Origin of the sequence: Streptococcus sanguinis (assembly GCF_003943735.1) — a bacterium.
Lineage (GTDB): Bacteria > Bacillota > Bacilli > Lactobacillales > Streptococcaceae > Streptococcus > Streptococcus sanguinis_E.
Genome location: NZ_RJMV01000012.1, coordinates 1 through 56,362, shown reverse-complemented (window position 1 = coordinate 56,362; position 56,362 = coordinate 1). Strand labels below are relative to the sequence as shown.

At 43.1% G+C, this 56,362-nt stretch carries 61 protein-coding genes and 1 riboswitch (1 of these 62 cut by a window edge); of the genes, 50 read left to right on the top strand and 11 right to left on the bottom strand.

What is annotated here, in order from left to right:
* Positions 1-612: the 5' portion of an ABC transporter ATP-binding protein gene (locus D8877_RS10540; RefSeq protein WP_125341018.1), read on the bottom strand. The gene continues 174 nt to the left of window position 1, outside the view; 612 of the gene's 786 nt are visible here — the first part of the coding sequence; it begins with the start codon at positions 610-612; the stop codon falls past the left edge of the window.
* A 220-nt stretch (positions 613-832) separates the two neighbouring features.
* On the opposite strand from D8877_RS10540, the gene D8877_RS10535 reads away from it, so the two are divergent.
* Positions 833-1,588, top strand: coding sequence for a CPBP family intramembrane glutamic endopeptidase (locus D8877_RS10535; RefSeq protein WP_221761543.1), 756 nt, complete (start codon positions 833-835; stop codon positions 1,586-1,588).
* A 45-nt stretch (positions 1,589-1,633) separates the two neighbouring features.
* Here D8877_RS10535 and D8877_RS10530 read toward each other — a convergent pair whose 3' ends face one another.
* Complete coding sequence (locus D8877_RS10530) at positions 1,634-3,079, bottom strand: UDP-N-acetylmuramoyl-L-alanyl-D-glutamate--L-lysine ligase (RefSeq protein ID WP_125353279.1); 1,446 nt, start codon at positions 3,077-3,079, stop codon at positions 1,634-1,636.
* Between the two features lie 86 nt (positions 3,080-3,165).
* Between D8877_RS10530 and D8877_RS10525 the strand changes: the two genes are divergently transcribed.
* The 15 genes from D8877_RS10525 to D8877_RS10450 all read left to right on the top strand — a co-directional run bounded on the left by D8877_RS10525 (position 3,166) and on the right by D8877_RS10450 (position 19,090).
* Complete coding sequence (locus tag D8877_RS10525; RefSeq protein ID WP_002909153.1) at positions 3,166-4,794, top strand: putative polysaccharide biosynthesis protein; 1,629 nt, start codon at positions 3,166-3,168, stop codon at positions 4,792-4,794.
* Positions 4,795-4,890: 96 nt separating this feature from the next.
* Positions 4,891-6,048, top strand: coding sequence for a cystathionine gamma-synthase (locus D8877_RS10520; protein WP_125341017.1), 1,158 nt, complete (start codon positions 4,891-4,893; stop codon positions 6,046-6,048).
* The gene (locus D8877_RS10515; RefSeq protein WP_185760216.1) at positions 6,041-7,216 is read left to right on the top strand and encodes a MalY/PatB family protein; all 1,176 of its coding nucleotides are present in this window, start codon (positions 6,041-6,043) and stop codon (positions 7,214-7,216) included. The genes D8877_RS10520 and D8877_RS10515 overlap by 8 nt, the downstream gene beginning before the upstream one ends.
* Positions 7,217-7,291: 75 nt before the next feature.
* Positions 7,292-7,448, top strand: a riboswitch (M-box (ykoK) riboswitch).
* Between the two features lie 149 nt (positions 7,449-7,597).
* Positions 7,598-8,209 (top strand): glutathione S-transferase family protein, encoded by a 612-nt coding sequence (locus tag D8877_RS10510; RefSeq protein WP_032912400.1) that lies wholly within the window; start codon positions 7,598-7,600, stop codon positions 8,207-8,209.
* A gap of 157 nt (positions 8,210-8,366) precedes the next feature.
* Complete coding sequence (mgtA, locus tag D8877_RS10505; protein WP_032912401.1) at positions 8,367-11,027, top strand: magnesium-translocating P-type ATPase; 2,661 nt, start codon at positions 8,367-8,369, stop codon at positions 11,025-11,027.
* A 97-nt stretch (positions 11,028-11,124) separates the two neighbouring features.
* Positions 11,125-11,754, top strand: a complete 630-nt coding sequence (gene upp / locus D8877_RS10495; protein WP_002894672.1) for a uracil phosphoribosyltransferase — start codon at positions 11,125-11,127, stop codon at positions 11,752-11,754.
* A 20-nt stretch (positions 11,755-11,774) separates the two neighbouring features.
* Entirely contained in the window at positions 11,775-12,128 is a 354-nt protein-coding gene (locus D8877_RS10490; RefSeq protein WP_002909158.1) for a hypothetical protein, read from the top strand.
* A gap of 144 nt (positions 12,129-12,272) precedes the next feature.
* Positions 12,273-12,890 (top strand): ATP-dependent Clp protease proteolytic subunit, encoded by a 618-nt coding sequence (locus tag D8877_RS10485; protein WP_223313447.1) that lies wholly within the window; start codon positions 12,273-12,275, stop codon positions 12,888-12,890.
* Positions 12,891-13,047: 157 nt separating this feature from the next.
* A complete protein-coding gene (locus D8877_RS10480; RefSeq protein ID WP_002894676.1) occupies positions 13,048-13,317 on the top strand; it encodes a YlbG family protein in 270 nt (89 codons plus the stop codon).
* Between the two features lie 88 nt (positions 13,318-13,405).
* Positions 13,406-14,566: an ABC transporter substrate-binding protein gene (locus D8877_RS10475; RefSeq protein WP_002894677.1), complete on the top strand. Its 1,161-nt coding sequence runs from the start codon at positions 13,406-13,408 to the stop codon at positions 14,564-14,566.
* Between the two features lie 245 nt (positions 14,567-14,811).
* Entirely contained in the window at positions 14,812-15,681 is an 870-nt protein-coding gene (locus tag D8877_RS10470) for a branched-chain amino acid ABC transporter permease (RefSeq protein WP_002897070.1), read from the top strand.
* A 3-nt stretch (positions 15,682-15,684) separates the two neighbouring features.
* Positions 15,685-16,638 carry a branched-chain amino acid ABC transporter permease gene (locus D8877_RS10465; RefSeq protein WP_002894679.1) on the top strand — a complete coding sequence of 318 codons (954 nt, stop codon included), beginning with the start codon at positions 15,685-15,687 and terminating at the stop codon, positions 16,636-16,638.
* Complete coding sequence (locus D8877_RS10460; RefSeq protein ID WP_125341015.1) at positions 16,638-17,402, top strand: ABC transporter ATP-binding protein; 765 nt, start codon at positions 16,638-16,640, stop codon at positions 17,400-17,402. The genes D8877_RS10465 and D8877_RS10460 overlap by 1 nt, the downstream gene beginning before the upstream one ends.
* On the top strand, positions 17,402-18,112 hold the full coding sequence (locus D8877_RS10455) for an ABC transporter ATP-binding protein (protein ID WP_002894681.1): 711 nt from the start codon (positions 17,402-17,404) through the stop codon (positions 18,110-18,112). Before D8877_RS10460 ends, D8877_RS10455 begins: the two co-directional genes overlap by 1 nt.
* A gap of 321 nt (positions 18,113-18,433) precedes the next feature.
* Complete coding sequence (locus tag D8877_RS10450) at positions 18,434-19,090, top strand: CBS domain-containing protein (RefSeq protein ID WP_111675469.1); 657 nt, start codon at positions 18,434-18,436, stop codon at positions 19,088-19,090.
* Positions 19,091-19,125: 35 nt separating this feature from the next.
* On the opposite strand, the gene D8877_RS10445 is transcribed toward D8877_RS10450, so the two are convergent.
* Positions 19,126-20,013, bottom strand: a complete 888-nt coding sequence (locus D8877_RS10445) for a YitT family protein (protein WP_111675470.1) — start codon at positions 20,011-20,013, stop codon at positions 19,126-19,128.
* Between the two features lie 313 nt (positions 20,014-20,326).
* Between D8877_RS10445 and tmk the strand changes: the two genes are divergently transcribed.
* The 8 genes from tmk (at position 20,327) to nth (ending at position 26,816) form a co-directional block, all read left to right on the top strand.
* On the top strand, positions 20,327-20,965 hold the full coding sequence (gene tmk, locus D8877_RS10435) for a dTMP kinase (protein WP_111675471.1): 639 nt from the start codon (positions 20,327-20,329) through the stop codon (positions 20,963-20,965).
* Entirely contained in the window at positions 20,962-21,852 is an 891-nt protein-coding gene (locus tag D8877_RS10430) for a DNA polymerase III subunit delta' (RefSeq protein WP_111675472.1), read from the top strand. The genes tmk and D8877_RS10430 overlap by 4 nt, the downstream gene beginning before the upstream one ends.
* Positions 21,853-21,876: 24 nt before the next feature.
* Positions 21,877-22,194, top strand: a complete 318-nt coding sequence (gene yabA, locus D8877_RS10425) for a DNA replication initiation control protein YabA (protein WP_002894690.1) — start codon at positions 21,877-21,879, stop codon at positions 22,192-22,194.
* Positions 22,195-22,196: 2 nt separating this feature from the next.
* Positions 22,197-23,063 carry a 16S rRNA (cytidine(1402)-2'-O)-methyltransferase gene (rsmI, locus tag D8877_RS10420; protein ID WP_111675473.1) on the top strand — a complete coding sequence of 289 codons (867 nt, stop codon included), beginning with the start codon at positions 22,197-22,199 and terminating at the stop codon, positions 23,061-23,063.
* Positions 23,064-23,323: 260 nt separating this feature from the next.
* Complete coding sequence (gene serC / locus D8877_RS10415; RefSeq protein WP_125341012.1) at positions 23,324-24,415, top strand: 3-phosphoserine/phosphohydroxythreonine transaminase; 1,092 nt, start codon at positions 23,324-23,326, stop codon at positions 24,413-24,415.
* 12 nt (positions 24,416-24,427) lie between these two features.
* Positions 24,428-25,603 carry a 3-phosphoglycerate dehydrogenase family protein gene (locus D8877_RS10410; protein ID WP_125341011.1) on the top strand — a complete coding sequence of 392 codons (1,176 nt, stop codon included), beginning with the start codon at positions 24,428-24,430 and terminating at the stop codon, positions 25,601-25,603.
* Between the two features lie 135 nt (positions 25,604-25,738).
* Positions 25,739-26,092, top strand: coding sequence for an arsenate reductase family protein (locus tag D8877_RS10405; protein WP_125341010.1), 354 nt, complete (start codon positions 25,739-25,741; stop codon positions 26,090-26,092).
* A 94-nt stretch (positions 26,093-26,186) separates the two neighbouring features.
* Positions 26,187-26,816, top strand: coding sequence for an endonuclease III (nth, locus tag D8877_RS10400; RefSeq protein WP_125341009.1), 630 nt, complete (start codon positions 26,187-26,189; stop codon positions 26,814-26,816).
* A gap of 27 nt (positions 26,817-26,843) precedes the next feature.
* Here the strand turns inward: nth and D8877_RS10395 are convergent, their stop codons facing one another.
* Both D8877_RS10395 and D8877_RS10390 read right to left on the bottom strand, forming a co-directional pair.
* The gene (locus D8877_RS10395) at positions 26,844-27,230 is read right to left on the bottom strand and encodes a bleomycin resistance protein (protein ID WP_011837298.1); all 387 of its coding nucleotides are present in this window, start codon (positions 27,228-27,230) and stop codon (positions 26,844-26,846) included.
* 11 nt (positions 27,231-27,241) lie between these two features.
* Complete coding sequence (locus tag D8877_RS10390; protein WP_125341008.1) at positions 27,242-28,069, bottom strand: exodeoxyribonuclease III; 828 nt, start codon at positions 28,067-28,069, stop codon at positions 27,242-27,244.
* Between the two features lie 141 nt (positions 28,070-28,210).
* Between D8877_RS10390 and D8877_RS10385 the strand changes: the two genes are divergently transcribed.
* Both D8877_RS10385 and D8877_RS10380 read left to right on the top strand, forming a co-directional pair.
* Positions 28,211-28,666: a DUF3290 family protein gene (locus D8877_RS10385; protein WP_002903222.1), complete on the top strand. Its 456-nt coding sequence runs from the start codon at positions 28,211-28,213 to the stop codon at positions 28,664-28,666.
* On the top strand, positions 28,663-29,295 hold the full coding sequence (locus D8877_RS10380; protein ID WP_002909170.1) for a DUF421 domain-containing protein: 633 nt from the start codon (positions 28,663-28,665) through the stop codon (positions 29,293-29,295). The genes D8877_RS10385 and D8877_RS10380 overlap by 4 nt, the downstream gene beginning before the upstream one ends.
* Positions 29,296-29,344: 49 nt before the next feature.
* On the opposite strand, the gene D8877_RS10375 is transcribed toward D8877_RS10380, so the two are convergent.
* The gene (locus D8877_RS10375) at positions 29,345-29,878 is read right to left on the bottom strand and encodes a DUF805 domain-containing protein (RefSeq protein ID WP_124766077.1); all 534 of its coding nucleotides are present in this window, start codon (positions 29,876-29,878) and stop codon (positions 29,345-29,347) included.
* Between the two features lie 207 nt (positions 29,879-30,085).
* Entirely contained in the window at positions 30,086-30,412 is a 327-nt protein-coding gene (locus tag D8877_RS10370; protein ID WP_002909172.1) for a DUF805 domain-containing protein, read from the bottom strand.
* 245 nt (positions 30,413-30,657) lie between these two features.
* Between D8877_RS10370 and metG the strand changes: the two genes are divergently transcribed.
* The 12 genes from metG to lacG all read left to right on the top strand — a co-directional run bounded on the left by metG (position 30,658) and on the right by lacG (position 42,858).
* Positions 30,658-32,655 carry a methionine--tRNA ligase gene (gene metG, locus D8877_RS10365; RefSeq protein ID WP_125353277.1) on the top strand — a complete coding sequence of 666 codons (1,998 nt, stop codon included), beginning with the start codon at positions 30,658-30,660 and terminating at the stop codon, positions 32,653-32,655.
* 400 nt (positions 32,656-33,055) lie between these two features.
* Positions 33,056-33,817 (top strand): hypothetical protein, encoded by a 762-nt coding sequence (locus D8877_RS10360; RefSeq protein ID WP_185760217.1) that lies wholly within the window; start codon positions 33,056-33,058, stop codon positions 33,815-33,817.
* Positions 33,818-33,822: 5 nt separating this feature from the next.
* The gene (locus D8877_RS10355; RefSeq protein WP_125353272.1) at positions 33,823-34,008 is read left to right on the top strand and encodes a hypothetical protein; all 186 of its coding nucleotides are present in this window, start codon (positions 33,823-33,825) and stop codon (positions 34,006-34,008) included.
* Between the two features lie 262 nt (positions 34,009-34,270).
* The gene (locus tag D8877_RS10350) at positions 34,271-35,026 is read left to right on the top strand and encodes a DeoR/GlpR family DNA-binding transcription regulator (protein WP_125353270.1); all 756 of its coding nucleotides are present in this window, start codon (positions 34,271-34,273) and stop codon (positions 35,024-35,026) included.
* Between the two features lie 208 nt (positions 35,027-35,234).
* On the top strand, positions 35,235-35,660 hold the full coding sequence (lacA, locus tag D8877_RS10340) for a galactose-6-phosphate isomerase subunit LacA (protein WP_032908103.1): 426 nt from the start codon (positions 35,235-35,237) through the stop codon (positions 35,658-35,660).
* Positions 35,661-35,676: 16 nt separating this feature from the next.
* Complete coding sequence (lacB, locus tag D8877_RS10335) at positions 35,677-36,192, top strand: galactose-6-phosphate isomerase subunit LacB (RefSeq protein ID WP_002894723.1); 516 nt, start codon at positions 35,677-35,679, stop codon at positions 36,190-36,192.
* A 12-nt stretch (positions 36,193-36,204) separates the two neighbouring features.
* Positions 36,205-37,134 (top strand): tagatose-6-phosphate kinase, encoded by a 930-nt coding sequence (locus tag D8877_RS10330; RefSeq protein WP_125353268.1) that lies wholly within the window; start codon positions 36,205-36,207, stop codon positions 37,132-37,134.
* 3 nt (positions 37,135-37,137) lie between these two features.
* Positions 37,138-38,118, top strand: coding sequence for a tagatose-bisphosphate aldolase (gene lacD / locus D8877_RS10325; RefSeq protein ID WP_002909179.1), 981 nt, complete (start codon positions 37,138-37,140; stop codon positions 38,116-38,118).
* 196 nt (positions 38,119-38,314) lie between these two features.
* The gene (locus D8877_RS10320) at positions 38,315-39,148 is read left to right on the top strand and encodes a PRD domain-containing protein (RefSeq protein WP_002913073.1); all 834 of its coding nucleotides are present in this window, start codon (positions 38,315-38,317) and stop codon (positions 39,146-39,148) included.
* 48 nt (positions 39,149-39,196) lie between these two features.
* Positions 39,197-39,514: a PTS lactose/cellobiose transporter subunit IIA gene (locus D8877_RS10315; RefSeq protein ID WP_002909182.1), complete on the top strand. Its 318-nt coding sequence runs from the start codon at positions 39,197-39,199 to the stop codon at positions 39,512-39,514.
* On the top strand, positions 39,514-41,220 hold the full coding sequence (locus tag D8877_RS10310) for a lactose-specific PTS transporter subunit EIIC (protein ID WP_002914631.1): 1,707 nt from the start codon (positions 39,514-39,516) through the stop codon (positions 41,218-41,220). The genes D8877_RS10315 and D8877_RS10310 overlap by 1 nt, the downstream gene beginning before the upstream one ends.
* A 231-nt stretch (positions 41,221-41,451) precedes the next feature.
* Positions 41,452-42,858 (top strand): 6-phospho-beta-galactosidase, encoded by a 1,407-nt coding sequence (lacG, locus tag D8877_RS10300; protein ID WP_125353265.1) that lies wholly within the window; start codon positions 41,452-41,454, stop codon positions 42,856-42,858.
* Positions 42,859-42,912: 54 nt separating this feature from the next.
* On the opposite strand, the gene D8877_RS10295 is transcribed toward lacG, so the two are convergent.
* Complete coding sequence (locus D8877_RS10295; RefSeq protein WP_002894739.1) at positions 42,913-43,122, bottom strand: helix-turn-helix domain-containing protein; 210 nt, start codon at positions 43,120-43,122, stop codon at positions 42,913-42,915.
* 12 nt (positions 43,123-43,134) lie between these two features.
* Positions 43,135-43,662 (bottom strand): DUF2975 domain-containing protein, encoded by a 528-nt coding sequence (locus D8877_RS10290; RefSeq protein ID WP_125353263.1) that lies wholly within the window; start codon positions 43,660-43,662, stop codon positions 43,135-43,137.
* Between the two features lie 285 nt (positions 43,663-43,947).
* Between D8877_RS10290 and D8877_RS10285 the strand changes: the two genes are divergently transcribed.
* Positions 43,948-44,508 (top strand): hypothetical protein, encoded by a 561-nt coding sequence (locus D8877_RS10285; protein ID WP_004185898.1) that lies wholly within the window; start codon positions 43,948-43,950, stop codon positions 44,506-44,508.
* A gap of 151 nt (positions 44,509-44,659) precedes the next feature.
* Here D8877_RS10285 and D8877_RS10280 read toward each other — a convergent pair whose 3' ends face one another.
* Complete coding sequence (locus tag D8877_RS10280) at positions 44,660-45,856, bottom strand: ferredoxin reductase family protein (RefSeq protein ID WP_004185900.1); 1,197 nt, start codon at positions 45,854-45,856, stop codon at positions 44,660-44,662.
* A 158-nt stretch (positions 45,857-46,014) separates the two neighbouring features.
* Positions 46,015-47,229, bottom strand: coding sequence for a DUF2974 domain-containing protein (locus D8877_RS10275; protein ID WP_125353261.1), 1,215 nt, complete (start codon positions 47,227-47,229; stop codon positions 46,015-46,017).
* A gap of 149 nt (positions 47,230-47,378) precedes the next feature.
* Here D8877_RS10275 and D8877_RS10270 point away from each other — a divergent pair, with 149 nt between their 5' ends.
* The 11 genes from D8877_RS10270 to D8877_RS10220 form a co-directional block, all read left to right on the top strand.
* A complete protein-coding gene (locus tag D8877_RS10270; protein WP_009659088.1) occupies positions 47,379-48,065 on the top strand; it encodes a response regulator transcription factor in 687 nt (228 codons plus the stop codon).
* Positions 48,049-49,029, top strand: a complete 981-nt coding sequence (locus tag D8877_RS10265; protein ID WP_125353259.1) for a sensor histidine kinase — start codon at positions 48,049-48,051, stop codon at positions 49,027-49,029. Before D8877_RS10270 ends, D8877_RS10265 begins: the two co-directional genes overlap by 17 nt.
* Positions 49,030-49,040: 11 nt before the next feature.
* Positions 49,041-49,421: a class Ib ribonucleoside-diphosphate reductase assembly flavoprotein NrdI gene (locus D8877_RS10260; protein WP_002923680.1), complete on the top strand. Its 381-nt coding sequence runs from the start codon at positions 49,041-49,043 to the stop codon at positions 49,419-49,421.
* A gap of 149 nt (positions 49,422-49,570) precedes the next feature.
* Positions 49,571-50,326, top strand: coding sequence for a TraX family protein (locus D8877_RS10255; RefSeq protein ID WP_125353257.1), 756 nt, complete (start codon positions 49,571-49,573; stop codon positions 50,324-50,326).
* A gap of 169 nt (positions 50,327-50,495) precedes the next feature.
* A complete protein-coding gene (locus D8877_RS10250) occupies positions 50,496-51,275 on the top strand; it encodes an ABC transporter ATP-binding protein (RefSeq protein WP_125353254.1) in 780 nt (259 codons plus the stop codon).
* The gene (locus D8877_RS10245; RefSeq protein ID WP_125353251.1) at positions 51,256-53,256 is read left to right on the top strand and encodes an ABC transporter permease; all 2,001 of its coding nucleotides are present in this window, start codon (positions 51,256-51,258) and stop codon (positions 53,254-53,256) included. The genes D8877_RS10250 and D8877_RS10245 overlap by 20 nt, the downstream gene beginning before the upstream one ends.
* 150 nt (positions 53,257-53,406) lie before the next feature.
* On the top strand, positions 53,407-54,273 hold the full coding sequence (locus D8877_RS10240; protein WP_125353249.1) for an ABC transporter ATP-binding protein: 867 nt from the start codon (positions 53,407-53,409) through the stop codon (positions 54,271-54,273).
* Position 54,274: 1 nt separating this feature from the next.
* Positions 54,275-55,120 (top strand): ABC transporter permease, encoded by an 846-nt coding sequence (locus D8877_RS10235; RefSeq protein ID WP_125353247.1) that lies wholly within the window; start codon positions 54,275-54,277, stop codon positions 55,118-55,120.
* Between the two features lie 22 nt (positions 55,121-55,142).
* Positions 55,143-55,598 carry a LytTR family DNA-binding domain-containing protein gene (locus D8877_RS10230; RefSeq protein ID WP_125353245.1) on the top strand — a complete coding sequence of 152 codons (456 nt, stop codon included), beginning with the start codon at positions 55,143-55,145 and terminating at the stop codon, positions 55,596-55,598.
* A 10-nt stretch (positions 55,599-55,608) separates the two neighbouring features.
* Positions 55,609-56,025 (top strand): DUF3021 domain-containing protein, encoded by a 417-nt coding sequence (locus D8877_RS10225; RefSeq protein ID WP_125353243.1) that lies wholly within the window; start codon positions 55,609-55,611, stop codon positions 56,023-56,025.
* A gap of 173 nt (positions 56,026-56,198) precedes the next feature.
* Positions 56,199-56,362: helix-turn-helix domain-containing protein (locus tag D8877_RS10220; RefSeq protein ID WP_142999428.1), on the top strand; the 164-nt coding region annotated here is incomplete at its 3' end.

Here is a 56,362-nt window from a genome sequence, read left to right as displayed (position 1 = left end):
GGCAGCCAAGTTGATGTCATGCAGAACCATGATAATGGTTTTTCCGCTGAGTCGGTTGAGGTCATTCAGCAACTCCAAGATTTCCAGCTGGTGATTCATATCCAGATAGGTGGTCGGCTCGTCCAGAAAAATAGTCTCTGTATCTTGAGCTAAAGCCATAGCAATCCAGACGCGCTGACGCTGACCTCCAGACAAATCATCCACCTGCCAGTCCGAAAATTCGCTGACCTGAGTTGCTTCCATAGCCCAGCAGATTTTTTCCCGGTCTTCTGTACTGAGCCGGCCCAAGCCAGTTTGATGCGGAAAGCGGCCATAAGAGACCAGGTCATAAACAGTGATGCTATCGGTCGCCTCCATGGTTTGGGGTAGCAAGGCAATCTTTTGCGCCACCTCCTTGGTCGGCAGTAGGGCGATGGACTGTCCATCCAGGGTTATGTTGCCGGCTTTTGTCGGTAAAATACGAGTAAAAGCCTTGAGAAGAGTGGACTTACCGCAGCCATTGCTACCGATAATAGTTGTAATCTTTCCCTCGGCGAGTTGGCAGTCCAGTCCGTCAATAATAACCTTTTGATCGTAGGCGACCTGGATACTTGCTGCAGAGATAGTGGACATAGACTTCCTTTCTGGCTGATTCTTCTATCAGAATTACGCCTTTTATTATACCATAAAAATTTTTCTAAAAAAAGAGTTTTCTGACAATTTAATAAAAATAAAATAAAAAAGTTTTATAAATTTGTAAATAATAAAAATTTAAGCTTTTCATGCTAAGATAGAAATATTAAAAAGGACCTGCAATGATGATATGAATTTACAGGTGGTGAAAGGAAAAATGATGAAATTATTGACAAACCTACGCCCCTCTAAGCCTTTGAAAGAGCTGAGGTGGTTTGATATTGCAGTGATTACCCTGCTCATGTTTGGGCAGTTTATTTATCGCTCAACGGAGCTTTATTTAGCTAGCTTTGCGCCAGCTTCCAGCACAGGAGCGACTGAAACGGTGACCAATACAGCCACTGAAGGAGCGGCTTTTTCTAGTAATTTCAATTTTCAGCTGCTGATGCTGGTCTTGACCATTCTTTACCTATTGTTTCGGCGCTTTGACTTTAAGCAGCTTCCTATTCGTATGAGCTGGTCGGTTCTCCTCTGGACTCCTCTTATTTTTGTAGCAGTAGGGTTCTTTGGTGACATTGTGACGACGCTGAGCGGCGAGTATAATTACTTTGATCCAACTCTCTGGTCTTATGTAGATGTTCTAGAAATCTTCCGGAAATTTGCTGAACTGACACCTATGGCCATTCTCTACGGACTTCTAAATGGCTTCTATGAGGAATTCTTCTTTCTGGGGCTTATGACCTCTGTTAAGGATAAGTATAAGTGGTGGGCTCTGGCCTACTCTACTATCATTCGGATTTCTTTCCACACCTATCAGGGCATGCTGTGGGCCTTGGTTATCGGAGTGGTGTACGGTCTCTTTTACTATTTCCTTTACAAGTACAAGGTCAAGAACCTCTTGCCTTTCTTTCTCATGCACGCCTTGGCGGATATGTTTGGCTCCAGCTTGATGTACGTTCTGATTAAATGGCGTTAATCTCTACTAAACAAGAATAAAAAGGCGATATGCTCGCCTTTTTTCTTATAAATACTTTTCTGCAAGGGCATAGTCTCCTGGATAGGCTACTTTTTCTCCTTCTACGATTTGGTAAGCATCCGCTCCTTTACCGGCTAGAATGACGGCATCTCCCTCTCGGTCTGTCAGACTGAGAGCTTTTTTGATGGCTTCTTCACGGTCGGCTATTTTTTCCACTGGATAGGAGATGTAGGATGCGATTTCCTCCGCAATGGCTAGAGGATCTTCATAGTTGGGGTCGTCCGCAGTTAAGATAAGGGTCAGCTCAGGATGCTGATTAAGTAGGCGACCGAAGTCTTTGCGGCGGCTTTCACCCTTGTTGCCTGTAGCACCTAAGAGGAGGATAATCTTGCCCTTTTGGTGTTCCTCTACCACAGACAGCAGGTTGCTTAGGCTAACACCATTGTGAGCGTAGTCAACGAAGACCTTGGCGCCGTTTTTCTGAGTCAGAACTTCCATACGGCCTGGGACTCGGGTTGCGGCAATTCCTTTTTTGATGTCTTTGAGGCTAGCACCCAGACGCAGACAGGCAAGACCAGCCGCTACTGCATTTTCTTGATTGAAGTGGCCAATGAGCTGGATATCGTAGTGGCCAGCTAACTTACCAGTCGCTTCAAAGCTGAAAGCCCGAGAATCCGTGATAGTGTTACTAGAGCCTGCTCCATAGAAATCGTGTTCCATAGAAGCGACTTGCTCTTTCACGATTTGGAAATGGTCCATGCCGCTATTCACAATAACTGCTCGGCTATTGTCCATCAAAAGCCGTTTATTGTAGAAGTAATCTTCAAAGGTTGGATGCTCAATAGGGCCGATATGGTCTGGGCTGATATTAAGAAAGACACCCACATCAAAGGTTAGGCCATAGACCCGTTTCTTGAGATAAGCCTGACTGGAAACTTCCATGATGAGATGAGTCCGATCATTAGCAAGGGCTTGGGCCATCATTTTAATAAGATCCAGACTCTCTGGTGTGGTCAGAGTTGACTTGAAGAAAGTCTCGCCATCCAAAGTAGTGTTCATAGTCGAGAGCAAAGCAGGCCGATGGCTTTGGGAAAGGATTTGATAGGCAAAATAAGCTGTAGTTGTCTTGCCCTTGGTGCCAGTAAAGGCTAGCAGTTTGAGCTTTTTCTCAGGATGGCCGTAAAATTCCATAGCTAAGAGACTCATGGCCTGCTTGACATCGTTGACCAAGAGGACCGGAATGCCCACTTGAAAGTCTGTCTCGCTGATATAAAAGCGCAGGCCAGCTGAGACGGCTTTTTCTAGAAATTCTTTCTTAAAAGCCTCACCCTTGACAAAAAAGAGGGTAGAGGCATCCGCTTGCCTGCTGTCATAGCTGATACTATCGAAAGTCAAGCCGCTGTAAGAGAAGAAGTATTCTCCGTCTTTGACAATATCACGAAAATTATGGTCTTCTTTTAAAATATCTAATACGGTTTCAATTTTAATCATAAATCTATTGTAAACCTTATGGCTGGGTTTTACAAGAGGCAAGGAAAAGTTTATAATAAAAGAAGAATAAATAGAAGAGGTTTTCTATGAGCCAAGAAACAACAAGCCAGCAGCAGCAGATGCTGCGGGGAACTGCCTGGCTAACTGCCAGCAATTTTATCAGTCGTCTTCTGGGTGCCATCTATATCATTCCTTGGTATATCTGGATGGGCAAGCACGGCGCTGAGGCCAACGGCCTTTTTACTATGGGCTACAATATCTATGCCTGGTTTTTACTGATTTCTACAGCCGGTGTGCCAGTGGCAGTGGCCAAGCAGGTAGCTAAGTACAATACCATTGACAAGGAAGAGCACAGTTTCACTCTCATTCGAGAGTTCCTCAAGTTTATGCTGCTTTTAGGAGCTGTCTTTGCAGTGATTATGTATCTGCTCTCACCAGTTTTCGCTTCTATGTCTGGCGGTGGTTCAGACTTGGTGCCAGTCATGCAGAGTCTGTCTTTGGCTGTTTTGATATTCCCATCAATGAGCGTTATCCGAGGTTTTTTCCAAGGGTTTAACAATCTCAAGCCCTATGCCATCAGTCAGATTGCGGAGCAGGTCATTCGGGTTATCTGGATGCTCCTGACAGCCTTTTTCATCATGAAAATCGGTTCTGGCAACTATGTAGAAGCGGTTACCCAGTCTACCTTCGCCGCTTTTATCGGTATGCTGGCTAGCATGGCTGTCTTAGCCTTCTATCTCTGGAAGACAGGGATGCTGACTTCTATCCTTCATAAGCCTGCTAATGCCGGCGAGATTAACGGCCGTGCCCTGCTCTGGGATACCATTCGGGAGGCCATTCCTTTCATTATCACAGGATCTGCCATTCAGCTTTTTCAGATTATTGACCAAGCTACCTTTATCCATGTCATGGGTTGGATTAGCAAGTACAGCAAATCCGAGCTGCTGGTTCAGTTTGCCTATTTCTCAGCCAATCCTAATAAAATTACCATGATTTTAATTGCAGTGGCTACTTCTATCGGTGGTGTTGGGATTCCGCTTTTGACCGAGAACTATGTCAAAGGTGATTTCCGATCGGCTGCCCGCTTGGTGCAGGATAATCTCAGCATGCTGATTTTCTTTATCTTGCCAGCAACCATTGGTGCTGTTTTGGTAGCGGAACCTCTGTATACTGTCTTCTATGGCAAGCCAGACGGCTTAGCTCTGGGACTTTTCATCTTTGCTATGCTGCAGACCATTATCCTTAGTCTATATACGGTGTTGGCTCCGATGATTCAGGCCCTCTTCCAAAATCGAAAAGCTATTATTTACTTCCTCTATGGAGTAGGAGTCAAGCTGGTGCTGCAAGTACCCTTGATTTATATTTTCAAAGCTTATGGTCCTCTTCTTGCGACGACAGTTGGCTTGATTATCCCAATCCTGCTCATGTATCAGGAAATTCGCAAGGTAACAGGTCTGAATCCTAAGAATCTCTTTAAGCGGAGCCTCCTGTCAGTGATTCTGACAGTTCTGATGATCATCTTTGTCTTGGTGGCAGAGCTGCTCATTGGACTCTTCCTACATCCAAGTGGTCGGATTTCCAGCTTTGTCTATATCGCTCTGATTGGCGGTATCGGTCTTGCTGTCTATGGCGGTCTGGCGCTCAAAGTTCGCCTTATGGATCGCTTTATCGGTTCAAAAGCGGCTAGTCTGCGACGACGCTTTCACATCTATTAAAAAGCCGCAGGGCTTTTTAATTTTTAGATTTGTTTTTCTAAAACTTTAACATTATAGTTTCAAACTATAGCTAGCTCTTGAAAAGAAAAAAGAAAAATGTTTTCAAAAGATGTTACAATAGAGGGTGAAATATTAGCGAAGGATTGGAAGGTTAATATGAGTAAGGACGTAAAATTAAATACACTACTGGCTCAGGCTGGGGTTAAAAAAGATGAAACAACCGGTGCTTTAACAACACCCCTGCATTTTTCAACGACCTACCAGCACCCTGAGTTTGGCCAGTCAACAGGTTATGACTATACTCGAACCAAGAATCCAACAAGGGTTAGCTTGGAAGAGACTCTGGCAGCTATCGAAAGTGCAAATTATGCCCTAGCGACTAGCTCTGGTATGTCGGCTATTGTGCTGGCCTTTAGTGCCTTTCCGGTCGGCAGCAAGGTTTTGGCTGTTCGGGATCTCTATGGCGGCTCTTTCCGCTGGTTTGCTCAGGCTGAAGCGGAAGGGCGCTTTGCTTTTACCTATGCCAATACAGAAGAAGAACTACTCAATAATCTGACAGAGGATATAGATATTGTCTATATCGAGACACCGACCAATCCTCTTATGGTAGAGTTTGACATTGCCCGCATTTCCCAAGCGGCTCATGAGCGAGGAGCAACTGTCATTGTGGACAATACCTTCTACAGTCCTATTTACCAAAGACCACTGGAGGACGGAGCAGATATTGTTCTGCACTCTGCAACCAAGTATCTGGGCGGGCACAATGATGTCTTGGCTGGAGCCATCATGACTAATGATGCTGCTATCTATGACAAACTTTTCTACAACCTCAACACAACTGGGCCGGTCCTGTCTCCTTTTGACAGCTATCTGCTTTTGCGTGGTCTCAAGACACTTGCTCTCCGCATGGAACGTTCTACTCAGAATGCACAAGAAGTAGTCGCTTTTCTGAAGAAATCTCCTGCGGTAAAAGAGGTTCTCTATCCAGGCAAGGGTGGTATGATTTCCTTTAAAGTTGTGGACGAAGGGAAGATTCCTCATCTCTTAAATAGCCTGAAAGTCTTTACCTTTGCGGAAAGTTTAGGAGGAGTGGAGAGCTTGATTACCTATCCGACGACCCAGACTCACGCAGACATTCCAGTGGAAGTGCGTCATTCTTATGGCTTAACTGATGATTTGCTGCGCCTGTCGATTGGAATTGAGGATAGTCGTGATTTGGTAGACGATTTATGTGCAGCCTTGGAGAATGAATAATATGGGAAGATATAATTTTGAAAAAGCCCCTTGTCGTGTAGGGCATCATACTTATAAATGGAAAGAAGCGGAGAAGGACAAAGAAGTCCTGCCAGCCTGGATTGCAGATATGGATTTTGAAGTCCTGCCTGAAATCCAGCAAGCTGTTCATGACTATGCTAATCAGTTGGTCTATGGCTATACCTATGCCAGTGAAGAGCTAATCAATGCTGTTCTTGATTGGGAGCGGGATGAGCACGACTATACCTTTGATCGGGATGCTTTGGTATTTATCGAGGGGGTTGTTCCTGCTATTTCGACGGCTATCCAAGCCTTTACCAAGGAAGGTGATGCTGTTCTAATCAACACTCCTGTTTACCCACCTTTTGCCCGCAGTGTCAAGCTCAATAATCGGCGGCTTATTACCAATTCTCTGATAGAGCAGGACGGTCTCTTTCAGATTGACTTTGAGCAGCTAGAGCGGGACATTGCAGACAATGAAGTCAAGATTTATGTTCTATGTAATCCTCATAATCCCGGAGGCCGAGTTTGGGAACGGGAAGTATTAGAGAAAATTGGCCGCCTCTGCCAAAAATACGGCGTCCTCTTGGTCTCAGACGAAATTCACCAAGATTTGACCCTGTTTGGACATGAGCACCAGTCTTTCAATACTGTCTCGCCTGACTTTAAGGACTTTAGCTTGATTTTAGCCAGTGCGACTAAGACATTTAATATTGCTGGAACTAAAAATTCCTATGCTGTGATTGAGAATCCTAGCTTGCGGCATCAGTTTAAAAAACGCCAGCTGGCCAACAACCAGCATGAAATTCCTGGTCTTGGATTTTTAGCGACAGAAGCAGCCTATCGTTACGGTTGGTCTTGGTTGATGGAGGTCAAGGAAGTTCTTGAGAAGAATGTAAATTTTGTGGTTGATTATTTTGCCAAGGAAGCACCGCGCCTGCGGGTCATGAAGCCTCAAGGGACTTATCTGATTTGGCTGGACTTTTCAGATTATGGCCTGACAGATGACCAGCTCTTCCAGCTGCTGCGAGAAGAGGCTAAGGTCGTCCTGAATCGAGGAAGTGATTTTGGCCCAGAAGGTAAAGGTCATGCCCGCTTGAATGTTGCTGCTCCAGAGACGATGGTTGAAGAAATCTGCTCCCGTATTGCAGAGGTATTGCCAAAATAAATCAAAATATTTTTGAAATTTATCTCAAGCGATAAAAAAAGATTGACAATCCTTCCAAAGAGGAGTATAGTAATAGTGGAAAATCGGTAGGTGAGGCTACCATAAGGATACGGATGACTACCGCAAAGCAGTGGAGACACTATTCGTTGGTCAACAGTCTTGATCGCCAAGGTCAAGACTAAGCTCATTTCATCGCCTTATGGAGTTAAAGCTTGAACGGTAAATGCTTGCTTTATCTGTGCATAAAACAATGAAGCGAATAACCTGACATGCAAACAACTCTGCCGAGAAATTGGCAGGGTATTCTTTTTTGCTGAAAATATTTCAAGAGTGCAAATAGTTGATTGCCTGCCTCTCAAGAAAAAAGAAGGAGGAATAGTGATGAAATTTTGGTATTCTAGTACCAGTCCTTTTGCGCGTAAAGTATATGTTACAATTTTACATCATCATTTAGAGGAGCAAGTGGATATTCAGAAAGTTCAGGTGGCTTTTGATAGAAATTCACCGCACAATCAAGATAATCCTTTAGGTAGAATTCCTGCTTTTCAAGCTTCCAGTGGAGAATGGTTATATGGTAGTGATTTAATTTCTCAATATTTAGACGAACTAGGTCAGGAAGTCTCACTTTTCCCCAATGGAATGGATAAATGGCATGTTTTAAATATACTGTCCATTGCTGAAGGAATTTTGGAAAATACAATGCCGATTGTTGCGGAGAAATTTTTCCATGAAAAAGAACATTGGTGGAAAGACAGACATCAGCAAATTGAAGAGAGAAATATACGGAGTTTGTCTTTGTTAGAGAAACTGGCTACTGAGCAAGGGCTCTCTTTAAATATTGCAACAATCCAAGTAGTTGCTCTTGTAGATTGGTGGAATTTACGTGAAGAAGTTATTGGATTTTCTTTAAAAGAAAATTTTCCAGAATTACAAGATTGGACACAGAAGATGAATGCCACCTTTGATGTCTTGCAGGCATCTTGGGACTTTTAATTGTTTTTATAAATTAAGAAAGGAGACACGCGATGCAAATTGACGATTATCCGGAACCGCACATACACAGCCAATCGCTGATTTGTGTCGTTCTGTCCTTATAAAGTGATTGGTTCCTGTGTATGAAATTTATCAATCATACATCAAGGAGAAACCAATGAAAACAGTAAAAGAAAGATTAGTTGCTGCTCTGCAGCTTCCTGTAAAAGAAACTCTGGCTTTTTACAAGAGTTCTTTTCGTGGCCTGACAGAAGAGCAGGTCGAAGAAAATCGTAACCTCTATGGTGAAAATATCATCACAAAGGGTCAGGAAGACTCTATTCTAAAGAAAATTTACGAGTCTATCATTAACCCCTTTACAGTCATCTTATTGGTGATTGCCCTAGTGTCTTTAGTGACCAATGTTTGGCTGGCTAAGCCTGGTGAGGAAGATCCGACGACTTCCATCATCATTGTTGTTCTGGTGCTGATTTCTGGAGGTATTCGTTTTGTTCAGGAATTGCGGAGCGACCGCGCTGCTAGTAATTTGTCTCGGCTGATTGTCAACACGGCTACGGTTATCCGTGAAGGAGTAGAGCAGGAACTGCCGATTGATGAGCTTGTTGTGGGAGACATCATCAAACTTAGTGCTGGAGACATGATTCCTGCAGATGTGCTGCTACTGGACTCACGTGATTTCTTTGTTCAGCAGTCCGGCCTGACAGGCGAAAGCGATGCGGTAGAAAAGGTCTGTCTGGCCAAGTCAGATGAACAAAAACTTGATAGCCTTTTAGAAACAGAGTCGCTGGCCTTTATGGGAACAAACGTTATTTCCGGAAGAGCTACAGCTCTGGTGCTGGTGGTTGGAGATGAGACCATGATGGGAGCCATTGAGCAGACGCTGAACACCTACGATGAGCCGACCTCTTTTGAGCGCGAGATGAATAGCATTTCCTGGCTCTTGATTCGTCTGATGCTCGTCATGGTTCCAGTCGTGTTCTTCATCAACGGTCTGACAGACGGCGACTGGCTGGAAGCAGGTGTCTTTGCCCTCAGTGTTGGGGTCGGCCTGACTCCAGAAATGCTGCCTATGATTATCACAGCGAGCCTGGCTAAAGGTTCTATTATCATGGCTCAGGAAAAGGTCGTGATTAAGAAGCTGAATGCCATCCAAGACCTAGGAGCTATTGATATCCTTTGTACGGATAAGACGGGCACACTGACCCAAGACGAGATTGTGTTAGAATACCCGCTGGATATTCATGGAGATTTGGACTTAGCAGTGCTCCGTCGTGCTTTTCTCAATTCCTACTATCAAACTGGTCTCAAAAATCTTATGGACCGGGCCATTATCAATCGGACGGAGAAAGAAGCAGAAAAGCATGAGATTGTCCGTAATCTAGACCAAACCTTTAAGAAAATTGATGAACTGCCCTTTGATTTCGAGCGTCGTCGTATGAGTGTCATCGTCAAGGATGATGAGGATGTTATCAGCATGGTGACCAAGGGGGCCTTGGAGGAAATGCTGGCTATCTCTAGCCATGTAGAATACAAGAAACGCATTACGGAATTGACTGAGGAGATTCGTCAGGAAATCCTTGCGGAAGTGGCTCAACTCAATGAGCAAGGGCTGCGCGTGCTTGGTGTTAGCTACAAGTCAGACTTAGAAGAAGATTACGACTATGAAGTCAAGGATGAATCTAACATGATTTTGACGGGCTATCTGGCCTTTCTAGATCCACCTAAGTCATCTGCGGCTCCAGCTATTGAAACCTTGGCTGAGTACGGAGTTGCCACTAAGATTTTGACCGGTGATAATGATAAGGTGACCCAGGCAGTTTGTGAAAAGGTTGGGTTAGATGTAGATAATATCTTACTAGGCTTAGAGGTAGATGCTTTATCAGATGAGGAATTGAGCCAAGCAGTAGAGCATACAACGGTTTTTGCCAAGCTCTCACCTGACCAAAAAGCTCGGATCATTCTCCAACTCAAGGCCAATGGCCACAAGGTTGGCTACATGGGTGATGGTATCAATGATGCACCTTCTATGAAGGTAGCAGATGTGGGTATTTCTGTTGATACAGCTGTCGATATTGCCAAGGAAACAGCAGATGTCATTCTGCTGGACAAGGACCTCATGGTTCTGGAGAAGGGGTTGGTAGAGGGACGCAAGGTCTATGCCAACATGACCAAGTACATTAAGATGACGGTCAGTTCCAATTTTGGGAATATCTTTTCTCTCCTCTTTGCCAGTATCTTTCTGCCTTTTCTGCCTATGGCACCAGTTCATCTGATTGTCCTCAATCTGGTTTATGACTTGTCTTGTATCGCTCTGCCCTTTGATAACGTAGACAGTGAATTTCTCAAGAGACCACGGATTTGGTCTGCTAACTCTATTACCCGCTTTATGGCTTGGATTGGGCCTATCTCATCCGTTTTTGATGTTTTGACCTATCTGGTGCTCTACTTTATTATCGTGCCTATGATAACAGGAGGTAGCTATCAAGCTGGTAGTGGGCAAGCAGAAATCTTTATCACTCTTTTTCAAACAGGCTGGTTCATTGAGTCCATGTGGACCCAGACCATGGTCATCTACATGCTGCGCTCACCTAAGCTGCCATTTGTGCAAAGTCGTCCTGCTTTGTCTGTCATTGTGACGACCATGGCAGCAGCTCTCTTTGTTACTTCCTTGCCATACAGCCTCTTTGCGTCAGTTCTGAAAACTGCCCCGCTGAATGGCACTTATTTCCTTTTTCTTTTCTTGATTATTGTGCTTTATATGGTTAGTGTAACTCTTGTTAAACACCTTTATATCAAGCGCTATAGAGAATGGCTGTAAGGTGTAGAAAATCTTTGAAAAGGCTTGCTTATGGCAAGCCTTTTCACACTTTTTTTGATATAATAAGAAGAATAAATTGAAAGAAGGAAATCCAATCATGGGAAAACTTGAAGTTATCGCTCATCCGCTTATTCAGCATAAATTGTCTATCTTGCGTCGTACAGATACCTCTACCAAGGCTTTTCGTGAATTAGTTGATGAAATCGCAATGCTCATGGGATATGAAGTTTTGCGCGATTTACCACTTGAAGATGTAGAAATTGAAACACCAATTACAAAAACAGTCCAAAAGCAGATTGCAGGGAAAAAATTAGCTATTGTTCCAATCTTGCGGGCTGGTATTGGCATGGTGGATGGACTTCTGAGCTTGGTTCCAGCAGCCAAAGTTGGGCATATTGGAATGTACCGTGATGAAGAAACTCTGAAGCCGGTTGAGTATCTGGTCAAGTTGCCAGAAGATATCGACCAACGTCAAATTTTCGTTGTAGATCCAATGCTAGCTACGGGTGGTTCTGCTATCTTGGCTGTGGATTCTCTGAAGAAACGTGGTGCTAGCCACATTACATTTGTCTGCTTGGTTTCTGCGCCTGAAGGAGTAAAAGCCTTGCAGGAAGCTCATCCAGATGTTGATATTTTCACAGCGGCTCTGGATGACCATCTCAATGATCATGGTTATATCGTACCAGGACTGGGAGATGCAGGAGATCGTCTTTTTGGAACTAAATAAAATGAAAGTAGGAATTTGATATGGCAATTGATTGGGAAGAAATTTTGGGCGAAGAGGAAAACATTGCTGACGCTTACGATAGCCACGTAAGCGAATATATGGATATTTATTTCGATAGCTCGGATTCAAGAAATTATGCTGTTAAAGGAGAGTATATAATTGGTATATGGAACGGTGAAGAGGTGCGCTTTAAGCGTATATGGGGGGGATATGAATTCTCTGAACAAGAAATAACTGATTTATTAAATGGGAAAGAGATTCGTTTTCGATATACTATTAATAAAAACGAACAGGATATTATTGGGAAATTAGCTTATTTAGAATATAAGAACAACTCATATATCGGTTTTTCTCCCTCAAACTGGAAAAAATAAATTTTTAATTTGTGTATAGGACAAATTAAAATGTTGACAATTTGTGAAGAGATTCTGGGAAAAGGAGTTTCTATTTGACCTTTTTTGACCAAAAGGATATAATAGTCTCGTAATTTGAAATTCTATTTTCTAGTTTGATAGAAAATTTTAAAAAGAGAAAGAGAGAAAACTATGATTCCTGTAGTTATTGAACAAACCAGCCGAGGAGAACGCTCCTATGATATTTACTCCCGGCTATTAAAAGACCGCATTATCATGCTGACTGGTCCAGTGGAGGACAATATGGCTAATTCTGTCATTGCCCAGCTTCTTTTCTTGGATGCACAGGACAATACTAAAGATATTTACCTCTATGTAAATACGCCGGGTGGATCTGTCTCAGCAGGTTTGGCAATTGTGGATACTATGAACTTCATCAAGTCTGATGTTCAGACCATTGTTATGGGTGTAGCTGCCAGCATGGGAACGGTCATTGCTTCCAGTGGTGCTAAGGGCAAACGCTTCATGCTTCCAAATGCGGAATATTTGATTCACCAGCCAATGGGAGGAGCTGGAAGTGGTACTCAGCAAACGGATATGGCTATTGTAGCTGAGCACTTGCTTAGAACTCGTAATACCTTGGAAAAAATCTTGGCCGAAAACTCTGGCAAGTCCGTTGAGCAAATCCATAAGGATGCGGAACGCGATTACTGGATGAGTGCTCAGGAAACCTTGGAATACGGCTTTATTGATGAAATCATGGAAAATAGCAATCTGAGCTAACAGAGGAGGAGCCAAAAGCGGCTCCTTTTTTGCTTTGAGTCTGACAAGTTACCAAGTTCAGGTGATTTAAGCAGGCCATAAAGCTTTTCAGGGCTAGTTTTTTTGCCCTATCTTTGCTATAATCATCTAAGAACTACATGGACCGGAAAGGAGTTTTATGATAGAAAGAGAAGAAAGAGTGGGCTTGATTGTCTATCTTTACTATAATCGAGATGCCAAAAAGCTGGCTAACTTCGGTGATATCATTTATCATTCTAAGAAGCATCGTTATCTGCATCTCTATGTCAATCAAGAGGACGCCCAGAACTTACAGGAGAATCTGCCCAAGGAACGCTATGTTAAGCAAGTTCGGATATCTCACATAAAAGAACTAGATCAAAACTTTGTTGGAAGCCTGTATAGAGAGCAAGAAAACGTTATCATTTGATAAAATTTCTATAAAGGGTTGACAATTGTCAGATAATTCGATATATTCTTACTATATCATCAAATAAATCACTTAAGGAGATTTCCGAATGAAGAAAAAATTTGCACTATCCCTAGTAGCTTTTGCTAGTGCAGCCCTTCTCGCAGCTTGTGGAGAAGTATCCAATAACAACTCAACAGCAACTGGTACAGAAATTGGCGATACGATTAAATTTGGTTTTAACTTTGAAGAATCAGGTGAAGTAGCAGCCTACGGTACAGCTGAACAACATGGTGCTCAGTTGGCCGTTGATGAAATCAACGCTGCTGGTGGCGTAGATGGCAAGAAGATTGAAGTTACTGATAAGGATAACAAATCAGAAACAGCTGAAGCATCTACCATCACTACTAGCTTGGTTACCCAAAGCAAGGTAAATGCAATCATTGGCCCTGCGACTTCTGGAGCTACAGCTTCAGCTACTGCAAATGCTGCTAAAGCAGGTGTACCAATCATTACACCAAGTGCGACACAGGATGATCTGACCAACAAGCAAGATTATCTTTACCGAGCAACTTTCATTGATAGCTACCAAGGTAAAATCATTTCTAAGTATGTTACTGATAACTTGAAAGCTAAGAAAGTCGTTCTTTACTACGACCAATCTAGTGACTACGCTAAAGGAATGGCGGATGCCTTCAAGAAGGAATTCAAGGGTGAGATTGTAGCAACAGAAACCTTCCAATCCAAGGATACAGACTTCCAAGCTGCTTTGACAAAGATTAAGGGTAAAGAATTTGACGCTCTGGTTGTTCCAGGTTACTATACTGAAGCTGGTAAAATTGTCAATCAAGCGCGTGGTTTAGGTATTGACCAAACAATCGTTGGTCCTGATGGCTTTGGTGATGCTAAGTTCGTTGAGCAAGCAACTCCTGCTGCAGCTACAAATGTTTACTATGTATCTGGCTTTACAACTTCTGGTGAAATGTCAGAAAAAGCTAAGAAGTTTATTGAAGCATACAAAGCTAAGTACAAAGAAGAGCCTTCTATGTTTGCAGCTCTGGCATATGACTCTGTTTATATGGCAGCAGAAGCAGCCAAAGGTGCTAAAACTTCTGTAGATATCAAAGACAACTTGGCTAAGCTTAAAGATTTCGATGGAGTAACTGGTTCAATCACTATTGATAAAGATCACAATCCAGTGAAAACAGCTCTGATGATTGGCTTGAAAGACGGTCAAGTAGATACTGTAGAAACAGTTAAAGCGGAATAATAGTTACGAGGCTGGGGCTATCCCAGTCTTTGACTTGTTTTCTATTTCTAGTTGCTTGAGCAAGTTAGTAGATGATTTCTTTCTTTATAAATCTACGGATTTGAAAGAGTATTGTTTTATAATCTATTCTTCTTCGTTTCTCAATCAACTATTATTCGTATTTTGGGAGTGGGATGATAAAATCACGACCTAGTCTGCTGATTTTTGTCCCATTCCTTATTTTATTATAGAAAGAGTGGTATCTAATGCTCCAACAATTAGTCAACGGTCTAATCCTGGGTAGTGTTTATGCGCTTCTGGCTTTGGGTTATACCATGGTTTATGGGATTATTAAGCTGATTAACTTTGCCCACGGCGATATCTATATGATTGGTGCCTTTATGGGTTATTACTTAATTAATATCCTGAAGTTTAATTTTTTCCTTTCTCTCATTTTAGCGATGATTGGGACAGCGATTCTTGGTGTGGTTATTGAGTTTTTAGCCTATCGTCCTCTGCGAAATTCGACTCGGATTGCGGCTTTGATTACAGCCATTGGGGTCTCTTTTCTCCTCGAGTATGGCATGATTTTCTTTGTCGGTGCCAATACCCGTTCCTTCCCACAGGTTATTAAAACAGTACGCTTTAACTTAGGACCGATTTCTATCTCAAATATTCAGTTGCTGATTTTGGGAATTTCTATTTTCCTCATGGTGGCTCTGCAGTTTATCGTGCAGAAGACAAAGATGGGTAAGGCTATGCGTGCTGTATCTGTAGACAGTGATGCTGCTCAGCTGATGGGAATCAATGTCAATCGCACGATCAGCTTCACCTTTGCTTTGGGTTCAGCTCTTGCAGGAGCTGCTGGTGTTCTAATTGCCCTTTATTATAATTCATTGGAGCCTTTAATGGGGATGACTCCAGGTATTAAGTCCTTTGTAGCGGCCGTTCTCGGTGGTATTGGAATCATTCCTGGTGCCGCGCTTGGTGGCTTTGTTATCGGTCTTTTGGAAACTTTTGCGACAGCGCTTGGACTATCTGATTTCCGCGATGCCATTGTCTATGCGATTTTGATTGTCATTCTTCTGATTCGTCCAGCTGGTATCCTTGGCAAAAATGTGAAAGAGAAGGTGTAAGGTATGAAAAAGAATTTAAAGATAAATATTTTCTGGCTTGGCCTTGTCTTAATCGGCTACTTGCTGATGACAGTATTGGTTAGTGCCGGTGTTCTCAATGCGTTTTACATTCAAATCTTAGAGCAGATTGGGATTAATATTATTCTGGCTGTGGGGCTTAATCTCATCGTCGGATTCTCAGGCCAATTCTCTCTTGGCCATGCTGGCTTTATGGCTATCGGTGCCTACGCTGTAGCGATTATTGGCTCTAAATCGCCAACATATGGAGCTTTCTTCATTGCTATGCTGGCTGGAGCTATCATTGCTGGTATTGTGGCTTTGGCAGTTGGTTTGCCAACCCTGCGTCTTAAAGGGGACTATCTTGCGATTGCGACTCTTGGTGTCTCAGAGATTATCCGGATTCTGATTATTAATGGCGGTACTTTGACGAATGGAGCAGCTGGTATCCTATCCATTCCGCCTTTTACGTCTTGGCAGATGGTCTATGTCTTTGTTGTTATCACAACTATTTTGACCTTGAATTTCCTGCGCAGTCCTATTGGTCGCAGCACTCTGTCTGTCCGTGAGGATGAGATTGCTGCTGAGTCTGTTGGGGTTAATACTACTAGAATCAAGGTGACAGCCTTTGTCTTGGGTGCTATCACGGCTTCTATTGCTGGCTCTCTTCAAGCTGGCTTCGTTGGTTCAGTTGTTCCTAAGGACTATTCCTTTACCAACACTATCAATATCTTGATCATTGTCGTTTTTGGCGGTCTAGGATCTATGACTGGAACCATTGTAGCTGCAGTGGTCTTGGGAGTTCTCAATATGTTGCTGCAGGATGTATCCAGCATTCGGATGATTGTCTATTCTTTGGCTTTAATCTTGGTCATGATTTTCCGTCCAGGCGGACTTTTGGGAACATGGGAGCTGAGCCTGTCTAAGCTCTTCAAAAAGAATAAGGAGGTCAAAGAATAATGGCACTTCTTGATGTAAAAAATCTAACTAAAAACTTTGGCGGTCTGACTGCTGTCAGCGATGTGACCTTGGAACTCAACGAGGGCGAGCTGGTTGGTCTGATCGGCCCTAATGGTGCAGGAAAAACGACTCTTTTCAATCTCTTAACGGGCGTTTATGAGCCGAGTGAAGGGACAGTGACACTAGATGGCCACTTGCTCAATGGTAAAGTTCCGTACAAGATTGCTACTTTAGGGCTCGGGCGGACCTTCCAAAACATCCGGCTCTTTAAGGACCTTAGTGTTTTGGATAATGTTCTGATTGCCTTTGGTAATCATCATAAGGCTCATGTGTTGGCTTCCTTCTTCCGCCTGCCAGCCTACTACAAAAACGAAGAAGAACTCAAAGCCAAAGCTTTGGAGTTACTGAAAATTTTTGACTTGGACAAGGAAGCAGAAACCTTGGCTAAGAACCTAGCTTATGGTCAGCAACGTCGCTTGGAAATCGTTCGGGCCTTGGCAACAGAGCCTAAGATTCTTTTCTTGGATGAGCCGGCTGCAGGGATGAACCCTCAGGAGACAGCAGAGCTGACTGCATTGATTCGACGGATTAAAAACGAATTTAACATTACCATCATGCTGATTGAACATGACATGAGTCTGGTAATGGAAGTCACTGAGCGCATCTATGTGCTGGAGTACGGCCGCTTGATTGCGCACGGAACACCTGATGAAATCAAGAATGACAAACGTGTTATTGAAGCTTATCTAGGAGGTGAAGCCTAATGTCCATGCTTAAAGTTGAGAATCTCTCTGTCCATTATGGCATGATTCAGGCTGTCCGTGATGTCAGCTTTGAAGTAAACGAAGGAGAAGTCGTTTCCCTGATTGGTGCCAATGGCGCTGGGAAAACGACCATTCTCCGGACTATTTCAGGCTTGGTTCGTCCAAGTGCTGGTAAAATTGAATTTGTCGGCAATGAAATTCAAAAAGTTCCTGCTCAAAAAATCGTAGCAGCTGGACTTTCGCAAGTGCCAGAAGGACGTCATGTCTTTCCAGGTTTGACCGTTTTGGAAAATTTGGAAATGGGTGCCTTTCTCAAAACAAACCGTGAAGAAAATCAAGCCAATCTCAAAAAGGTCTTTTCTCGTTTCCCACGTTTGGAAGAGCGTAAAAACCAAGATGCTGCAACCCTTTCAGGTGGTGAGCAGCAGATGCTGGCTATGGGACGGGCTCTGATGTCTACGCCTAAGCTTTTGCTCTTGGATGAGCCTTCTATGGGCTTGGCGCCAATCTTTATCCAGGAAATCTTCGATATTATCCAAGATATTCAGCGACAAGGAACTACAGTTCTTTTGATTGAGCAAAATGCAAATAAGGCTCTCTCTATCGCTGACCGTGGTTATGTCCTTGAAACAGGCAAAATCGTTCTGTCCGGAACTGGCCAAGAGCTCCTCGCTTCTGACGAAGTCCGCAAAGCATATCTAGGTGGCTGAAACAATCCGGGGGATTGTTTCAGGTTGCAGATGGGAACTCGCAGTAGCGAGTTTTCTTCAAAAGGTCTGGGAGACATTTTTAGGTTGTGGATAGAAAGTTACGATAGTAACGTAACGTTTTGAAAAGGTCCATTGGACCTTTTTTCTTCTCTTGGATGTTAAGCTAGTATAGTTGACTATTTCCTATCTTCAATTTTTCCAATCGTAGGATTTTTCTAAATTTTGAAAACTTAGGCAAAGAACTTGGAAGCGTTTGAAATCAGCTGTAAAATAAAGTATAATAAGTATAAGAAATACGGATAGGAAGAAGAGGGAACTCTTATGGCAGTTAAAGATTTTATGACGCGTAAGGTGGTTTATATCAGCCCAGATACAACAATTGCTCATGCGGCAGATATGATGCGTGAGCAGAAGCTCCACCGTCTGCCGGTGATTGAGAATGACCAACTAGTGGGATTGGTAACAGAAGGAACGATTGCAGAAGCTAGTCCATCTAAGGCAACGAGTCTGTCCATTTATGAGATGAACTATCTTCTCAACAAAACAAAAGTTGGTGATGTTATGATTCGTGATGTGGTCACGATTTCTCAGTTTGCCAGTCTGGAAGATGCGACCTATCTGATGCTGAAAAATAAGATTGGCATCCTGCCTGTCGTGGACAATGAGCAACTTTACGGGGTTATTACTGACCGTGATATTTTCACAGCCTTCTTAGAAGTATCTGGCTATGGTGAAGAGGGAGTTCGTCTACGCTTTGTCACTGAGAATAAGGTGGGGGTTCTTGAGCAGATTATCCGTCTTCTGGTGGAAGAAAATCTCAACATCTCCAATACCGTCAATATCCCACGCAAGGATGGAAAAGTTGTCATTGAAGTACAATTAGCTGGTAATATAGATACGGCGCTTCTCAAGAAAAAATTTGAAGAGCATGCGATTGAGCTGGCTGAGATTACACATACTGCTGCAAAAGCTTTATAAATAACATAAAAAAGCCTCATCGTTAGATGAGGTTTTTAACGTACAATAGGTTGTTTGTTGGCATCTAAAGTGAAGCCTTCGCCCAAGATCTCATGGGCTTCGGTAATAGTAGTAAAGGCAAATGGATCGACTTGGTTAATGAGTTTCTTCATTTGCTGCATTTCGTTACGGGAAACAACACAGTAGACAATCTGGAGATCCTGCTTGCTATAGAAGCCTTGCCCCTTGAGGTAGGTCACTCCACGATCTAGCTTGTTATTGATAGCTTCAGCCAGTTCTGCCGGTTTGCTGGTAACGATAAGGAATCCCTTGCCGGCAAAGCCTCCTTCTGCAATCAGGTCAATGACTCGCGAGGTGATAAAGACAAACATTAGGGTATAAGACACCATGCGTAGGTCTTTGAAAACAAGGAGAACCAAGGTAATGACCACAAAATCAACAGTCAGCATGAGTTTGCCCATGGAAATGCTCGTATATTTATTAAAGATGCGGGCTACAATGTCAGTACCGCCCGTCGTTCCGCCAGCATTGAAGATGATGCCTAGTCCAATCCCCATAACAATCCCCGTTCCAAGACAGGCTAGTAAGACATCACCGTCCAGAGCTGAGATAAAATAGTTTTGCAGGTGTTTAGAAGCAGGTAAGATTTCAAAAATCTTGAGCCAAGCAGACACAGAGAAAGTCCCTAGAATGCTGAGGTAGAGGGTTCTCGAACCCAGTAGCTTCCATGCAATAATAAAGAGAGGAATGTTAATCACTAGGTTGGTCGTCGAGACAGGGATTTTAAATAGATAGTAGGCAATCAAGGTCAGACCTGTCGCGCCACCTTCATATAAATGAAAGGGAATGACCAAATAATGAATCCCAAAAGAAAAAATTCCAGCCCCCAAAATGATGGCCAGTACGTTTTTTAATTTAAACATAAGATCCTCCTAAATCTGTTTCCAGAAATTTCTTCTGAATATATTTTACCAAAAATTTAGCCTTTATGAAACACTTTGAAAAAATTTTTAAAGTCTTTTCTTATGATGGGCTTTTAGCTTTTTTTTTGGTAAAATAAACAATAGATAAAAAAGAGTGGGATGAAAATAATGAGTTGACGGAGTCAGCTCTTATCAGGCTGCTCAGCAATGTGGACGGACTCTGAAAAGTAGCTTATATCAAGCTTTAAAGCAAGTCTCATCTGCATTTTCTTATAAAGAACAAAAAAATAGAAGTTAGAGATTCAAGGTAAAGATGAAAAATGGTATTTTGATTTCGCTGGAAGGTCCAGAAGGGGCTGGAAAGTCGAGTGTGTTGGAAGCCTTGCTTCCTTTTTTGAAAAATTATGGTACTGGTCTGATTACGACGCGGGAGCCGGGTGGCGTCCAGATTGCAGAGGCTATTCGCGAAGTGATTTTGGATCCTAGTCATACAGCTATGGACGCTAAGACAGAGCTCTTGCTGTACATTGCCAGCCGCCGCCAGCACTTGGCTGAGCGGGTTTTACCAGCTTTAGCACAAGGGAAAATCGTCTTGATGGACCGTTTTATTGATAGTTCAGTGGCCTATCAGGGCTACGGACGGGGGCTGGATGTAGCAGACATTGAATGGCTCAATCAGTTCGCGACAGATGGACTCAAGCCTGATTTGACCCTCTATTTTGATATTGATGTGGAAGAAGGGCTGGCGCGGATTGCTAAGAGTGAAAGCCGAGAGGTGAATCGGCTTGATCTGGAGGGGTTAGACCTGCACCAGCGGGTTCGGCAGGGCTATTTGGCGATTCTTGACAAGGAGCCTGAGCGCTTTGTCAAGGTAGATGCCAGTCAACCTCTGGATAAAGTAGTGGCTGATAGTTTGGCCATCATTCAGGAACGATTTGGGAATCCGTCATGAAGATAAAAGATTTACAGCAAAGCCAGCCTAGCTTGTTTGAGCAGTTTCAGCATATTCTGGAACAGGGACGGCTTAGCCACGCCTACTTGTTTACCGGAGCTTTTGGCAGTTTTGAAATGGCCCAAATCCTGTCTCAGAGTCTCTTTTGCGAGAATAAGCAAGGCGTCTGGCCTTGTCAGTCCTGTCGTTCTTGTCGTTTGATTGCAGAAGAAGACTTTTCTGATGTAACGGTGGTGCGACCGGTTAATAACATTATCAAAACTGATCGAGTTCGGGAGCTGGTCCGAAACTTCTCTCAGAGTGGTCTGGAAGGCAGTCGGCAGGTTTTCATTATCTGCAATGCCGATCGGATGCACGTGAATGCAGCCAATTCCTTGCTCAAAGTCATTGAGGAGCCGCAGAGCGAGATTTATATCTTTCTCCTGACTGCTGATGAACAGCTGATTCTGCCGACGATTCGAAGTCGGACTCAGGTTTATCATTTTTTGAAAAATACAGCTGCTTTGCAGCACAGCTTGGAGCAGGATGGCTTGATTAAAAGTCGAGCGGAGCTACTAGCTGCTTATAGTCAGACTCAGTCAGAAGCGGAAAGCTTGGCTCATAATAATGCCTTTTTTGAATTAGTCGGTGAATGCGAGCGCTTTGTCAAGGATTTTCAGACTCGCTCCAGTCACGCTTTTCTGCAGGTTTCGCGTCTGGCAAAGATGGCTGATGATAAGGAGAAGCAGGAACAGGCCTTCAAGCTCTTGGAAGTGTTATTTTATAAAGAGATAGCAACAGAAAGCGGCCGACAGGCCTTGGAGCAGCTTCTGCTAGCTCGGAAGATGTGGCGGGCCAATGTATCTTTTCAAAATGCTTTAGAATATATGACTTTGAAGGGAAAGTAAAAAGAGGCAGCACAGGAGTATAAAATGGATAAAAAAGACTTATTTGACGCCTTAGATGATTTTTCACAGACGCTTTTAGTGACCCTTGCTGAGGTGGAGGCTGTCAAGAAAAATCTCAAGAGTGTGGTAGAGGAAAATATTGCTCTGCATCTGGAAAATGATAAGCTGAGGGAGCGCTTGGGAGAGGTGGAGAAGGAAGCTCCGACCAAGACCAAGAAAAACCGGGATAATCTGCGTAAGCTTTACTATGACGGCTTTCATGTCTGTACTGATTTCTATGGTCAGCGCCGGGAGAATGACGCAGAGTGCATGTTCTGTGATGAATTGTTATTTAGGGAGTAGCGATGCAGGTTCAAAAAAGTTTTAAGGGCGAAACTGCCTATGGCAAGCTTTATCTGGTCGCAACTCCTATCGGCAATCTGGATGATATGAGTATCCGTATGGTCAATACCTTGAAAGAGGTTGATAGGATTGCGGCTGAAGATACGAGAAATACAGGCCTGCTGCTTAAGCATTTTGGGATTGAGACTAAACAGATCAGTTTTCACGAGCACAATGCCAAGGAGAAAATCCCAGTTCTCTTGGACATGCTTCAAAGCGGAAATGATATAGCCCAGGTTTCAGATGCTGGTATGCCCAGCATTTCTGATCCTGGACATGATTTGGTTCAGGCAGCGCTAGAAGCTGGAATTACTGTAGTGCCAATTCCTGGTCCTAGTGCTGGAATAACAGCCTTGATTGCCAGCGGATTGGCTCCCCAACCGCATATTTTCTATGGTTTTCTACCTAGAAAGGCTGGCCAGCAGAAGGAATTTTTCACTAGCAAAAAATCCTATCCTGAGACCCAGATTTTCTACGAATCCCCTCATCGGGTTTGGGCTACGCTGGAAAATATGTTGGCAGTTTATGGTGACCGCCAAGTCGTCTTGGTGCGCGAGCTGACTAAGATTCATGAAGAGTATCAGCGAGGGCTGATTTCAGAGTTGCTGGCCTATACGGCTGAACATCCGCCTAAAGGAGAGTGTCTCTTGATTGTAGCTGGGGTGGCAGAAGATGCTCAACAAGAAATATCTCAAGAGCAGATCCTAGCTGAAATTGATCTTTTAGTTGAAGCCGGTAGCAAAAAAAATCAGGCCATCAAGGAAGTGGCCAAGAAATACGGCAGGAACAAGAGCGAGCTCTATGCGGTTTATCATGAAAATAAGGATTGATAGCAACTCAGAAATCTCTCAATACAACCAGTTGTCTCTTTTAGAATTGGAAAAAGCGTAACTCAGCTTTTTAGTAAGACTATTTAATCCTGACCTAAACTCAGGATTTTTTTTGTTATCTGGATTAGATAGTTGGTTTTGCTTATCTATATTTCAACAATGTTCGGGAATTGGCTAAAAAAGTGCTAGATTTCTGAAATAAAATAGATATTTTCTAAACTTTGTGATATGATATACAAAATAAATTTTGGAGGTAGGATATGACGATTTACAATTTTTCTGCTGGACCGGCAGTATTGCCCAAGGAAGTCTTGAAAAAAGCTCAGGCTGAGTTTTTAGACTATGCCCAAAGTGGCATGAGTGTGATGGAGCTGTCCCACCGATCCAAGGAATTTGACGATATTATCAAAGAAGCTGAGAGCTTGCTGCGTGAGCTCATGGATATTCCGGACAATTACCGCGTGCTCTTCCTGCAGGGTGGGGCTTCTACTCAGTTTAGCATGATTCCCCTTAATCTAGCACAAGGCGGTAAGGCCTACTACCTAGTAGCTGGCTCTTGGGGAAAGAAAGCTTACACCGAAGCAGTCAAGCTGTCTAAGTTCATTCCTTTTGAGCCCATTCTCTTGGCTTCATCAGAGGATTTAAATTACACGGAAATTCCTTCTTTTGATGAAAAGGAGATTGATCCGCAGGCGGCTTATGTGCATCTGACAACCAATAATACTATCGAAGGAACGTCTATTTATGATCTGCCTGCGACCAATGGCGTGCCGATTGTGGCGGACATGTCTTCTAATATCCTGGCTGCTCAGTACCGAGTAGAGGATTTTGGTTTGATTTATGCTGGGGCTCAGAAAAATATCGGTCCTGCCGGCGTGACAGTTGTCATCATCCGAGAAGACTTGCTGGGTGACGAACCAGTTCTATCTAGCATGTTAGATTACCGCATTCAGGCGGACAATGGCTCTCTTTACAATACACCACCGACTTTTGCCATCTATATGGCCAAACTGGTCTTTGAGTGGGTCAAGGAGCTGGGTGGCGTAGCAGAAATGGAAAAGCGCAATCGTGAAAAATCTGGCCTTTTGTACGACTTCATTGAGCAGTCTGACTTTTATCGCAGTCCAGTCCGTTACAAGGAGCAGCGCTCAGTAGCCAATATTCCCTTTGTGTCTCCTAGCCCAGAGCTGGACGCCAAATTTAACAAAGAGGCTGCAGCAGCGGGATTCAAGAATATCAAGGGGCACCGCAGCGTAGGCGGCATGAGAGCTAGTCTCTACAATGCCTTTCCGCTTCAAGGTGTCAAGGACTTGATTGCCTTTATGCAGAAATTTGAAGAAGAAAATTCTTAAGAGAGGGAAACTATGGTCTTTAGTGTCAAAACCTTTAACAACATCAATCAAATCGGGCTTAAGGAGCTGGGCAATGCTTTTCAGATTGACGGAGACAAGTCTGACAATCCAGATGCTTATATCCTCCGCAGTCAAAACCTGCATGGACAGGAATTTCCGAGCAAGCTCAAAGCCATTGCGCGGGCAGGTGCAGGAACCAATAATATTCCGGTCGACCAGGCAACAGCTCAGGGGATTGTAGTCTTCAATACGCCAGGAGCTAATGCCAATGCGGTGAAAGAAGCGGTCTTGGCTTCTATTCTTCTGTCTGCCCGTGACTATATCGCAGCTAACAGTTGGGCTAACGACCTTTCTGGAGATGATGTTCCTAAGCAAGTGGAAGCTGGTAAGAAGCAGTTTGCTGGGACAGAGATTGCAGAGAAGACTTTGGGAGTCATTGGGTTAGGAGCTATCGGCGGCCGTATTGCTAACGATGCCTATCGTCTGGGAATGAATGTCCTGGGCTATGACCCTTATGTATCCATTGAAACAGCTTGGAATATCTCTAGCCATGTCAAACGGGTAGCAGATATTAAGGAAATCTTTGAGAAGAGTGATTATATCACTATCCACGTCCCTCTGACTGAGGATACACGCGCTACTTTTGATCAGGCTGCTTTTGGTCTTATGCAAAAGGGAACAACCCTCATCAACTTTGCCCGTGGCGAGCTGGTGGACAATGCTGCCCTCTTTGAAGCCTTGGAAACAGGTGTTATCAAGCGCTATATCACAGACTTTGGTGTAGAAGAGCTGCTCCGTCATCCGCAGATTACAGTCTTTCCGCATCTGGGTGGCTCGACAGAGGAAGCTGAGCTCAACTGTGCCATTATGGCTGGGAAAACCATCCGACGTTTCATGGAAACAGGAGAGATTATCAACTCAGTGAATTTCCCTAATGTCCGTCAGGCTCTCTCAGCACCTTATCGGATTACCCTGATTAACAAAAATGTACCGAATATTGTGGCTCGGATTTCAACAGCTGTTAGTGATTTAAATATCAATATTGACAATATCATCAATCGTTCCAAAGGCGATTATGCCTATACTTTGCTGGATCTGGATGAGTCGGACGAAAGCAAGATTCAGGAGCTGGTTGATAAATTTGAGAATAGCGACAATATTGTGCGCGTGCGTTTAATTAAAAAATAATCGAAAAATAGAGGTGTTTCTCCATGGAATGCGTCAGTACCAGCCGATGAGCCTTTCGCTTGTCGGCTTTTTCTAATGAGTCTCGGCTTGACAAGAAGGAGCTAGCTGGGCTATCATAGGGACGGAGGAAAAACAATGTTACAATTTATCGAATACCCAAAATGCTCTACCTGCCGCAAGGCCAAGGCCGAGCTCAATCAATTAGGAGTGGACTTTGAAGCGGTGGATATTGTCCAAAATACACCTAGCCGGGAGCAGCTCCTAGACTGGATCCAGAACTCGGACTTTGAGCTCAAGGCCTTTTTCAATACTAGCGGTCTCAAATACCGTGAGCTAGGGCTCAAAGAAAAGGTGCCACATTTCACAGCCCAAGAAGCTGCAGATTTACTGGCTACGGATGGCATGCTGATTAAAAGACCGCTTCTGGTTCGAGATAACCAAATCTTGCAGATTGGCTACCGGAAGGCTTATGAAGAGTTGGGGTTGTAAAGTATTAAGAACAGCTGCTTTCTCAATCATGATTTTTGGATGCTTCTTCCTTTCATGATATAATAAATCTATCTCAATCTTAGAAAGAAGAATCATGGTTTTATCAAAAAAACGGGCTCGTCATGTGATTGAAGAAATTATTGCTCTTTTCCCTGACGCTAAGCCCAGTCTGGATTTTCGCAATCACTTTGAGCTTTTGGTAGCGGTCATGCTGTCGGCTCAGACGACAGATGCTGCGGTCAATAAGGCAACGCCGGCTCTGTTTGAAGCCTATCCAAGTCCTCAAGAAATGGCTGCGGCTGGTGAAGCAGACATTGCTAAATACATCTCCCGCCTAGGACTCTATCGCAACAAGGCCAAGTTTTTGAAGAAATGCGCCCAGCAACTTTTGTACGACTTTGACGGTCAAGTACCACAAACGCGGACAGAATTGGAAAGTCTAGCTGGTGTTGGTCGCAAGACGGCCAATGTAGTCATGAGTGTGGGCTTTGGTATTCCAGCCTTTGCTGTCGATACTCATGTGGAGCGCATTTGCAAACACCATGATATCGTTAAAAAGTCGGCAACGCCACTGGAAGTAGAAAAGCGAGTTATGGATGTCCTTCCACCGGAACGTTGGCTGCCGGCTCATCAGGCCATGATTTACTTTGGACGGGCTATCTGTCATCCTAAAAATCCCGAGTGCGAGCACTATCCGCAACTTTATAACTTTAAAGATAGTTAAAAAGCGAGGTCAGATGACTTCGCTTTATTATTCACTAAATCTTAAAAAATAACCATCTGGATCCAAAATCGCAAATTCATGGGGATAAATAAAACTATCTCCCACTCGAAATTCTCTTTTTGTCAGGGGACGATGGATAGGATAGTCAGCTTCCAGCAGTTTTTGGTGGAGCTGAGGAACATCCGCAATGCCAAAGGAAATATTGACACCGCGCCCGAAAGGATAGGTCAGCTGAGCTAATTCTTCTGCGCTGCCTTCTTCTAGCATAAGTTGGCAGTCTTCAAGCGAGAGGAAGAGAAATTTCTCCTCTGGACGCTCGTATTCGACAGAGAATCCTAGCAGGTCGCAGTAGAAGTGGCGTGATTTTTTGATGTCAGATACTACAAATTCAGGAATGACAGCTTGATAGTCCATTCGTTTTCTCCTTAGAGTTCAATCTCCATGACAATGGGTGTGTGGTCTTGGCGCGCACCGGAGTCAATCATATCAGACTTAGTCACCTTGTCAGCCACTCGGTTGCTGGTCAGCCAGTAGTCGATTCTCCAGCCTGTATTGTTGATTTTAGAAGTCTTGCTGCGCTGCGCCCACCAAGTGTATTGGTTAGGAATATCGCCGTGTAAGTGGCGGAAGGTGTCGGTGAAGCCTTTAGCCAGCAGGTTGGTGAAGCCAGCACGTTCTTCGTCGGTAAAGCCTGGTGAACGGCGGTTGCTTGCTGGATTGGCCAAGTCGATTTCCTTGTGGGCCACATTATAGTCGCCAGTAGCGAGGACTGGTTTTTGTCCATCTAGTGTTGCCAAATATTCAGCATATTTGGCATCCCAGACTTGACGGTCATCCAAGCGTTTGAGTCCATCGCCAGCATTGGGCGTATAAACTTGAGTGACAAAGAAACCGTCAAATTCAAGCGTAATGATGCGGCCTTCGACATCCATGGTTGACGGAGCGCCGATTTCAGGGAAGGTTACGGTTGGCGTCAGTTCTTTTTTGTAGAGGAACATGGTTCCTGCATAGCCCTTACGTGCTGGCTCTTGGGAGGAGCGCCAGGTGTTTTCATAGTCTGGGAAAAGATTTGTCAAAATCTCCAGGTGCTTTTTAGTCGGACCTGTTGCAGACAGTTTTGTTTCCTGAATGGCGATAATATCTGCGTTTTCAGCTTGCAAGGTCTGAAGAACAGCCTGAGAGAGCTGAGCGCGGGCAGAATCACTGGTCAATGCAGCGTTGAGAGAGTCAATGTTCCAAGAGATGAGTTTCATAAAATTTCCTTTTCTAGTAAAATTTACTGAGTTTATTATAACAAAATTTAGGGCTGATTTATAGCAAAGTGATTGTAAGAAAGCTTGAAAAATAATGAAAATTTTTCTATAATTATCCTAGAAAAATAGAGGGAAGAAACCATGAAATTCTATTCTTATGATTATGTTTTGAGTCAGATTAGCCAGCAAAACTGGGTGACAGTTGCACTTTCTGTCTTGCTTCTGCTTGTGACAGGATTTTTTGCTTTTAAGGCCTATCGCAATAAGCGTGATTCAAAATTTCGAGAACTAGCCATCATCTCTGTTTTGGCCTTGGTGGCCATGGTCTTGATTGGTATTAGTAATTTTCAGACTGACCAAGCCTCTAATAACCAGTTTCAAACCTCTCTGCATTTTATTGAGGTTATTTCAGAAGACTTGGGAGTCGATAAGTCGGAGGTCTATGTCAATACTTCAGCCGCAACTGATGGAGCGATTTTGAAGGTCGGAAAGAATTTTTATCGGGCTATGAGTGGCAGTGAGCCGGATAAATATCTCCTTGAAAAAATTGACTTGCATAAGACGACAGATATCGAAATAGTGGAGGTTGAAAAATGACATTGAATTTTCTTGAAATCCTAATTAAGCTAGCACTGGGACTTTTCTCACTGGTTTTTGTTATCAATGTGACCGGAAAAGGCAATCTGGCGCCAAATTCAGCGATCGACCAGATTCAAAACTATGTCCTTGGTGGTATTATCGGTGGGGTGATTTATAATAGCTCTATTAACATTCTTCAGTATGCAGTCATTCTCATCATGTGGACTATCTTGGTCTTGACCCTAAAGTGGCTCAATAACAATGTCCGTGCGGTTAAGCATTTGATTGATGGCAAGCCGACAACGTTGATTCAGCATGGGAAATTGAGTCCCGAAGCCTGCCGTTCTGTTGGTCTTTCAGCAGCAGATGTAGCTTTGAAGCTGCGCAGCCAAGGTATTTTCCAGCTCAAGCAGGTCAAACGGGCAGTTATAGAGCAAAACGGCCAGCTGATTATTGTACAGGCTGGTGAAGAGAATCCTAAATATCCCCTTATCACAGATGGTGTTGTCCAAATTGATATTCTGGAGTCTATTGATAAAACAGAAGAGTGGCTGGTGGAGAGATTAGCTAAAGACGGATACACCGATATTTCGAATATCTTCATCGCTGAGTATGAAAGCGGCAACTTGAATGTTGTGACCTATTGAGAAAATCTTGCAAAGAGAAAGCCATTCCAGAAGTGGAATGGCTTTTGCTTTATTCAAATGGACTTTGCTCGTTTTCAGGTGATGCAAAGTTTTGTTGAGGATTAGGCTGATTTTGATAGGGGTTCTGATTAAATTGCTGACCTTGATAATTTTGCTGGTTTTGATAAGAATTTTGGCCAAATTGTTGTTCTTGATAATTCTGATTATTATAGAAATTATTAACAGCAGGTTCATATTTAGTAGGCTGGCAATAAAATACCAACAGAATTAAACGACCCACTAATGGGACTAAGTACAATAAGATAAGTGCCCAATGATAGCCACCATCCCGCAAGCGACGGACTTGAATAGCGAGAGAGGGAAGTATAGTCGCAATAAAATAAACCACTATTAAACCTGCTAAGGTGTTAGATAAGGCTCCTCCAATCTCAGAGTTCAAAACTGTTTCAATCACAAGAGCAATGCAAAGTATTAGAATCATTACTAAAAAATGGCAGAGAATAGGCCACCAAAAATCTGGGCGATTTGAGCGACCGGTGAAGTCTACATAGCCCTTCCAAAACTTTTTATATGCATCAATCATATTAAAAATCCTTTTATTATTTAGTGTACTATATTTGGCTTATATTTGCAAGTTTTCAGAAAATACAGGGTGTTTTAGTGAAATAGTGTAACATAAAAACCAACCTGTTTGCACTACCCCCCAAAAGTTAGACACAAAAAATCTAACTTTTGGGGGCAGTACAGTTTGGGTTGGTCTGATTATCAGAAAGTGATTAATGTTAATTTTTTAGTATTCTGAAGGTTGACAGTGGAGGAAGAGTAGAATGAAATTACCAATAACTGGAATAAAAGATACGAAGATAAAAGCCCAATGGTAACCCGCATCTCTCAGACGGCGTATGGACAGAGATAGATTTGGAATGATAGTAAAGAAACCATAAATCTGAATTAGCGATAGAAGAGGGGCTGCTTCCTCTCCAACCATAAGTAAGAAAATTAAAGATAAGACAGCTATCAACATATTGGCAAATACAGCCCACCAATAATCTGGGCGATCTGACCGCCCAGCGAAGTCAAAAGCTCTCCGCCAAAAATCAAGATATGCATAAATCATAATAATCTCCTAAATAATTTTATTTATCTTATTATATTATAAATCACTAAATATTGCAATTTAATTTTTGTTTTTAGAAGTACATCCATTTTCACCGTTGCTTAACAGATACATCCAGGTTAGCAATCCATTGTTTTATTTTTCAAATGGTGATAAAATAAAGTGTTGAAGTTTGCGGTTTATCTGCTTGATAAATGGCAATTTCCGAATAAAAAGAGGTCTCATTTGCCTCCTAAGGAGAAATCATGTCTGAAAAGAACTTTTATATTACAACCCCTATCTACTATCCGAGCGGTAAGCTCCATATCGGTTCTGCCTACACAACTATCGCATGTGATGTCTTAGCACGTTACAAACGCCTTATGGGCTACGATGTCTTTTATCTGACTGGTCTTGATGAGCATGGCCAAAAGATTCAACAAAAAGCAGAAGAAGCTGGTATTACACCACAAGCCTATGTTGATGGCATGGTAGTTGGAGTTAAAGAACTCTGGCAATTACTGGATATCTCATATGATAAATTTATCCGTACCACAGACGATTACCATGAAAAAGTAGTGGCTCAAGTCTTTGAACGTTTGCTTGCTCAAGATGACATCTACTTGGGTGAATATTCAGGCTGGTATTCGGTTTCTGACGAGGAATTCTTTACTGAAAGCCAGCTGGCAGAAGTCTTCCGTGATGAAAATGGAAAGGTAACCGGCGGAATTGCGCCATCTGGACATGAAGTGGAGTGGGTATCAGAAGAGTCTTATTTCCTCCGTCTCAGCAAGTACCAAGACCGCTTGGTAGAATTTTTTAAATCTCATCCAGACTTTATCACACCAGACGGACGTCTCAATGAAATGCTGAAAAACTTCATTGAGCCTGGCCTGGAAGACTTGGCCGTATCTCGGACGACCTTTACTTGGGGCGTGCCGGTGCCATCCAATCCTAAACACGTTGTCTACGTTTGGATTGATGCTCTGCTCAACTATGCGACAGCTCTTGGCTACGGTCAGGAAGACCATGCTAACTACGATAAATTCTGGAACGGAACAGTCTTCCACATGGTGGGCAAGGACATTCTGCGCTTCCACTCTATCTACTGGCCAATCCTGCTCATGATGCTGGATATTAAGCTGCCCGACCGCTTGATTGCTCACGGTTGGTTTGTCATGAAGGATGGTAAGATGTCCAAGTCTAAGGGTAATGTGGTCTATCCGGAAATGCTGGTAGAGCGTTATGGTTTGGATGCTCTGCGTTATTACCTCATGCGCAGTCTTCCGGTGGGATCTGATGGAACATTCACACCTGAGGACTATGTGGGTCGTATCAACTATGAGTTAGCTAATGACCTAGGCAACTTGCTCAACCGTACGGTTTCTATGATTAACAAGTACTTTGACGGTCAGGTGCCAGCCTATGAAGAAAATGTGACAGACTTTGACGGAGCTCTGGCTCAGGTGGCATCTGAATCCATCGCTGACTACTACAAACACATGGATGCAGTTGACTACCCACGTGCTCTGGAAGCAGTCTGGACTCTCATCTCCCGCACCAATAAATACATCGATGAAACAGCTCCTTGGGTTCTGGCAAAAGATGAAGCTAAGGTAAAAGAGTTGGCAGCAGTTATGAGCCACTTGACAGCGAGCCTTCGTGTTGTGGCACACATGATTGAGCCTTTCACGATGGAAACGAGTAAGGCTGTCCTCAGTCAACTAGGCTTGCCTCAAGCTGCGTCTCTGGAAAATCTAGCAATTGATCAGCTCCCATCAGGTCTGAAAGTTGTAGAAAAAGGAACACCAATCTTCCCGCGTCTCGATATGGAAGAAGAAATTGCCTATATCAAAGAACAAATGGAAGGCAACAAACCTGAGGTTGAAAAAGAATGGAATCCAGAAGAAGTCGAGCTCAAACTTAACCGCAAAGAAATCAAGTTTGACGACTTCGATAAGGTGGAAATCCGTGTCGCAGAAGTCAAAGAGGTGTCTAAAGTTGAAGGCTCGGATAAGCTTCTTCAGTTCCGCTTGGATGCAGGAGACGGTGAGGACCGCCAAATCCTCTCTGGTATTGCTAAATACTATCCAAACGAGCAAGAACTGGTCGGTAAGAAAGTCCAAATCGTAGCTAATCTCAAACCACGTAAGATGATGAAAAAATATGTTAGCCAAGGGATGATTCTATCAGCCGAGCACGGCGACCAACTGACTCTCCTTACTGTGGACGAAAATGTCCCAAATGGAAGTTTGATTGGATAACAATTTTTGATCTAATGACGATCCCCCAGCAGGAGGCTGCTGGGGGATTTTTGTATTTGGAAATTAAAAAGGTATGGTGTGTGATTGAGAAAAGAATTATTAGTCAAAAACATTTAAATAACTGTCAGTACATTGACAAAGTTGACAAGTTGTAGGATAATTGGCTTGTAGATTTACTTTTATCTATTAAATTATTTTAGGAGAATTATTTATGGCTTTTTGGGATGATGTTGTTAAAGGAGCTGGTGACTTAGCCAATGGGACTGTTAAAGCAGTAGGAAATGGTTTTAATGCTACTACTAAAGCTGTCGGAGATGTTGCAGGGAGCGCTAGTAAAGAGATTGATAAGGTGGTTAATGGAGCTAAGGGTAAATTTGATGCGAAGCCAGAAGAAGTGGCCATGCAAGTCTTAGAGCAAGTATCCAAGCTTCCAGTAGTTAAAGTTGATAGAAATCAATTTTTAATGGATAAATTTGGCAAAGGTTTAAGTCAAGATGAAGTAGGGAAATTATTAGCTGATGGTCCTGTAAATATTGTTTCCAAGGATAAATTGGACAAAGCTGCAAAGGCTTGTATTATGGATAATGTCCTATTATCAAGTGGAGCTTCTGTTCTTGCTGGTTTACCAGGAGGAATTGCTATGGCTGTGACCATACCAGCAGATGTTGCTCAATATTATGCCATGGCTTTAAAATTAGCTCAAGAACTAGGTTATATCTACGGCTTCCAATATCTGTGGTCTGAAAAGGATAAATTAACAGAAGAAGCCCAAAATACGTTGCTATTGTATCTGGGTGTTATGTTAGGTGTCTCTGGAACAGGTGCGTTACTGAGAGCTGGAGGCGTGGCGATTGGAAAACAGGCACTCAAGTCAATTCCACAAAAAGCTTTAACAAAAACCTTGTATTATCCAATTTTGAAAAAAGTATTAAAGGTTTTCGGTATCAGTCTTACAAAGGGAACATTTGCTAAAGGAGTTTCCAAAGTTCTTCCAGTTGTTTCAGGGGTTATTTCAGGAGGTATCACTTTTGCTACTATGAAACCAATGGGGGAAAACTTGCAAAAAGAACTTTCTAAAATGATTGATTATAATGAAGAACAATATGAAAAAGATGTTAAATCAATCCGTAAAGAAGCTGAAGTAATTGAAGATGAGGAATAATTCAATTGTTAAAATTTATTATGAAAGTCTTTGGTTTCCAAGTATGGGCTAAAGGTATGAACAAAATATCTAAAGATTTGAATAAACCTAAGGAAATGTCTGTTGGAAAGGCTCTGTTCTATTCATTTACCTTTCCAAAAATGATTGGAATGTTTAATTGGATATTAAAGATGAATGACAAGGATAAGTAAAATTTAATCAAGTCTTCTCACTTGCTTTCAATTTTAATTGGCTGCTTAGGCAATATAAACTTTCTTTCCAAAATCAGCCTTAGTAATCTACATAGTGATTATTCAGAATAGAAATAAGCCTCAAGATAATCATCTTGAGGTTTTTCTAATGTCTTATATTATGTCGCAAACCCTCAATTTTGTTTAAAACAAACAAAAAATATGGAAAAAAACAGAAAAATGAGTTATAATAAACAAAACTAGAGTGTAGAGAGGGAATAGTATGGGTAAAAATCAGAGACAGGATGAAGTAGTAAAACTGGTTGATCGAGCTGGGACAGTGACGGTTGCTGAGATTGTAGAGAGTATGAAGGTCTCCGACATGACGGTTCGACGGGACTTGATTGAGTTGGAAAGTAAAGGGCTGCTGACTCGTGTTCACGGTGGGGCTAAAAGTAATCAGCACCTCAAGTATAGAGAAATCCCTCATGAAGAGAAGCTTTATCAGAATATCGAGGCAAAGCGGACTGTTGCCAAGAAGGCTGTGGAGCTGATTGAAGATGGCGATACTATTTTTCTTGGACCAGGGACTTCTGTGGAAGTGCTGGCTGAGGAAATCAGTAATCATCATCTGCGCGTGATTACCAACTGCCTTCCGATTTTTCATGATCTTCTGAAGAAGAAGTCGGATACCTTCAAAGTCTTTCTCTTGGGTGGGGAGATGCGGGAAGCGACTCAAGCCTTTGTCGGCGAGATGACCAATGCCATCATGGACAAGATGTATTTTACCAAGATGTTTTTCAGCGGCAATGGTATCAAAAATGGTCAGATTATGACTTCTTCTTTTGAAGAAGCCTACACCCAGAAGCTAGCTTTGGAGCGCTCGACAGAGACATATCTACTGATTGATTCTTCTAAGATTGGCAAGGAAGATTTTACCTCTATCTGTCCTTTGTCGGAGATTACAGCTGTTATCACGGACCAGATGTCTGAAAATGCTCAGGAAGAACTGGAAGTTTATACCAAGATTATTTCCTAGTTTATTTTAAATGGATGAAAAAATTATCAAAAAGCTCTTTTTAGGGCTTTTTTTGTTTATTTTAATCATCTTTAAAAATATTTTGATTAAAATAAACAAAAATCTGTTGACAAATAACTTTTAAAGGAGTATAGTATGCTTATAGGAAACAGAAAGTGTTTTTTATAAACAATATTCTGTGCAAAAAATCAAACAAAGGAGAATGCTCATGGCAATTATTATTGGAGCAGATACTGCTGGAAGTAAGCTGAAAGATGTGGTCAAGGATTTTCTCGTCGGAGAAAACTTTGAAGTGGTCGATGTGACGAAAGAAGGTCAAGATTTTGTTGATGTGACCCTTGCAGTTGCGGCTGAGGTGAATAAACAAGAGGAAAATCTTGGTATTGTCATTGACGCTTATGGGGCTGGTCCATTCATGGTAGCGACCAAAATCAAGGGCATGGTAGCGGCGGAAGTCTCAGATGAACGCTCTGCCTACATGACTCGCGGCCATAACAACTCTCGCATGATTACGATGGGAGCTGAAATCGTTGGTGAAGGTCTGGCTAAGAACATTGCCAAAGGCTTTGTCAATGGTAAATACGACGGCGGCCGTCACCAAATCCGGGTCGACATGCTCAACAAGATGTGCTAAGAAAAGGAGAAATCAAATGAAAATTGCAATTGGATGTGACCATATCGTTACCAATGAAAAAATGGCAGTCTCAGATTTTCTAAAATCAAAAGGCTATGAAGTTCTTGATTTTGGAACTTATGACCATACACGTACTCACTACCCAATCTTTGGTAAAAAAGTAGGGGAGGCAGTCGTTAGTGGACAAGCTGATCTTGGTGTTTGTATCTGTGGTACAGGTGTCGGTATCAACAACGCTGTAAATAAAGTTCCTGGTGTTCGTTCAGCTTTGGTACGTGACATGACTTCAGCTCTCTATGCTAAGGAAGAACTCAACGCAAATGTTATTGGTTTTGGTGGAAAAATTACTGGTGAGCTCCTCATGTGTGATATCATTGAAGCTTTCATCCATGCGGAGTACAAGCCGACTGAAGAAAATAAAAAATTGATCGCAAAAATTGAGCACGTTGAGACTCACAATGCTCATCAAACAGATGCCAACTTCTTTACAGAATTTCTTGAAAAATGGGATCGTGGAGAGTACCACGACTAGTGAGGTAGCCAGATGATTCTTACAGTGACCATGAATCCTTCTATCGATATTTCCTATCCCTTAGGAGAATTGAAAATAGATACTGTTAATCGTGTTGCAGAAGTCAGTAAAACAGCAGGCGGAAAGGGTCTCAACGTAACCAGGGTCTTGGCAGAAATTGGAGACAATGTTGCTGCGACGGGCCTGATTGGTGGGACTAATGGAGAGTTCTTATTACAAAACCTTCATCCTAATGTTAGACAATGCTTTTATAACATTTCGGGAGATACGAGAAACTGTATTGCTATCTTACACGAAGGTAAGCAAACAGAAATCCTGGAAGCCGGTCCGACTATTACAGCAGATGAGGCGAGGGATTTTCAAGAACACTTCCGGTCTTTGATGGCTGAGGCAGATGTTGTCAGTATCTCGGGCAGTCTGCCAGCGGGCCTACCGAAAGACTACTATATTCAGCTGATTGAAATGGCTAATCAAGCTGGCAATAAGGTGGTGCTGGATTGCTCCGGAGCAGCTCTGGAAGCTGTACTCAAATCAGATGTCAAACCAACTGCCATCAAACCAAATAACGAGGAACTTTCTCAGTTATTGGGTCGCGAAGTTTCCAAAGATTTGGATGAGTTAAAAGCTGTCCTTTCAGAACCGCTCTTTGATGGAATCGAGTGGATCATCGTATCACTCGGTGCAGATGGAGCTTTTGCTAAGCACTGGGATACTTTCTATAAAGTAGATATTCCTAAAATCCAAGTGGTCAATCCAGTTGGCTCTGGAGACTCAACTGTTGCAGGGATCTCCTCAGCCTTGAGTCATCAAGAAGATGATGTCTCTCTGCTCAAAAAAGCAAATGTTCTGGGCATGCTCAATGCCCAAGAAAAAATGACTGGACATGTCAATGTCTACAATTATGATAATTTATATAATCAAATTACAGTAAAAGAGGTATAAAGAATGGTATTAACAGAACAAAAACGCAAGTACATGGAAAAACTTTCTGATGAGAATGGCATCATTTCTGCCTTGGCATTTGACCAACGCGGTGCTTTGAAACGCCTTATGGCTCAACACCAGGAAGCAGAACCAACAGTAGCTCAAATGGAAGAACTGAAAGTTTTGGTTGCAGAAGAGCTGACTCCTTACGCTTCATCTATGCTGCTGGACCCTGAGTATGGACTGCCTGCTACTAAGGCTTTGGACAAGAACGCTGGCTTGCTATTGGCCTATGAAAAGACAGGCTATGATACTTCTAGTACCAAGCGCCTGCCAGACTGTCTGGATGTTTGGTCAGCAAAACGCATCAAAGAACAAGGTGCGGATGCGGTGAAATTCCTTCTTTACTATGATGTAGACAGCTCTGAAGAACTCAACCAGCAAAAGCAGGCTTATATCGAGCGTGTGGGTTCAGAGTGTGTGGCAGAAGATATTCCTTTCTTCCTTGAAATCTTGGCTTACGATGAAAAGATTGCGGATGCTTCCAGCGCTGAGTACGCTAAAATTAAACCTCACAAGGTTATCGGTGCCATGAAGGTCTTCTCAGATCCACGTTTCAACATTGATGTCTTGAAAGTGGAAGTTCCAGTCAATGTTAAATACGTTGAAGGCTTTGGCGATGGTGAAGTGGTGCATACAAAAGCTGAAGCAGCTGCCTTCTTCAAGGAACAAGATGAGGCAACGAACTTGCCATACATCTACTTGAGTGCGGGTGTATCTGCGAAACTTTTCCAAGAAACACTTGTGTTTGCTCATGAGTCAGGTGCTAACTTCAACGGTGTTCTTTGCGGACGTGCGACTTGGGCTGGCAGTGTCAAAGACTACATTGAGCAAGGTGAAGAAGCAGCTCGCAAGTGGCTTCGTACAACAGGATTTGAAAATATTGATGAGCTCAACAAGGTTCTTCAAAAAACAGCTACCTCTTGGAAAGAAAGAGCCTAAAATTTGTTAAAAAATAAATAAAGTAAGGGTTTACATTCCGAGACTGATATGCTATAATGAAATCAGAAATTGAATAGGGTGAGCGTTACTAAGTTGGATTAGGCGTGACCGCAAATAAATTGAGGGAAGATATAGCCTCGGTTTGTTTGTGGTCTTTTTGTTTTGCCAGAACCCTAGAAAATGAAGAGGAGGAGATATGTATCGAATCATACATCCTATGAACAACAATGTTGCTCTAGCCAAACATGAAAATGGTGAAGAGGTTGTTCTGATTGGCAGTGGCATAGCTTTTAATAAAAAGAAGGGTGACATCGTTCTGGAAAGTAAGATTGAGAAAATCTTTCGCCTAAGAACGGAAGAGTCTAAAGAAAACTTTGTGGCCTTGCTCAAAGATGTTCCACTGGACTTTATCACAGTGACCTATGATGTGATTGACACCCTTTCTAAGAAGTATGATTACCCTGTCCAGGAGTATATCTATGTCACGCTGACGGATCACATCTACTGTTCTTATCAGGCTGTGCAGCAGGGGCGGTACAAGGAGAGTGGCCTGCCAGATGCTTCGGACAAATACCCTGTCCCTTATCAGATTGCCCAGGAAGCGGTAGCCATATACCGCGAGCGGTTGTTGGATAATTTCCCTGGCGACGAGGTCAATCGCATTGCCTATCACTTTATCAATGCCGAAGGGGAGACCAATCCTGAGGGACAAAGCCATTTGGGCAGGCGAAAAGATATTCTGGCTGCAGTTGAGGCAGAGCTGAAGAAAAATGGCATTAAAAGAAGTGCAGAAAACAGCAACTTTTATGACCGTTTTATGATTCACCTGAACTACTTTTTGGACTATCTGGACAGAAGCCGTGATGACAATGTTTCCCTGCTGGAAATGGAAAGTCAGATCCAGATGACCTACCCTCAAGCCTATCAGGTCGGAAGTGATATTTACCACATCATTGCCCAGAAGACGGGAATTGATCTTTACCGCAGCGAACGGGTCTACCTGGTGCTGCATATTCAACGCCTTTTATAGTAGAAAATAATAATAACATTTTACATAAGAATACAAGGAGGAACTCTCATGAATAGAGAAGAAATAACATTGCTCGGTTTTGAAATTGTGGCCTACGCTGGTGACGCTCGCTCCAAGCTCTTAGAAGCTTTGAAAGCCGCAGAAGCTGGGGATTTTGCTAAGGCAGATGCCTTGGTAGAAGAAGCCAATGGTTGCATCGCTGAAGCACACCACGCTCAGACCAGTCTCTTGACAAAAGAAGCTGCTGGTGAGGACTTGGCTTACAGTGTGACCATGATGCACGGCCAAGATCACCTAATGACTACCATCTTGCTAAAAGACATGATGCACCATTTGATTGAACTGTACAAAAGAGGAGTAAAATAATGAACAAACTCATCGGACTTATTGAGAAAGGGAAGCCTTTCTTTGAGAAGATTTCTCGGAATATCTATCTCCGTGCTATTCGGGACGGTTTTATTGCTGGTATGCCAGTCATCCTCTTCTCATCTATCTTTATCTTGATTGCCTATGTGCCAAATGCTTGGGGCTTCCACTGGTCTAAGGACATTGAAACTTTCCTAATGACTCCTTATAGCTATTCGATGGGGATTCTGGCTTTCTTTGTGGGTGGGACTACTGCCAAGGCTCTGACAGACTCTGTCAACCGCGACCTGCCTGCGACAAACCAGATTAACTTCTTGTCTACTATGCTGGCTTCTATGGTTGGCTTCCTCCTCATGGCAGCTGAGCCTGCCAAAGAAGGTGGCTTCCTAACTGCCTTCATGGGAACCAAAGGTCTTTTGACGGCTTTCATCGCAGCCTTTGTAACGGTTAATGTCTACAAGGTTTGTGTGAAAAATAATGTCACCATTCGTATGCCAGAAGAAGTTCCACCAAATATTTCTCAAGTGTTTAAAGACTTGATTCCATTTACTGTCTCAGTCGTTCTGCTCTACGGTTTGGAACTGCTTGTTAAAGCAAGTCTGGGAGTAACCGTTGCAGAATCCATCGGAACGCTTCTTGCTCCGCTCTTCTCAGCAGCAGATGGCTATCTGGGAATCACTCTTATTTTTGGTGCTTACGCTTTCTTCTGGTTCGTGGGAATTCATGGTCCGTCTATCGTTGAGCCTGCCATTGCTGCCATTACTTATGCCAATATCGATGCCAACTTGGCTCTGGTACAAGCTGGTCAGCATGCGGATAAGGTCATCACTTCTGGTACGCAAATGTTCATCGTTACCATGGGTGGTACTGGTGCGACCTTGATTGTTCCATTCCTCTTCATGTGGATCTGTAAGTCCGAGCGTAACCGTGCAATTGGACGGGCATCTGTTGTCCCAACTTTCTTTGGTGTCAATGAGCCTATTCTCTTTGGTGCTCCAATCGTACTGAATCCGATTTTCTTTATTCCATTTATCTTTGCACCTATCGCAAACGTATGGATTTTTAAATTCTTTGTTGATACTTTGAACATGAACTCCTTCTCAGCCAACCTTCCTTGGGTGACACCTGGACCTCTGGGAATTGTGCTGGGTACGAACTTCCAGCTTCTGTCCTTTGTTCTTGCAGCCCTTCTTGTCGTAGTGGATGTGATTATTTATTATCCATTTGTCAAGGTTTATGACGAACAAATCCTAGAAGAAGAACGTTCTGGCAAAGCTAATGATGCTCTTAAAGAAAAAGTAGCAGCTAACTTTAACACTGCTAAAGCAGACGCTATCCTTGAAAAAGCAGGAGTGGATGAAGAAGCTCCAGCGCAAAACAATATTAGCGAAGAAACCAATGTTCTGGTGCTCTGTGCAGGCGGTGGTACTAGCGGATTGCTGGCCAACGCTTTGAATAAAGCAGCAGCTGAATACAATGTTCCTGTCAAGGCAGCAGCGGGTGGCTACGGTGCTCACCGTGAAATGCTGCCTGAGTTTGACCTGGTTATCCTGGCTCCTCAAGTTGCCTCCAACTTTGAAGACATGAAGGCGGAAACAGATAAATTAGGCATCAAGCTAGCTAAGACTGAAGGCGGCCAATACATCAAACTCACCCGTGATGGCAAAGGAGCGCTAGCCTTCGTTCAGGAGCAATTCAACAACTAAATCTGTTTATGTGAGATGAAGCAACTTGATAGAGTTTGGGACAAAAGTCCTAGCCTCTCAATTGTCTTTGGATTGTCGAGCAAGACGCAGTGGTTGAGTGGGCTCTACTACGCTGATTTCATCAGCTTTTACAGCCCTACTCAACTGTGCGGAGGTGGGATGACGAAATCGAATTCTAACGAATTACCGATTTCTGTCCCACTCTCCAAATGTTATTGAAAGGAAAATAAGATGACAAAAAGCTTACCTAAAGATTTTATTTTCGGTGGTGCCACAGCAGCCTATCAAGCTGAGGGAGCAACCCACACAGATGGAAAAGGACCTGTTGCCTGGGATAAATACCTAGAGGATAACTACTGGTACACGGCAGAACCTGCCAGCGACTTTTACCACAAATACCCTGTGGATCTGAAATTGGCTGAAGAGTATGGCGTCAATGGTATTCGAATTTCCATTGCTTGGTCACGGATTTTCCCGACAGGCTATGGCGAGGTCAATCCAAAAGGTGTGGAATTTTACCATAATCTTTTCGCAGAATGTCACAAGCGTCATGTAGAACCTTTTGTGACCCTCCACCACTTTGATACACCAGAGGCTCTTCATTCAAATGGCGATTTCCTCAATCGGGAAAATATTGAGCACTTTGTGGACTATGCGGCTTTCTGTTTTGAAGAATTTCCAGAAGTTCGCTATTGGACAACTTTCAACGAAATTGGTCCTATTGGTGATGGCCAGTACTTAGTTGGAAAATTCCCGCCAGGTATCCAGTATGACTTGGCCAAGGTTTTCCAATCCCATCACAACATGATGGTCTCCCATGCCCGTGCCGTTAAGCTCTATAAGGACAAGGGCTACAAGGGTGAAATTGGTGTCGTTCATGCACTGCCGACAAAATATCCTTACAATCCAGAAAATCCAGCAGATGTCAGAGCAGCAGAGTTGGAAGATATTATTCATAATAAGTTTATCCTAGATGCGACTTATCTGGGGAACTATTCAGATGTAACTCTGGCAGGAGTAAATCACATCCTTAAGGTCAATGGTGGTCAGCTTGATCTACAAGATGAAGACTTTGAAGCTCTAGAAGCAGCTAAAGACCTCAATGACTTCCTCGGCATCAACTACTATATGAGTGATTGGATGCGCGACTTTGACGGTGAAACAGAAATTATCCATAACGGAAAAGGCGAAAAGGGAAGCTCCAAGTACCAGATTAAGGGTGTAGGGCGCAGAGAATCTCCAACCCATATACCAAAAACTGATTGGGATTGGATTATCTATCCGCAAGGTCTCTATGACCAAATCATGCGGATTAAGAAGGATTATCCCAACTACAAGAAGATTTATATCACAGAAAATGGTCTGGGTTATAAGGATGAATTTGTGGACAATACGGTTTACGACGATGCTAGGATTGATTACGTCAAGCAGCATCTGGAAGTTTTATCCGATGCGATTGCGGATGGGGCTAATGTCAAGGGCTACTTTATCTGGTCTCTGATGGATGTCTTTTCTTGGTCTAACGGTTATGAAAAACGTTACGGCTTATTCTACGTAGACTTCGAAACGCAAGAACGCTATCCAAAGAAATCCGCTCACTGGTATAAGAAATTAGCTGAAACACAAATGATTGAATAGGCAAAAAAACTCCCATCCTTAGCTGAATGAAATCGGCTAGAATAGGAGTTTTTTTTATTCTTCATCATCTGTAAATTCTAGGATGTCTCCGGGCTGGCAATCAAGGGCTTGACAGATAGCATTGAGGGTGCTAAAGCGGATAGCCTTGGCCTTGCCCGTTTTGAGAATGGAAAGGTTGGCGTTTGTGATACCGATGATATCGGCCAGTTCACCCAGTTTCATCTTTTTCTTGGCCAGCTGGACATCAAGATTAACGATAATCATGATAGCAGCCTCCTAGATGGTAAATTCATTTTCTTCAGCTATATCAATCCCCTTTTCTAGAATTTTCATCATCAGCCAAATAATCAGAGCGCCCAAGAGAGGTGTAAAGCTCACACTGGCGTTAAAAGAGAAGGGGAGGGTGATGGGATTGCCTGATGCAGCAACTTTAACGGAAAGAAAGGTCAGAGCCAGAAAGACTTTCCATGCCCGATTGGCTAGTTGGGTATTCGATGAATCAAAAATCTTTCCACCAATCAAATTTTTGATAAAATTACGAGCAAGATATATGAGATAAATAGTCAAAGAAGCTGTGAGAAGATTTATAACAAAGGCTAGAATACTCCACCAATTTGAAAAATCAACTGAGGGCAGAAATTGAACATTGAGCTTTATTCCCAACCTGTCGGAAAGACCGGTGTAAGAAATCACACTTAGGATAGTAAGAAACACCAGAATAGCAGCATAACCCACTATGATAAGGTTTAATAGAGTAACAATATCTTTGAGCAAAGAGTTATTTTTTAATTCAATCTTTTTCATGATGCTTACCTCTATCGAAAATCAGCCGGCAGTAGATTTTCTTTTCCTTTTATTCTTATTATAATCTATTTTTTATTGTATTTCAAGAAAAATATATCGAAAAACGATAAAAATATATACCCTTTTATCATAAAAGTAGTTGCTTGTTTTTAATACTATAAAGTTTTCAAATTAATTCAAGGAGGAAAAATAGGAATTTTTGATTTCTTTAAAAAACAGTTAGATTTTTGACAGCACTTTAGTTTTATTCTATAATGAAATTACTTTTTATTTAAGGAGACAAAAATGAAAAAAATTTTTTCAGCCAGCGTGGCTCTTTTAGCAGCAGTTACCTTAGCAGCATGTTCAAATAATCATTCATCCGTTACTTCTAAATCTTCAGAAAGCAAGGCTGCTTCTAGCTCAGTTAAAAAGTCTTCAAAATCAAGCAGTAAAGCAAGTAACTCAAGCAGTTCAAGTACTTCGTCAAGTGCCAATTTAGAAACGCCTGACTTTGTCTTGGTTACAGACGAAGAAATCGCTAACGCAACAACAATTGGTGACTTGAAAACCGTCTACAATAAGCTTGCGGATAATTACATCAAATATAGTGGAGAAATTAGAGAAAAACTCCCTGAGTCTGAAAGAGCAGATTTTGACAAAGAAGCGGAAGAAGGTTTGAAAGCTTTTGAGGAATCAAAACAGACTCTTAGTGATCAATTATCTCAGTATGGTTCAGATGATTTAGAAGTTCCAGCAGAGGTACGGGATCCGTTCCTGCAAAACTTAAAAGAGAAACGTGATAAACTGGTAAATGTTTTGAAAATGTCTTATATTTTTGTTTCAAACATGCCTAAAAAACAGTAAGATTGATGATTGAAATTAGTCCTTATTCTCTGGAGAAGATTTTTACGAATCAGGCAGACCTCCCAATCTGTATCTTGGTTCAGCTCCATACCTTACTAGACAATAAAACATCAGGGGCAACCTTATCGTTGCTCCTGATGTTTTATACTCTTTATTTAAATTTAAAGCCTTCATAGACCAGATCTGCTTTAGGATTGGTCTTTTTAAATTCGTTGGCTAGTTTATCCATCATCTTGACAGGTCCGCACATGAAGACCGTAGTTTTGTCGTCCAAAGGATAATTCTTGAAATCCAAATAGCCGGAGACCTTGCTATCGACCAAATGAAGATCAAACAACGGATTCCTGGCTGCATAGTCCTTGAGTAGGTCTAGGTAAACAGCATTTTCTGCTCCGGTATAAGCATAGTAGAAGCTGACTGGACGATTCAGATTAGGATTTTCTCGGATATAGGAGATGAAGGGCGTAATGCCAATCCCACCAGCAATCCAGATTTGTTTTTCTTGCCCCTGGTCAAGAATCATGTGGCCATAAGCTCGGTCAATGGTGACCTTAGTTCCCTCTTGGATCTTGTCATAAAGTTTCTTAGTGTGGTCACCAGAGTTCTTGATAGTAAAGTAGACGATATTGTCATGACCGCCAGAGATAGAGAAGGGATGTGGCGCTTTTTCAAATCCTTCTTGGAAAATCTTGACAAAGGCAAACTGCCCATACTGGTAGTCTAGCTTTTGACTAAGCTGGATCTTCAACTCCACGGTATCGTGGTTCAGTCGCTTGACCTGCAGAATTTTCCCCAGATGGCGAAAGGCCAAACTTTGATAGAGCAAGATGATGTAAAAGCCAGAAGCTAAACCGATGATAGCATAGAATCCGACTACGAAGCCTAGCAAGGTCGGTGTCAGGAGTCGCCCCCCCATCAGCATATAAGCGTGAAAGAGGCCAAAGATATAGGCCAGATACACAAAGCGGTGAATCCAGCGCCAAGCCTCATATTTGATGTGCTTGCCGAGATAGGCCACCAGAACAATGCTGACAAAGAGATAGATGCCGACATTCCCAAGCTGGGCTGCCAGAAGAGATCCCCATAGGCTGCCGCCCATGGCAACATTGTGGAGAGCGAGCAGGACGACGGAAAAGATAGCTGTAAACTTATGATAGGCGTACATCTTTTCGATGCCATGGAACCATTTTTCCAAAAGGGCGTTCCGAGTCGCAAGTAAAAAGGTCAGCGAAAGGGTAGTTAAGGCCAGACCGGGTACGATAAAGTTGGTCATCCCAGCTGAAGCCCAAGCATAGATGGTCAAGAGTATGCTGACAGCAATAAGGGCAATTCCTTTGATAGATTTCATGATGGTTTCCTTTCTGATTTTTATTACTACTTAGTTGTAAATAGGTTTGTTACATTCTAACAAAGAAAAAACAAGCTGTCAAGATAAGCGCTTGTTTTGTTTTTGGTATGGATAGGTCAAGTCTTCCGTTAGCCAAGCTATAGAAGAGATTTGTGATTTTACTCTTGAACCTCTGCGGCAGTGTCTTCCTTTTTGTCAGTCTCAGACTGGCCGAAAGGCAACTGCTTGCTCCAGCGTGATAGGTTTTCTCGGATATCCTTGCTAATTTCAGAAAGATTAGGTATGCTAATGTCATCCTTCCAGCTTTGAACACGCATATTCAGCAGGAGCTTGGACAAGCGCAGCAGCATGTCACGTTCTTGGTCTGTTAGGGATTGAGCATTTTTCAGGATATCGAGGACTTTGTTAAAGTTTTCAACATTGGACAGTTCGTCGACAGACTGGATACCAGCATCCAAAATCAGTCCGAAAAAGAGGTCGAAAAAGTCTTTAAGTTCTTCATCTGAAACGGTGCTCACCCAATTTTTAAACGTTTTGTCAATCTGCAGGCTCTCTGCATCTAGTGTATCCAGCAATAGGAAAGAGTCTCCCTTGATTTTCCACGAAAAGGTATCGTGCTGGGCAAAGCCGCCGATGGCACTGCTTTTGACAATCCTAGCTTCCTTAGGTGTTTCCAACATCATGCCGACGATGGAGTTCTGAGGCAGGTAGCGTTTCATCCTTTCAACCATGGCCTGATAGCCATCGCTTTCGATGACAGAGTGATTGAGACCAGGAGAGTCATAGCTGTAGATGGCTTCAATACGGTCTTGAAGCGATGTTTCCATCTGACTGGCTGCATAGGAAGCCAGGTTTCCTCCTTTGGAATGGCCGGTTAGGATAAAGTTACCAGGCAGATTTTCTAAGGCTTTCTGCAGGTAGCGGGCGGCCATTTTCTGAGCAGGGATTTGATCCATATAGGTCATGTGGAAGTCTTCCTTCCAGCCGACAATGGAGTCGTCCGTACCGCGAAAGACCAGGACATAGGTATCAGGCTTGATTTTGAAAATCAAGGCAGCGAATTGCTTCTGGATATCTTGGTCAACGTCATTGACATAGCCCATCAGTTTTAGATTTTTAAAGCGGGTAGAGGCTGCGGCCAAATCTAAGAGTTTCAGACGGTTTTTGGTGACCATCATGGAGAGGTCACGTGGCACTTGGTCGGCCAAGTCTAGAAGCCGGCAGTCGCAGTAGGAGGATATATCCTCATGCACCAGATTGTCAAAAGGCAAATAGGTTAGCTCTGTCAGGATTAGCAGATCCAGTTCATTGAAAGGTTTATCATAAATGCTGTCATGCTGGACTTCTTCAAGGTAAGTAAAAATATTGCTCATGTTTCATCTCCAATTTCTACTAGTTAGTATAGCATATTTTTCTGATAGAATTTCTCTTTTCCAGAAAAATCCTACCTTAGACTGAGGATGATAAACAAGCAATCGTATTTTTTGGTATAATGTTACTAGCAAGAAATCGGGAGGGAAAGATGCACAAGATTTTACTAGTAGAAGATGATCCAGTCATTCGTCAGATGATTAAGAAAATGCTGGAACAATGGGGCTTTCAGGTAGTGGCAGTCGAGGACTTTATGGATGTGCTGACTGTCTTTGTCCGAGAGGAGCCGCATCTGGTGCTGATGGATATCGGCTTGCCCTTGTTTAACGGCTATCATTGGTGTCAGGAAATCCGCAAGATTTCAACGGTGCCTATCATGTTTCTGTCTTCTCGCGATCAGTCCATGGACATTGTCATGGCTATCAATATGGGGGCAGACGACTATGTGACCAAGCCTTTTGACAATAATGTCTTTCTGGCTAAGGTTCAGGGCTTGCTGCGCCGTTCCTATGAGTTTGGAAACGACCAGAGTCTCCTGGAGCACCAAGGTGTCATTCTCAATCTCAAGTCGACAGATCTGGTCTTTGATGGGAAAGTGGTGACCTTGACCAAGAACGAATTTCAGATTTTGCGGGTTCTCTTCGAACATTCGGATGGTATCGTGGCGCGTGATGACCTGATGAAGGAACTCTGGAACAGCGATTTTTTCATCGATGACAATACCCTATCGGTCAATGTGGCTCGCCTGCGTAAGAAGCTTGAAGAGCACGGACTGAAAAACTTCATCGAAACCAAAAAAGGAATAGGATACGGTCTCATCAATGGACACACAGGATAAATTTTTCTTTCTTAAGTCTTATCTTTATTCACGGCGATTTTTTCTAGCTCTACTGATTCTGCTGCTAGGCTTTATTCTGATCTTTGCCTTTGTCTTTGATGCTTACCGCAGTCTGCTGGAATATGTCGCGCTCTTGCTGGCTTTTCTGTCTTTCTTGTTTATCGGAGCAGATGCTTGGACGGCCTATAAGGGTTATCGCAGCCAGAAGCTGCAAGCCTCTGCTCAGGCGCAGACTCCTCTAGAAAAGCTCTTGCAGGAAAGAGTGGAGGAGCTGGAGTACGAACAGAAGAATCAGCTCTTGGTTGAGCAGGAAAAATACAATGATTTGCTGGATTACTATACTCTGTGGGTTCATCAAGTCAAGACTCCTATTGCTGCCAGTTCACTCTTGATTGGAGACTTGAAGGATAAGGAAGCCAAGACTCAGTTGGAGCAGGAGCTCTTCAAGATCGAATCCTACGTTCATCTGGTGCTTCAGTACCTCCGTCTGGAAAGCTTCCACGACGATCTAGTGCTGAAGCAGGAAAATCTGGCTGATTTGGTCAGGGAAGTGGTCAAGAAATACGCCCTTTTCTTCATTCAGCAAGGACTCAGCCTCAATCTTCATGACCTAGACCACACGATTGTCACTGATAAAAAGTGGTTTCTAGTGATTTTAGAGCAGGTCCTGTCTAATAGTCTTAAATACACAAAAGAAGGTAGCATAGAGATTTATTTTCACGAGGACAGCCTCTACATCAAGGACACGGGTTTGGGGATTCAAAATGCTGATTTGCTGCGGGTTTTTGAGCGCGGTTTCTCAGGTTACAACGGTCGTTTGACCCAGCAGTCCTCAGGCTTAGGTCTTTATCTGTCCAAGAAAATTGCTGACCAACTGGGACACAAGATTGCTATAGACTCTCAAGTTGGTCAGGGAACGACGGTTTCCATCGCCTTTCCTGAGAAGAAATTGATCTTTGAGTAGGAGGAAGAAAGTTGCTAGTAGTGGTTTATGATAGTCTGACTGGTTTGGGCAAAAAGTTTGCTAAAAGTTTGGAAATGCCTAGCCAGTCAGTCTGGAAAAAGCTGGAGGAACCCTGTATTTTAGTCAGCAGAAATAGCGGAGCAGGGCAGATTCCGTGGACGACCAAGCGCTTCATCAGAAAGTACAGACATCTAATCAAAGGCTTTGTCATCAATGGCAATCAGAAGCGTTATCCGCGGACCTTTTGCGGGGCAACGGATAAGATAGTGGAGCAGTATGGTCTTCGCCATATTCGTAACATAGAGGGCTCTGGAACGGAAGCAGACAGAAAAGCAGTCAAAGGCTTTCTAGGACAGTTGCAGACAGCTGAAAGTGTGCATAAAAGCCACTAGGTTTTGTGCTATTTTTGACGGATGCTCCTGCATGATTTTTAAAAGTGACAAAATTGTAAGAATAAAACTAGCAAATGAAAGGTTAGGTTATGGTACCAGCCTTTCTTTTTTATTATCATAGAGGCAAGAAATAAGAAGGAGACAGAAAAATGAAATCAAAAGGTATAAATGCTTTTCAGTTGAAGCTCTTCATGGCATTTCTTATGGTTTTTGACCATATCAGTCAGATACCGGGGCTGGTGCCGGACGGCTGGGATGGTGCCTTGCATGCCCTAACCCGCTGTGTCGGAGTAGCATTTGCCTTCATGGCAGTGGAAGGTTTTCTCCACACTCGCAACCGTCTGGCTTACAATATGAGGCTCTTCTTTTGGGCAGCCCTGATGCAGACAGGAAACTGTATCCTGACGCTCCTCTTTCAGGAAAAGGGCATCTACCTCACTCACAATATCTTCCTGACCTTGGCCTGCGGGGTTCTCATGCTGAGTCTTTTCTTTGGCTTTTCTGACAATGGCGGAGCTGCTAAGGATAGGAAGCGTGGTTTGCGGCTGACGGCAGGAGTATTAGTCTTGCTGGCTGGGCTTCTCTTTAGCGAAGGCGGCATGGCTCTGCTTCCTTTCATGCTCTTGACCTACCTTTTTAGAAATCAAGTCTTTTTCAGAAACTTGACCTATGTAGTTTGGGCGGGAATTCTTTTTGCCATGGGTATTCAAATTTATCCAACCTTGCAGGACACGCTATCAATGCTGCTCTATAATTCAGACTGGCTCTTTATCAGTGTTCTTCCTCTCTTGCACTTCTATAATGGTGAGCGAGGATCCAGCAGCAAGTGGAGCAAATATTTCTTCTATATTTTCTATCCAGCCCACCTTTGGCTAATTGCCTTGATTGCCTTTTGGGTAAAATAAAGTCCATCTCATCTTACAAAAGTGTAAGATTGCACTTTAAAATGTAAGCTTAGGTTATGGCAGGGCGGTTGGTATTGAGATAAAATAGACTTATCAATTAGGAGACAGTTCATAAATACTGCTAAAAGCAGGGCTTTAATAGGAGCCTGCTAAACAGAAAGGAAGCAAGATGACATTATTAGACGTACAGCACGTGAAAAAGATTTATAAAACCCGCTTTCAGGGCAGCCAAGTGGAGGCACTGAAGGACATTCACTTTACGGTAGAAAAAGGCGAATATGTCGCCATCATGGGGGAGTCAGGCTCTGGGAAATCCACCCTGCTCAACATCCTAGCCATGCTGGACAAGCCAACAGAGGGCCGCGTCTTTCTCAACGGAACTGACACGGCAACCATCAAAAACAGCCAGGCTTCCAGCTTCCGTCGGGAGAAATTAGGCTTTGTCTTTCAGGACTTCAATCTGTTGGATACCCTGTCGGTCAAGGATAATATTCTCCTGCCGCTAGTCCTCTCTCGCCGTCCCATTACCGAGATGATGCAAAAGCTGGTTACGACCTGCAACGAGCTGGGGATTAACAAGCTGCAAGAGAAGTTTCCTTATGAGATTTCCGGTGGGCAGAAGCAGCGGGTAGCAGTGGCTCGGGCTATCATCACAGATCCTGAGATTCTGCTGGCGGATGAGCCGACTGGAGCCTTGGATTCCAAGTCTTCAGCAGCCCTGCTGGATGTCTTTGACGACATCAATGCCCGCGGTCAAACCATTCTCATGGTAACCCACTCGACGGCAGCGGCTAGCCGCGCCAAGCGGGTGCTCTTTATCAAGGATGGGATCCTTTATAATCAAATCTTCCGAGGTGAGAAGACCGAGCGGCAGATGTTCCAAGAGATTTCTGACACTCTGACAGTTATGGCAAGTGAGGTGGGCAATTATGTTCAAACTAACGAGTAAACTGGCTTTGTCCAATCTGGTTAAAAATCGCAGTTTGTATTATCCATTTGCTCTGGCGACGGTACTGGCAACAGCGATTTTGTATAGTTTTGTCTCACTAGCTCATAGCCCCAATATGGAGGCCTCTTATGGCGGTGCAGCTGCTCGCATGACCTTGCAGTTTGGTATCCATGTCATTCAGATTGCCGTCCTTATCCTCATTACCTATGCTAATAGCTTCGTCATGAAAAACCGATCCCGAGAGTTGGGAGTCTATAGTCTGCTAGGCATGGAGAAAAAGCATCTGCTAGTCATGACCTTCTTTGAACTCTGTGTCTTTTATCTGACTACAGTCGGTCTGGGAGTCTTGTCTGGCTTGGCTTTGGACAAGATGCTTTACGCAGTCCTTTTGAAATTGATGGGAATGCCGGCAGTTCTTGACTCGACCTTCCAATGGCAGAACGTCGGGATGACTCTAATCAGTCTAGGTGTCGCTTTTGCGGTGATTTTGTTGCTCAACTCTACGCGCCTTCTACGCTATAGCTCTCTTAATCTAATGAAAGAAAAGAAAGCAGGCGAGAAGAAAGGACGCTTCCTTTTTCTGCAAACCTTGCTGGGGCTCCTGCTCATGGGTGTGGCTTATTATATGGCTTTGACCGTTACCAAGCCTGTCGCTGCTATCGGCAATTTCTTTATAGCTGTGATCATGGTTATCCTAGCAACTTATCTGCTTTTTAATGCAGGTTCAATTACACTATTGCAATTTCTCAAAAAGCGCAAAGGCTACTACTACAAAACGCAGAATTTCATTTCTGTTTCCAATCTCATCTCGCGGATGCGTAAAAATGCAGCAGGATTGGCAACTATCTCCATTCTATCTACCATGCTCTTAGTGACTCTGGTTGGTACAATCAATATCTATGTTGGGGGTCAGGATTATATTACAACCTTGCATCCAAAGGATTACAATGTCAGCGTGGTCTTGCCGAAATCGACCGATCAGAAGGAGGCTCTGTTAGACAAGGTCCAGCAAGTCGCTCAGGACACAGATCTGAAGAAGCCAAGCTATACTACCTATCTCTACCAATCAGCCTTCATTACGAAACTGGCTGGTAATGATGTGACAGTTCCAATGCAAAGAGAGATGGAGTCGGATACAAGTATCTTGACTAAGTCTGCTGGCACGATTACGGTCATCAATCGTCAGGATTATGAAAAAATGACTGGGGAAAAGATAGACATGGCAGACGATGAAACTCTTGTCTATGGAAAAAATATTTCCTTAAATAAGGACAATCCTCTCCGAGTGAATGGTAAGGACTGGAAGATTAAGCAGTTTTTATCGTCGAATTTCACGCATGGGGAAATTCCTAATCCAAACGATGTGACCATGGAGCAGGGTCTCTATATGGTGGTCAATGATAGCAAAGAGGTTAATCTCGATGTGGATCATTACTACTACATTGGAGTTGCTTCAGAGACTAAGGGCAGTAAAAAGTTTGTCGAGCAAGTCCAGCTGGGGTTGAGGGACACTTTGGATCAGGAACAGGGTCAAGATGGTAGCTTCGCAATGGCTAGTGACCGTTACAGCGCAGAAAAGAGCTATCAAGAACTTACTGGAACCTTACTCTTCATCGGTGTCTTCCTCTCCGTTATCTTCCTTCTAGGAGCTGTTCTCGTGATTTACTACAAGCAAATCTCTGAAGGATATGAAGATCGCGATGGCTTTATCATCTTGCAAAAAGTTGGTTTAGATGAAAAGCAGACTAGAAGTACCATTCGAAAGCAAATCTTGACTGTCTTCTTCTTACCTCTCATCTTTGCTTTTCTACATGTAGCAGCGGTCTTTCACATGTTGCGCTTGATAGTTGCCCTATTGGGTGTGACCAATCTTCCTCTTTTGATTCAGACAACACTTGCAACTTGCGGAGTCTTCCTCCTGACCTATATTTTAGTTTTCTTACTGACTTCACGCAGTTACCGCAAGATTGTCGCACGCTAATAAACTTCCCTGACCGAATGGTCGGGGATTTTTTGATGTCTGGATTTTCACCTCTCATCTCCCTCATTTTACCGCTTGTCCAAAAAGATGAGATTTTTCAAAAAAGACTTGCTATCATAGTCTCAGAAGTAAAGAAAAGGAGAAAAGATCATGTTAGTAGAAACGAAAAATCTTAGCAAGGTTTATGGCGATAAGGTGGCAGTTAATGATCTGAATATTCAGATTGAGAGAGGCAGTTTTACAGCTATTCTAGGCCCTAATGGTGCAGGAAAATCGACAACTATTCAGATGCTGATAGGTCTCTTGCGGCCGACATCCGGGCAGATTTGCTATGCTGAAAAGCCTAGACTGGGTGCGGTTTTCCAAAACAGTGTGTTGGATGCCCGGCTGACAGTTTTGGAAAATCTGACCATCAGAGCCAAGCAGTACAAGGAGATGCCGGCAGGTAGAATTGAGCACTTGGTGTCTCAGCTAGGTTTATCAGCCTTTGTCAAGCAGCCTTATGGGACACTGTCTGGCGGACAAAAGCGTCGGGTGGACATTGCGCGAGCCCTGCTCAATAGTCCCGACCTGCTCTTCCTGGATGAGCCAACAACAGGCCTGGACATTCAGACTCGGGAGAGTATTTGGAGTTTGCTCAAGCAAATTCAGAAAGAAGAGCAGATGACCATTGTCTTGACAACCCACTATCTCAATGAAGCTGACGACGCAGATAAGATTTATATCGTAGATCATGGTCAGGTCATTGCCCAAGGCTCCGCAGACCAGATTAAGGGAAACTACGCCCGTAATGTCTTACGGATTTTGAGTCAAGACTCAGTAGGTTTAGAGAAAAGTTTGCCCAGAGGCTGCGCTTGGGAGCAAGTCAAGGAAGGGGAATTTATCCTTCACCCTAAAACGACTCAAGAAGCACTGACCTTATTGGCTCAGGCAGCTCCCTATATCGAACAATTTGAATTCCAACCCGGAACCATGGACGATGCCTTTATGGCACTGACAGGAAGAGAGGTACGCTAATATGCTCGCTTTGATAAAACGTAATTTTTTACTTTATTTCCGCAACCGCAGTGGGGTAATTTTATCCCTCTTCGGAGCGATTATTCCCTTTGTGCTTTATATCGTTTTTTTGAAAAATAATTACAAAGCTCATTCCAGCCAGCTGATGGACTTGTGGCTGATTGGCGGCGTGTTGGCAGTTACAGGATTAACGACCACATTGGCAGCTTTCTCTCGGCAGGTCGAAGACCGGGAGCGGAAGGTGACAGACGACCTCTTTATCACAGACTTGGGACCATGGGGCTTGCATCTTAGTTATCTTGTCAGCTCTGTTATTATCGGCTTTGTAATGCAGGTCATTATGTTTGCCTTTATGCTCAGCTATTTTACGCTGGCGGATAAAATTTCTTTTGAATGGGGGAGTCTTCTTTACCTGATGCTTCTGATGCTTTTGAACAGCCTCTTAGCTACACTGATAAACGCTCTGATTGTTCAATGTTTCAAATCAGTGGATAGTCTAGGTAAATTAGCGACAGTAGTCGGAGCGACTTCTGGTTTTCTAGTGGGAACCTATATACCCATTGGAACCTTGCCGAAAATGGCGCAAAATCTAATGAAGATTACGCCTTCTAACTACATGACATCTCTATTCAGACAGGTTCTCATGAAGGAAAGTCTAGCAGATACTTTTGCCAATAACAGCCAGCCTCAAGCAGCTTTTGAAAAAACAATGGGAATTCGCATTGAATGGCAGGAGCTCTTGACAAGGACAGAAACTTTCTATATAGTTGGAATAGTTTTAGTTGCAATAGCGCTTATTTGGATAGTGCAAAATATGATTGCCATCCGCCGGCTGAAACTACAATAGAATGTGAATAGGGAGCTTCCTCTTGCAAGCAAAATTTGAAACAGATCCAACCATTTCATCTCAGGAACCGCTGGTTGTGGTCAAGGCAGACCAGCTAGGGGCAGAAGCCAAGGCCATCTTAGATTATTTAGAGCAGTACAAGGCAGGGCCAAGTGGCGTCCTGCCTATCAAGTCGGACGATAAGCTTATCATGCTGAAGACTGAAGATATTATCCTAGCAGACATCAACCAGACAACGTTGATGATTTACAGCAGAGAAGGCATTTACCAGACGACAGAGACCTTGACTCGCTTTCAGCAGCGGATTAGTAGCTCGAACTTTATCCAGGTTTCTCGGCATGCTGTCATCAATATTGACCATCTGGAGTCTTTGTCTGACAGCTTTTCTGGCAATATGACGGCCAAGCTGACTAATCAAATCAAAACCGAAGTCAGCCGTCGTTATGTCAAGCTCTTGATGGAATATCTGGGAATCTAGGAGGTAAGTGATGAGTATTAAAAAATGTCTACATGCTATATTAATGGGCATCCAGACAGGGAGTGCAGTCTATCTGATTGTCCTTGCTCTCTCTATTCAAAAAAATCCGCCCACAACAAGTAATATCTTCAGTGTCATGGTGATGAGCGGCTTGATTGGGATTATCAGTTCAATGTTAAAAACTCTTGAAGACCGATTCTCTTTTTCAGTCTCGATTTTACTGCATTTCGCCGCTGTCGCAGTCTTAGTATGCTGTTTCATGGTCTATAATAACTGGGGATTTTTAATTGCTAACTGGCATTTTTGGCTGGATTTTATTCTGATTTACCTCTTTGTATGGCTCTTTCTTTACTTGGATACAAATCTTAAGACCAAGAAGATTAACAGCGCCTTGGCCAAGCGCAGAAAGGAAAAAGAAGGCAAGTAACTTGCTGAAAAACGTTCTGACAAGCATATCATAAAAATAAATGGAGCTGGATCGTATCCTGCTCCTGTCTTTTTGTATCTGATAAATTGTAAAATATAGTGCAACAAAAAACCCATAGGTTCTCAAATCGTGTAAACTGTAAGTAACCACACAAACAGACACAAGGAGATCCTATGGGCTACTTACATATTACCATAATTGATCGGCTAAAGATAGAAGCATATCTTGAAGCAGGTTTTAATCTGTCCTATATTGCAACTAAGTTAGGTTTTCACCGTTCATCAATTAGCCGAGAAATCAAACGGTGTCCAAATAAATATTCTAAATATTCTGCCGA

Bases quoted from the DNA above. Each gene is read 5' to 3' on its own strand.
- D8877_RS10270 (WP_009659088.1), top strand. From the start codon at position 47,379: ATGCACAAGATTTTACTAGTAGAAGATGATCCAGTCATTCGTCAGATG.
- D8877_RS10405 (WP_125341010.1), top strand. From the start codon at position 25,739: ATGTTACAATTTATCGAATACCCAAAATGCTCTACCTGCCGCAAGGCC.
- D8877_RS10475 (WP_002894677.1), top strand. From the start codon at position 13,406: ATGAAGAAAAAATTTGCACTATCCCTAGTAGCTTTTGCTAGTGCAGCC.
- lacA (WP_032908103.1), top strand. From the start codon at position 35,235: ATGGCAATTATTATTGGAGCAGATACTGCTGGAAGTAAGCTGAAAGAT.
- D8877_RS10510 (WP_032912400.1), top strand. From the start codon at position 7,598: ATGAAATTTTGGTATTCTAGTACCAGTCCTTTTGCGCGTAAAGTATAT.
- D8877_RS10310 (WP_002914631.1), top strand. From the start codon at position 39,514: ATGAACAAACTCATCGGACTTATTGAGAAAGGGAAGCCTTTCTTTGAG.
- D8877_RS10455 (WP_002894681.1), top strand. From the start codon at position 17,402: ATGTCCATGCTTAAAGTTGAGAATCTCTCTGTCCATTATGGCATGATT.
- D8877_RS10465 (WP_002894679.1), top strand. From the start codon at position 15,685: ATGAAAAAGAATTTAAAGATAAATATTTTCTGGCTTGGCCTTGTCTTA.
- D8877_RS10535 (WP_221761543.1), top strand. From the start codon at position 833: ATGAAATTATTGACAAACCTACGCCCCTCTAAGCCTTTGAAAGAGCTG.
- D8877_RS10385 (WP_002903222.1), top strand. From the start codon at position 28,211: ATGAAATTCTATTCTTATGATTATGTTTTGAGTCAGATTAGCCAGCAA.
- D8877_RS10445 (WP_111675470.1), bottom strand. From the start codon at position 20,013: ATGTTTAAATTAAAAAACGTACTGGCCATCATTTTGGGGGCTGGAATT.
- serC (WP_125341012.1), top strand. From the start codon at position 23,324: ATGACGATTTACAATTTTTCTGCTGGACCGGCAGTATTGCCCAAGGAA.
- D8877_RS10265 (WP_125353259.1), top strand. From the start codon at position 48,049: ATGGACACACAGGATAAATTTTTCTTTCTTAAGTCTTATCTTTATTCA.
- D8877_RS10470 (WP_002897070.1), top strand. From the start codon at position 14,812: ATGCTCCAACAATTAGTCAACGGTCTAATCCTGGGTAGTGTTTATGCG.
- D8877_RS10380 (WP_002909170.1), top strand. From the start codon at position 28,663: ATGACATTGAATTTTCTTGAAATCCTAATTAAGCTAGCACTGGGACTT.
- D8877_RS10225 (WP_125353243.1), top strand. From the start codon at position 55,609: ATGAGTATTAAAAAATGTCTACATGCTATATTAATGGGCATCCAGACA.
- lacD (WP_002909179.1), top strand. From the start codon at position 37,138: ATGGTATTAACAGAACAAAAACGCAAGTACATGGAAAAACTTTCTGAT.
- D8877_RS10520 (WP_125341017.1), top strand. From the start codon at position 4,891: ATGTTTTCAAAAGATGTTACAATAGAGGGTGAAATATTAGCGAAGGAT.
- D8877_RS10315 (WP_002909182.1), top strand. From the start codon at position 39,197: ATGAATAGAGAAGAAATAACATTGCTCGGTTTTGAAATTGTGGCCTAC.
- lacG (WP_125353265.1), top strand. From the start codon at position 41,452: ATGACAAAAAGCTTACCTAAAGATTTTATTTTCGGTGGTGCCACAGCA.
- D8877_RS10375 (WP_124766077.1), bottom strand. From the start codon at position 29,878: ATGATTGATGCATATAAAAAGTTTTGGAAGGGCTATGTAGACTTCACC.
- D8877_RS10410 (WP_125341011.1), top strand. From the start codon at position 24,428: ATGGTCTTTAGTGTCAAAACCTTTAACAACATCAATCAAATCGGGCTT.
- D8877_RS10285 (WP_004185898.1), top strand. From the start codon at position 43,948: ATGAAAAAAATTTTTTCAGCCAGCGTGGCTCTTTTAGCAGCAGTTACC.
- metG (WP_125353277.1), top strand. From the start codon at position 30,658: ATGTCTGAAAAGAACTTTTATATTACAACCCCTATCTACTATCCGAGC.
- D8877_RS10275 (WP_125353261.1), bottom strand. From the start codon at position 47,229: ATGAGCAATATTTTTACTTACCTTGAAGAAGTCCAGCATGACAGCATT.
- D8877_RS10245 (WP_125353251.1), top strand. From the start codon at position 51,256: ATGTTCAAACTAACGAGTAAACTGGCTTTGTCCAATCTGGTTAAAAAT.
- D8877_RS10370 (WP_002909172.1), bottom strand. From the start codon at position 30,412: ATGATTTATGCATATCTTGATTTTTGGCGGAGAGCTTTTGACTTCGCT.
- D8877_RS10280 (WP_004185900.1), bottom strand. From the start codon at position 45,856: ATGAAATCTATCAAAGGAATTGCCCTTATTGCTGTCAGCATACTCTTG.
- D8877_RS10235 (WP_125353247.1), top strand. From the start codon at position 54,275: ATGCTCGCTTTGATAAAACGTAATTTTTTACTTTATTTCCGCAACCGC.
- nth (WP_125341009.1), top strand. From the start codon at position 26,187: ATGGTTTTATCAAAAAAACGGGCTCGTCATGTGATTGAAGAAATTATT.
- D8877_RS10295 (WP_002894739.1), bottom strand. From the start codon at position 43,122: ATGATTATCGTTAATCTTGATGTCCAGCTGGCCAAGAAAAAGATGAAA.
- D8877_RS10250 (WP_125353254.1), top strand. From the start codon at position 50,496: ATGACATTATTAGACGTACAGCACGTGAAAAAGATTTATAAAACCCGC.
- rsmI (WP_111675473.1), top strand. From the start codon at position 22,197: ATGCAGGTTCAAAAAAGTTTTAAGGGCGAAACTGCCTATGGCAAGCTT.
- upp (WP_002894672.1), top strand. From the start codon at position 11,125: ATGGGAAAACTTGAAGTTATCGCTCATCCGCTTATTCAGCATAAATTG.
- D8877_RS10320 (WP_002913073.1), top strand. From the start codon at position 38,315: ATGTATCGAATCATACATCCTATGAACAACAATGTTGCTCTAGCCAAA.
- D8877_RS10515 (WP_185760216.1), top strand. From the start codon at position 6,041: ATGAATAATATGGGAAGATATAATTTTGAAAAAGCCCCTTGTCGTGTA.
- D8877_RS10450 (WP_111675469.1), top strand. From the start codon at position 18,434: ATGGCAGTTAAAGATTTTATGACGCGTAAGGTGGTTTATATCAGCCCA.
- D8877_RS10490 (WP_002909158.1), top strand. From the start codon at position 11,775: ATGGCAATTGATTGGGAAGAAATTTTGGGCGAAGAGGAAAACATTGCT.
- D8877_RS10530 (WP_125353279.1), bottom strand. From the start codon at position 3,079: ATGATTAAAATTGAAACCGTATTAGATATTTTAAAAGAAGACCATAAT.
- D8877_RS10525 (WP_002909153.1), top strand. From the start codon at position 3,166: ATGAGCCAAGAAACAACAAGCCAGCAGCAGCAGATGCTGCGGGGAACT.
- D8877_RS10480 (WP_002894676.1), top strand. From the start codon at position 13,048: ATGATAGAAAGAGAAGAAAGAGTGGGCTTGATTGTCTATCTTTACTAT.
- lacB (WP_002894723.1), top strand. From the start codon at position 35,677: ATGAAAATTGCAATTGGATGTGACCATATCGTTACCAATGAAAAAATG.
- D8877_RS10290 (WP_125353263.1), bottom strand. From the start codon at position 43,662: ATGAAAAAGATTGAATTAAAAAATAACTCTTTGCTCAAAGATATTGTT.
- mgtA (WP_032912401.1), top strand. From the start codon at position 8,367: ATGAAAACAGTAAAAGAAAGATTAGTTGCTGCTCTGCAGCTTCCTGTA.
- D8877_RS10240 (WP_125353249.1), top strand. From the start codon at position 53,407: ATGTTAGTAGAAACGAAAAATCTTAGCAAGGTTTATGGCGATAAGGTG.
- tmk (WP_111675471.1), top strand. From the start codon at position 20,327: ATGAAAAATGGTATTTTGATTTCGCTGGAAGGTCCAGAAGGGGCTGGA.
- D8877_RS10255 (WP_125353257.1), top strand. From the start codon at position 49,571: ATGAAATCAAAAGGTATAAATGCTTTTCAGTTGAAGCTCTTCATGGCA.
- D8877_RS10460 (WP_125341015.1), top strand. From the start codon at position 16,638: ATGGCACTTCTTGATGTAAAAAATCTAACTAAAAACTTTGGCGGTCTG.
- D8877_RS10360 (WP_185760217.1), top strand. From the start codon at position 33,056: ATGCAAGTCTTAGAGCAAGTATCCAAGCTTCCAGTAGTTAAAGTTGAT.
- D8877_RS10350 (WP_125353270.1), top strand. From the start codon at position 34,271: ATGGGTAAAAATCAGAGACAGGATGAAGTAGTAAAACTGGTTGATCGA.
- D8877_RS10390 (WP_125341008.1), bottom strand. From the start codon at position 28,069: ATGAAACTCATCTCTTGGAACATTGACTCTCTCAACGCTGCATTGACC.
- D8877_RS10395 (WP_011837298.1), bottom strand. From the start codon at position 27,230: ATGGACTATCAAGCTGTCATTCCTGAATTTGTAGTATCTGACATCAAA.
- D8877_RS10330 (WP_125353268.1), top strand. From the start codon at position 36,205: ATGATTCTTACAGTGACCATGAATCCTTCTATCGATATTTCCTATCCC.
- D8877_RS10430 (WP_111675472.1), top strand. From the start codon at position 20,962: ATGAAGATAAAAGATTTACAGCAAAGCCAGCCTAGCTTGTTTGAGCAG.
- yabA (WP_002894690.1), top strand. From the start codon at position 21,877: ATGGATAAAAAAGACTTATTTGACGCCTTAGATGATTTTTCACAGACG.